The organism is Microbacterium sp. NPDC028030 (assembly GCF_040637855.1).
In the GTDB taxonomy this organism is placed as follows: domain Bacteria; phylum Actinomycetota; class Actinomycetes; order Actinomycetales; family Microbacteriaceae; genus Microbacterium.
In genome coordinates this window covers 673880-728007 of sequence record NZ_JBEZXF010000001.1, presented here as the reverse complement: position 1 = coordinate 728007, position 54128 = coordinate 673880, and the positions used below count along the sequence as shown (strand labels likewise).

60 protein-coding genes (2 of these 60 running past the window's edge) are annotated in these 54128 nt (G+C 69.2%); 19 read left to right on the top strand and 41 right to left on the bottom strand.

The window, feature by feature from the left end; translation table 11 throughout:
- Positions 1-22, top strand: the end of a protein-coding gene (locus AB0E56_RS03590; RefSeq protein ID WP_359796712.1) for a hypothetical protein. 995 nt of this gene lie to the left of the window's left edge; only the last 22 of its 1017 coding nucleotides appear in the window; the start codon falls outside the window, past its left edge; its stop codon occupies positions 20-22.
- Between the two features lie 102 nt (positions 23-124).
- The gene (locus AB0E56_RS03585; protein WP_359796711.1) at positions 125-1657 is read left to right on the top strand and encodes a chaplin family protein; all 1533 of its coding nucleotides are present in this window, start codon (positions 125-127) and stop codon (positions 1655-1657) included.
- A gap of 220 nt (positions 1658-1877) precedes the next feature.
- Here the strand turns inward: AB0E56_RS03585 and AB0E56_RS03580 are convergent, their stop codons facing one another.
- The 5 genes from AB0E56_RS03580 to rpsF all read right to left on the bottom strand — a co-directional run bounded on the left by AB0E56_RS03580 (position 1878) and on the right by rpsF (position 4270).
- Positions 1878-2321 carry a hypothetical protein gene (locus AB0E56_RS03580; protein WP_359796709.1) on the bottom strand — a complete coding sequence of 148 codons (444 nt, stop codon included), beginning with the start codon at positions 2319-2321 and terminating at the stop codon, positions 1878-1880.
- Between the two features lie 296 nt (positions 2322-2617).
- Positions 2618-3070: a 50S ribosomal protein L9 gene (gene rplI / locus AB0E56_RS03575; RefSeq protein WP_359796707.1), complete on the bottom strand. Its 453-nt coding sequence runs from the start codon at positions 3068-3070 to the stop codon at positions 2618-2620.
- A gap of 11 nt (positions 3071-3081) precedes the next feature.
- A complete protein-coding gene (gene rpsR, locus AB0E56_RS03570) occupies positions 3082-3336 on the bottom strand; it encodes a 30S ribosomal protein S18 (protein WP_017203799.1) in 255 nt (84 codons plus the stop codon).
- Between the two features lie 56 nt (positions 3337-3392).
- On the bottom strand, positions 3393-3896 hold the full coding sequence (locus AB0E56_RS03565; RefSeq protein ID WP_183151329.1) for a single-stranded DNA-binding protein: 504 nt from the start codon (positions 3894-3896) through the stop codon (positions 3393-3395).
- Between the two features lie 5 nt (positions 3897-3901).
- A complete protein-coding gene (rpsF, locus tag AB0E56_RS03560; RefSeq protein WP_183151330.1) occupies positions 3902-4270 on the bottom strand; it encodes a 30S ribosomal protein S6 in 369 nt (122 codons plus the stop codon).
- Positions 4271-4524: 254 nt separating this feature from the next.
- On the opposite strand from rpsF, the gene AB0E56_RS03555 reads away from it, so the two are divergent.
- A complete protein-coding gene (locus AB0E56_RS03555; protein ID WP_359796704.1) occupies positions 4525-5229 on the top strand; it encodes a hypothetical protein in 705 nt (234 codons plus the stop codon).
- A gap of 65 nt (positions 5230-5294) precedes the next feature.
- Here AB0E56_RS03555 and AB0E56_RS03550 read toward each other — a convergent pair whose 3' ends face one another.
- From AB0E56_RS03550 to AB0E56_RS03475, 16 genes are all read right to left on the bottom strand, one after another.
- Positions 5295-6203: a ribokinase gene (locus AB0E56_RS03550; protein ID WP_359796702.1), complete on the bottom strand. Its 909-nt coding sequence runs from the start codon at positions 6201-6203 to the stop codon at positions 5295-5297.
- 31 nt (positions 6204-6234) lie between these two features.
- On the bottom strand, positions 6235-7218 hold the full coding sequence (locus tag AB0E56_RS03545) for an ADP-ribosylglycohydrolase family protein (RefSeq protein WP_359796700.1): 984 nt from the start codon (positions 7216-7218) through the stop codon (positions 6235-6237).
- On the bottom strand, positions 7215-8210 hold the full coding sequence (locus AB0E56_RS03540; RefSeq protein WP_359796699.1) for an ADP-ribosylglycohydrolase family protein: 996 nt from the start codon (positions 8208-8210) through the stop codon (positions 7215-7217). The genes AB0E56_RS03545 and AB0E56_RS03540 overlap by 4 nt, the downstream gene beginning before the upstream one ends.
- Before the next feature lie 23 nt (positions 8211-8233).
- Positions 8234-9583, bottom strand: a complete 1350-nt coding sequence (locus AB0E56_RS03535) for an ADP-ribosylglycohydrolase family protein (RefSeq protein WP_359796698.1) — start codon at positions 9581-9583, stop codon at positions 8234-8236.
- The gene (locus AB0E56_RS03530) at positions 9583-10731 is read right to left on the bottom strand and encodes an ADP-ribosylglycohydrolase family protein (RefSeq protein ID WP_359796697.1); all 1149 of its coding nucleotides are present in this window, start codon (positions 10729-10731) and stop codon (positions 9583-9585) included. Before AB0E56_RS03530 ends, AB0E56_RS03535 begins: the two co-directional genes overlap by 1 nt.
- Positions 10732-10782: 51 nt before the next feature.
- On the bottom strand, positions 10783-12075 hold the full coding sequence (locus tag AB0E56_RS03525; RefSeq protein WP_359796695.1) for a sugar ABC transporter substrate-binding protein: 1293 nt from the start codon (positions 12073-12075) through the stop codon (positions 10783-10785).
- A gap of 49 nt (positions 12076-12124) precedes the next feature.
- Positions 12125-13033, bottom strand: a complete 909-nt coding sequence (locus AB0E56_RS03520) for a carbohydrate ABC transporter permease (RefSeq protein WP_359796693.1) — start codon at positions 13031-13033, stop codon at positions 12125-12127.
- The gene (locus AB0E56_RS03515) at positions 13030-13971 is read right to left on the bottom strand and encodes a sugar ABC transporter permease (protein WP_359796692.1); all 942 of its coding nucleotides are present in this window, start codon (positions 13969-13971) and stop codon (positions 13030-13032) included. The genes AB0E56_RS03520 and AB0E56_RS03515 overlap by 4 nt, the downstream gene beginning before the upstream one ends.
- Complete coding sequence (locus AB0E56_RS03510; RefSeq protein WP_359796690.1) at positions 13968-14990, bottom strand: LacI family DNA-binding transcriptional regulator; 1023 nt, start codon at positions 14988-14990, stop codon at positions 13968-13970. The genes AB0E56_RS03515 and AB0E56_RS03510 overlap by 4 nt, the downstream gene beginning before the upstream one ends.
- A gap of 105 nt (positions 14991-15095) precedes the next feature.
- On the bottom strand, positions 15096-15899 hold the full coding sequence (locus tag AB0E56_RS03505; RefSeq protein ID WP_359796689.1) for a CoA ester lyase: 804 nt from the start codon (positions 15897-15899) through the stop codon (positions 15096-15098).
- Positions 15899-17065 carry a CoA transferase gene (locus AB0E56_RS03500; RefSeq protein ID WP_359796687.1) on the bottom strand — a complete coding sequence of 389 codons (1167 nt, stop codon included), beginning with the start codon at positions 17063-17065 and terminating at the stop codon, positions 15899-15901. Before AB0E56_RS03500 ends, AB0E56_RS03505 begins: the two co-directional genes overlap by 1 nt.
- A 102-nt stretch (positions 17066-17167) precedes the next feature.
- Entirely contained in the window at positions 17168-18196 is a 1029-nt protein-coding gene (locus AB0E56_RS03495) for an iron chelate uptake ABC transporter family permease subunit (protein WP_359796686.1), read from the bottom strand.
- The gene (locus AB0E56_RS03490; protein WP_359796684.1) at positions 18193-19224 is read right to left on the bottom strand and encodes an iron chelate uptake ABC transporter family permease subunit; all 1032 of its coding nucleotides are present in this window, start codon (positions 19222-19224) and stop codon (positions 18193-18195) included. The genes AB0E56_RS03495 and AB0E56_RS03490 overlap by 4 nt, the downstream gene beginning before the upstream one ends.
- Complete coding sequence (locus AB0E56_RS03485; protein ID WP_359796682.1) at positions 19221-20264, bottom strand: ABC transporter substrate-binding protein; 1044 nt, start codon at positions 20262-20264, stop codon at positions 19221-19223. The genes AB0E56_RS03490 and AB0E56_RS03485 overlap by 4 nt, the downstream gene beginning before the upstream one ends.
- Before the next feature lie 140 nt (positions 20265-20404).
- Entirely contained in the window at positions 20405-20935 is a 531-nt protein-coding gene (locus tag AB0E56_RS03480) for an ATP-binding protein (protein ID WP_359796680.1), read from the bottom strand.
- 103 nt (positions 20936-21038) lie between these two features.
- Positions 21039-21293, bottom strand: coding sequence for a hypothetical protein (locus AB0E56_RS03475; protein ID WP_359796679.1), 255 nt, complete (start codon positions 21291-21293; stop codon positions 21039-21041).
- 385 nt (positions 21294-21678) lie between these two features.
- On the opposite strand from AB0E56_RS03475, the gene AB0E56_RS03470 reads away from it, so the two are divergent.
- From AB0E56_RS03470 to AB0E56_RS03460, 3 genes are read left to right on the top strand one after another with little or no spacing between them, the layout of a single operon-like run.
- On the top strand, positions 21679-22047 hold the full coding sequence (locus AB0E56_RS03470; protein WP_359796678.1) for a hypothetical protein: 369 nt from the start codon (positions 21679-21681) through the stop codon (positions 22045-22047).
- A gap of 20 nt (positions 22048-22067) precedes the next feature.
- Positions 22068-22262, top strand: coding sequence for a hypothetical protein (locus AB0E56_RS03465; protein ID WP_359796677.1), 195 nt, complete (start codon positions 22068-22070; stop codon positions 22260-22262).
- Positions 22259-22456, top strand: a complete 198-nt coding sequence (locus tag AB0E56_RS03460; RefSeq protein ID WP_359796675.1) for a hypothetical protein — start codon at positions 22259-22261, stop codon at positions 22454-22456. Before AB0E56_RS03465 ends, AB0E56_RS03460 begins: the two co-directional genes overlap by 4 nt.
- A gap of 22 nt (positions 22457-22478) precedes the next feature.
- On the opposite strand, the gene AB0E56_RS03455 is transcribed toward AB0E56_RS03460, so the two are convergent.
- From AB0E56_RS03455 to AB0E56_RS03435, 5 genes are read right to left on the bottom strand one after another with little or no spacing between them, the layout of a single operon-like run.
- Entirely contained in the window at positions 22479-23318 is an 840-nt protein-coding gene (locus tag AB0E56_RS03455) for an ATP-binding cassette domain-containing protein (protein WP_359796674.1), read from the bottom strand.
- Entirely contained in the window at positions 23311-24129 is an 819-nt protein-coding gene (locus AB0E56_RS03450) for an ABC transporter ATP-binding protein (RefSeq protein ID WP_359796672.1), read from the bottom strand. Before AB0E56_RS03450 ends, AB0E56_RS03455 begins: the two co-directional genes overlap by 8 nt.
- Positions 24126-25037, bottom strand: a complete 912-nt coding sequence (locus AB0E56_RS03445; RefSeq protein WP_359796670.1) for an ABC transporter permease — start codon at positions 25035-25037, stop codon at positions 24126-24128. The genes AB0E56_RS03450 and AB0E56_RS03445 overlap by 4 nt, the downstream gene beginning before the upstream one ends.
- Complete coding sequence (locus AB0E56_RS03440) at positions 25034-26095, bottom strand: ABC transporter permease (protein ID WP_359796668.1); 1062 nt, start codon at positions 26093-26095, stop codon at positions 25034-25036. Before AB0E56_RS03440 ends, AB0E56_RS03445 begins: the two co-directional genes overlap by 4 nt.
- Before the next feature lie 11 nt (positions 26096-26106).
- Positions 26107-27693: an ABC transporter substrate-binding protein gene (locus tag AB0E56_RS03435; protein ID WP_359796666.1), complete on the bottom strand. Its 1587-nt coding sequence runs from the start codon at positions 27691-27693 to the stop codon at positions 26107-26109.
- Between the two features lie 150 nt (positions 27694-27843).
- On the opposite strand from AB0E56_RS03435, the gene AB0E56_RS03430 reads away from it, so the two are divergent.
- Positions 27844-28431 (top strand): Lrp/AsnC family transcriptional regulator, encoded by a 588-nt coding sequence (locus AB0E56_RS03430; RefSeq protein WP_244632256.1) that lies wholly within the window; start codon positions 27844-27846, stop codon positions 28429-28431.
- Between the two features lie 66 nt (positions 28432-28497).
- Here AB0E56_RS03430 and AB0E56_RS03425 read toward each other — a convergent pair whose 3' ends face one another.
- From AB0E56_RS03425 to AB0E56_RS03415, 3 genes are read right to left on the bottom strand one after another with little or no spacing between them, the layout of a single operon-like run.
- A complete protein-coding gene (locus tag AB0E56_RS03425; protein WP_359796664.1) occupies positions 28498-28857 on the bottom strand; it encodes a hypothetical protein in 360 nt (119 codons plus the stop codon).
- A 22-nt stretch (positions 28858-28879) separates the two neighbouring features.
- The gene (locus AB0E56_RS03420; protein ID WP_359796663.1) at positions 28880-29485 is read right to left on the bottom strand and encodes a GNAT family N-acetyltransferase; all 606 of its coding nucleotides are present in this window, start codon (positions 29483-29485) and stop codon (positions 28880-28882) included.
- Positions 29482-30495, bottom strand: coding sequence for a hypothetical protein (locus AB0E56_RS03415; protein ID WP_359796661.1), 1014 nt, complete (start codon positions 30493-30495; stop codon positions 29482-29484). The genes AB0E56_RS03420 and AB0E56_RS03415 overlap by 4 nt, the downstream gene beginning before the upstream one ends.
- A gap of 101 nt (positions 30496-30596) precedes the next feature.
- On the opposite strand from AB0E56_RS03415, the gene AB0E56_RS03410 reads away from it, so the two are divergent.
- Complete coding sequence (locus tag AB0E56_RS03410) at positions 30597-31556, top strand: hypothetical protein (RefSeq protein WP_359796660.1); 960 nt, start codon at positions 30597-30599, stop codon at positions 31554-31556.
- A complete protein-coding gene (locus AB0E56_RS03405; protein ID WP_359796659.1) occupies positions 31553-32656 on the top strand; it encodes a hypothetical protein in 1104 nt (367 codons plus the stop codon). Before AB0E56_RS03410 ends, AB0E56_RS03405 begins: the two co-directional genes overlap by 4 nt.
- A gap of 220 nt (positions 32657-32876) precedes the next feature.
- Here the strand turns inward: AB0E56_RS03405 and AB0E56_RS03400 are convergent, their stop codons facing one another.
- Positions 32877-33491, bottom strand: coding sequence for a TetR/AcrR family transcriptional regulator (locus AB0E56_RS03400; protein ID WP_359796658.1), 615 nt, complete (start codon positions 33489-33491; stop codon positions 32877-32879).
- Between the two features lie 76 nt (positions 33492-33567).
- Here AB0E56_RS03400 and AB0E56_RS03395 point away from each other — a divergent pair, with 76 nt between their 5' ends.
- Positions 33568-33948 carry a DUF1761 domain-containing protein gene (locus AB0E56_RS03395; protein WP_359796657.1) on the top strand — a complete coding sequence of 127 codons (381 nt, stop codon included), beginning with the start codon at positions 33568-33570 and terminating at the stop codon, positions 33946-33948.
- A 20-nt stretch (positions 33949-33968) separates the two neighbouring features.
- Positions 33969-34256, top strand: coding sequence for a DUF1905 domain-containing protein (locus AB0E56_RS03390; protein WP_359796656.1), 288 nt, complete (start codon positions 33969-33971; stop codon positions 34254-34256).
- 15 nt (positions 34257-34271) lie between these two features.
- Here the strand turns inward: AB0E56_RS03390 and AB0E56_RS03385 are convergent, their stop codons facing one another.
- Positions 34272-35585, bottom strand: a complete 1314-nt coding sequence (locus AB0E56_RS03385; protein ID WP_359796655.1) for a glycosyltransferase — start codon at positions 35583-35585, stop codon at positions 34272-34274.
- 64 nt (positions 35586-35649) lie between these two features.
- On the opposite strand from AB0E56_RS03385, the gene AB0E56_RS03380 reads away from it, so the two are divergent.
- Positions 35650-36291: a TetR family transcriptional regulator gene (locus AB0E56_RS03380; protein ID WP_359796654.1), complete on the top strand. Its 642-nt coding sequence runs from the start codon at positions 35650-35652 to the stop codon at positions 36289-36291.
- A 40-nt stretch (positions 36292-36331) separates the two neighbouring features.
- Here AB0E56_RS03380 and AB0E56_RS03375 read toward each other — a convergent pair whose 3' ends face one another.
- Together AB0E56_RS03375 and AB0E56_RS03370 are read right to left on the bottom strand one after the other, a co-directional pair.
- Positions 36332-37078, bottom strand: coding sequence for a 3-hydroxybutyrate dehydrogenase (locus AB0E56_RS03375; protein WP_359796653.1), 747 nt, complete (start codon positions 37076-37078; stop codon positions 36332-36334).
- A 20-nt stretch (positions 37079-37098) separates the two neighbouring features.
- Positions 37099-38460, bottom strand: a complete 1362-nt coding sequence (locus AB0E56_RS03370; RefSeq protein WP_359796652.1) for an MFS transporter — start codon at positions 38458-38460, stop codon at positions 37099-37101.
- A 103-nt stretch (positions 38461-38563) separates the two neighbouring features.
- Here AB0E56_RS03370 and AB0E56_RS03365 point away from each other — a divergent pair, with 103 nt between their 5' ends.
- The gene (locus AB0E56_RS03365; protein ID WP_359796651.1) at positions 38564-39478 is read left to right on the top strand and encodes a LysR family transcriptional regulator; all 915 of its coding nucleotides are present in this window, start codon (positions 38564-38566) and stop codon (positions 39476-39478) included.
- On the opposite strand, the gene AB0E56_RS03360 is transcribed toward AB0E56_RS03365, so the two are convergent.
- From AB0E56_RS03360 to AB0E56_RS03340, 5 genes are all read right to left on the bottom strand, one after another.
- Positions 39468-39971, bottom strand: coding sequence for a GNAT family N-acetyltransferase (locus AB0E56_RS03360; RefSeq protein ID WP_359796650.1), 504 nt, complete (start codon positions 39969-39971; stop codon positions 39468-39470). The genes AB0E56_RS03365 and AB0E56_RS03360 overlap by 11 nt on opposite strands.
- Positions 39964-40245, bottom strand: coding sequence for a DUF1778 domain-containing protein (locus AB0E56_RS03355; protein WP_359796649.1), 282 nt, complete (start codon positions 40243-40245; stop codon positions 39964-39966). Before AB0E56_RS03355 ends, AB0E56_RS03360 begins: the two co-directional genes overlap by 8 nt.
- An 18-nt stretch (positions 40246-40263) precedes the next feature.
- Positions 40264-40677, bottom strand: a complete 414-nt coding sequence (locus AB0E56_RS03350; protein WP_359796648.1) for a DUF779 domain-containing protein — start codon at positions 40675-40677, stop codon at positions 40264-40266.
- Positions 40678-40736: 59 nt separating this feature from the next.
- The gene (locus AB0E56_RS03345; protein ID WP_359796647.1) at positions 40737-42287 is read right to left on the bottom strand and encodes an aldehyde dehydrogenase family protein; all 1551 of its coding nucleotides are present in this window, start codon (positions 42285-42287) and stop codon (positions 40737-40739) included.
- A gap of 195 nt (positions 42288-42482) precedes the next feature.
- Complete coding sequence (locus AB0E56_RS03340) at positions 42483-43814, bottom strand: transcriptional regulator (protein WP_359796646.1); 1332 nt, start codon at positions 43812-43814, stop codon at positions 42483-42485.
- Between the two features lie 131 nt (positions 43815-43945).
- Between AB0E56_RS03340 and AB0E56_RS03335 the strand changes: the two genes are divergently transcribed.
- Positions 43946-44515 carry a dihydrofolate reductase family protein gene (locus AB0E56_RS03335; protein WP_359796645.1) on the top strand — a complete coding sequence of 190 codons (570 nt, stop codon included), beginning with the start codon at positions 43946-43948 and terminating at the stop codon, positions 44513-44515.
- A 27-nt stretch (positions 44516-44542) separates the two neighbouring features.
- Here the strand turns inward: AB0E56_RS03335 and AB0E56_RS03330 are convergent, their stop codons facing one another.
- Complete coding sequence (locus tag AB0E56_RS03330) at positions 44543-45970, bottom strand: CCA tRNA nucleotidyltransferase (protein ID WP_359796644.1); 1428 nt, start codon at positions 45968-45970, stop codon at positions 44543-44545.
- A 48-nt stretch (positions 45971-46018) separates the two neighbouring features.
- A complete protein-coding gene (locus AB0E56_RS03325) occupies positions 46019-47407 on the bottom strand; it encodes a hypothetical protein (protein WP_359796643.1) in 1389 nt (462 codons plus the stop codon).
- Between the two features lie 222 nt (positions 47408-47629).
- Between AB0E56_RS03325 and AB0E56_RS03320 the strand changes: the two genes are divergently transcribed.
- Positions 47630-50182, top strand: a complete 2553-nt coding sequence (locus AB0E56_RS03320; RefSeq protein ID WP_359796642.1) for a metallophosphoesterase family protein — start codon at positions 47630-47632, stop codon at positions 50180-50182.
- Positions 50183-50248: 66 nt separating this feature from the next.
- Here the strand turns inward: AB0E56_RS03320 and AB0E56_RS03315 are convergent, their stop codons facing one another.
- Positions 50249-50578 (bottom strand): DHCW motif cupin fold protein, encoded by a 330-nt coding sequence (locus tag AB0E56_RS03315; protein WP_359796641.1) that lies wholly within the window; start codon positions 50576-50578, stop codon positions 50249-50251.
- Positions 50579-50699: 121 nt separating this feature from the next.
- Here AB0E56_RS03315 and AB0E56_RS03310 point away from each other — a divergent pair, with 121 nt between their 5' ends.
- From AB0E56_RS03310 to AB0E56_RS03295, 4 genes are all read left to right on the top strand, one after another.
- On the top strand, positions 50700-51725 hold the full coding sequence (locus AB0E56_RS03310) for an Lrp/AsnC family transcriptional regulator (protein ID WP_359796640.1): 1026 nt from the start codon (positions 50700-50702) through the stop codon (positions 51723-51725).
- Between the two features lie 115 nt (positions 51726-51840).
- Complete coding sequence (locus tag AB0E56_RS03305) at positions 51841-53331, top strand: aldehyde dehydrogenase family protein (RefSeq protein ID WP_359796639.1); 1491 nt, start codon at positions 51841-51843, stop codon at positions 53329-53331.
- Positions 53328-54086 (top strand): gamma-glutamyl-gamma-aminobutyrate hydrolase family protein, encoded by a 759-nt coding sequence (locus AB0E56_RS03300; protein WP_359796638.1) that lies wholly within the window; start codon positions 53328-53330, stop codon positions 54084-54086. Before AB0E56_RS03305 ends, AB0E56_RS03300 begins: the two co-directional genes overlap by 4 nt.
- Positions 54083-54128, top strand: partial view of a DUF3830 family protein gene (locus AB0E56_RS03295; protein ID WP_017829890.1) — the beginning only. The gene runs 425 nt beyond the window's last position; the window shows 46 of its 471 coding nt (coding positions 1-46); the start codon lies at positions 54083-54085; the stop codon falls past the right edge of the window. The genes AB0E56_RS03300 and AB0E56_RS03295 overlap by 4 nt, the downstream gene beginning before the upstream one ends.

The following is a 54128-nucleotide window of genomic DNA, read 5'->3' as shown; positions in this document are numbered from 1 at the left end:
CACCGACGTCTCTCCCGACTGACGGATCGTCACGTCGTTCCCCGTGGGAACGACAGATGCCGTGCTGCGCGCGCACTCTCATCGCGCGCACCCATCAGACGCTCATCCAGTCAGGAGAAAGATCATGCGCACTTACCTCAAGCGAGCCCTGTGGGGCACGCTCATCGCCGGGGGCATCACGCTCCTCGGCGCGACGGCCGCGAATGCGGCCGAGACCACCGGAGACGACGGACTGCTCTCCGGCACGCAAGCGGAGACCGCGATCACCGCACCGATCTCGGTCGTGGGCAACGCGATCTCGGTGCTCGGCGATGCGGTGACCTCCGCACCTGCCCCTGCTCCGGCCCCGGCACCCGCGCCCGCGCCAGCCCCCGCCCCGGCCCCGGCTCCCGCGACCAGCGGAGAGTCGGGCACGGCATCCGGCACCCAGGCGGTCGTCACCGTGAACCTCCCCGTCACCGTGACGAACAACGCCGTGAGCCTCACCGACACGTCCTCGACCAGCGCCCCGGCCGCGACTCCCCAGAGCCCGGCTCCCCAGACCGCGGCACCGGCCGGGGCGCCTCTCGTGACCACGAACGGTGCGGACGGGGTGCTCTCGGGCACGCAGGCGCTCCTCGCGGTCAACGCCCCGATCACCGTCACGGGCAACGCCGTGTCGCTGCTCGGAGACACCGACAGCACCGCACCCACCGGTCAGGGCGCCGCAGCACCGGCGACCTCTGGTTCCGGCGGCGCCACGACGTCGGGAGGCGACGGCATCGCCAGCGGCACCCAGGCGGTCGCGCCCATCACGGCACCGGTCACGGTGTCGGGCAACGCGATCTCACTGCTCGGAGACACCAGCTCTGCCGCGTCCGGCGGCTCGGCTGCGACCGGGTCGTCCGCTCCCCCCTCAGGGCCGAGCACGAGCGGTGACGACAGCACCCTCGGCGGCACCCAGATCACCGCACCCGTCACCGCCCCCATCGGCGTGACCGGCAACGCGATCTCGGTGCTCGACGACGCCACCGTCACCCGCACCACCGGAAGCGGCACCACCGCCCCGGCCGGCCCCACGAACGGAGGGAACACCACCACCGGTGACGACAGCACCCTCGGCGGTACCCAGATCACCGCACCCATCACCGCCCCCATCGGCGTGACCGGCAACGCGATCTCCGTGCTCGACGACGCCACCGTCACCCGCACCACCGGAAGCGGCACCACCACCCCGGCCGGCCCCACCACCGGAGGCAACACCACCTCCGGAGACGACAGCACCCTCGGCGGTACCCAGGTGGGTCTTCCGATCTCCCTTCCGATCACGGTGGGCGGCAACGCCATCTCCGTGGTCGGCGAGGCGACCGTGACCGACCCCGGCACCGACCCCGGCACCGACCCTGGAACGGACCCGGGCACCGACCCCGGCACCGACCCTGGAACGGACCCCGGAACCGACCCCGGAACCGACCCTGGAACGGACCCCGGAACCGACCCCGGCACGACTCCGGTCGCCTCGACCGGTTCGGTCAGTGCTTCGGGCGCAGCCGTCACCGGGCAGGCGACGGGCCTCGCGATGACCGGTGGTGCCTCCTCGGGCGGGCTGATGGCCCTCGCGGCCCTGCTGCTCCTCCTCGGGGGTGCAACACTCCTGCGTCGTCGACTGACGGCGTAGCGCCGACCCCGGCGGTGCGGTCGTCCTCGGGGGAGGAGACCCTGCGCCGCCGGTGCGCCGCTGCGTCCAACCCCACGTCGACGGAGGCGGAGCCCCCAGCTCACCCCGTCACACGACGCCGGCGCTGAAGCACGGATGCCCCGTGGCCCCACCGCGGGGCATCCGTCGCGCCCTGGAGCCCGGCGGAGCGATCAATCGTCGAGGGTCGATGAACGACGGCTCAGCAGGGCACCGAGTGCGCGGGAGCGAGGCTCGGCGTGCGGACGAATGTGCACAACCGACGCGAGACCGCGTCCGCCTCGTCTTCTTGCTGACGCAGGACCTCGACGGCGACCGTGTCCGAGGCGACCGACGCCCCTGGATCGCCGAACGCCATGGGCAGCGCGGCGCACTGCGAATGTCCGCACAGCAGGTGTGCGAGCTCGTGCGCGACGACGTGCAGCCGATACCACCGTGGATCGGACCCCCGCAGCGCGATCCTCGCACGGTCGCCATCGACGAGCACGAACCGCGGGACGGTCTTCCACTCCTCGTCGTCCAGCACATCGACCTCGATGTCGACACCGAGCAGCACAGAGACTCGCGCCGTGATGCTCTGCACACTCGCGCCGCGTTCGACCTCCAGCTCTTCGAAGAGCTGGGTCACTCCGTATCGACCGTTCATGATTCCCTCCACCCGCCCGCCCGTGATCGGCCGAGCGCTGCTCCCACTGAAGAGACGAGAGGACATGCCTCGTCATTACGTCGATCCGCCCATGACTTTCGGCCAGACTTCGCACCGAACGTCGCTATCCCATCGTTCAGACTGACGCTTCGGGAGAACGCATGCGCTCGCGAACCGCGTCTACGCGTCAGGCAGCGCGGTTCGAGGAGCCGCAGCGGTGAGACACCGGATCGCGTCGTGCCCCGAAACGCAGAACGCCCCCCGTCCCGGAGGACAGGGGGCGTTCGGGATGTGCCTTACTTGGCGGCGACGACCTGCAGCGTGATGACTGCGGTGACGTCTTCGTGCAGACGCACGGTCGCCTCGTGGTCTCCGGTCACCTTGATGGGCGAAGGGATGTGCACCTTGCGCTTGTCGATCGAACCCAGGCCGGCGGCTGCGACGGCATCCGCGACGTGGTCGGTCTTGACGGAGCCGAAGAGACGACCCTCCTTGCCGGCCTTGACCGTGAGGCGCACCTTCGTGCCCTCGAGAGCGTTCTTCAGTGCGACAGCGTCGTCACGATCGTGGATCGCGCGTGCCTGACGCGCGGCCTGGATCGATGCGACCTGCTTTTCGCCACCGCGGGTCCACGCCGTAGCGAAGCCCTGGGGGATGAGGTAGTTGCGGGCGTACCCGTTCTTGACCTCGACCACGTCACCGGCGCTACCGAGCCCGGCGACCTCGTTCGTGAGAATCAGCTTTGCCATCTCGATACCCCTTACCGGCCGGCGCCAGCGTAGGGCAGGAGAGCCATCTCGCGTGCGTTCTTGATCGCCGTGGCGATCAGACGCTGCTCCTGCACCGAGACACCGGTGATACGACGGGCGCGGATCTTGCCGCGCTCCGAGACGAACTTGCGAAGGGTGGCGACATCCTTGTAATCGATGACACCGACCCGGATGGACTTCGCGGGAGCGGCGTTCTTCGCGCCCTTCCGCGGCTTGCGGCGGTCGCCGCTCGACTTTCCAGCCATTGTTTTTCCTTAGTGATGAGCGGATGCCGACCGTGAGGGCCGGATCCAGAAGTTGTTCAGAACGGGGTGTCGTCGCCGAAGCTGCCCGGAGTGCTCCAGGCATCGGCGCTGGTCGAAGAACCGGGCGTGGACCACGGCTCCTCCGACACCTGCTGCTGCGCGGGGCGAGACTGTCCTCCGCCGCCACCGCCGTTCGAGGCAGCGCGGGTGACCTGCGCGGTCGCGTAGCGCAGCGAGGGGCCGATCTCGTCGACCTCCAGCTCGATCGCGGTGCGCTGGTTGCCCTCGCGGTCCTGGTAGGAGCGCTGACGCAGACGGCCCTGCGCGATGACGCGCATGCCCTTCGTCAGCGAACCCGCCACGTGCTCGGCGAACTCGCGCCACACGGATGCACGGAGGAACAGCGCTTCGCCGTCCTTCCACTCATTCGCGGCACGGTCGAAGTTCCGAGGCGTCGATGCGATGGTGAAGTTCGCCACCGGCAGCCCGTTCTGCGTGTACCGCAGTTCGGGGTCGGCCGTGAGGTTTCCCACCACGGTGATGACGGTTTCGCCTGCCATGGGACTTAGGCCTTCGCAGCCTTGGCCGCCTTGCGGGCAGCCTTCTCTTCGGAGCGCTTGGCCTCGGAGGCGATCATCGCCTGTGCCTCTTCGGCGCGGAGGACCTTGGTGCGCATGATCTGCTCGTTCAGCTTCAGCTGGCGGTCGAGCTCCTGCGTGGCCTCGCTGGTCGCGGTGAAGTTGACGACGGCGTAGATGCCCTCGTTCTTCTTCTGGATCTCGTAGGCCAGACGGCGCTTGCCCCAGATGTCGACGTTCTCGATAGAGCCACCATCGTTGGTGATGACCTTGAGGAACTTGTCGAGCGTAGGTGCGACCTGGCGCTCGTCGATCTCGGGGGTCAGAATGACCATGAGTTCGTACTGGTGCGTCACTTACCCACCTCCTTCGGACTAGAACGGCTCTCGGGGCTTTCCCGGGAGCAGGAGGGTGTGTGCACGTGCCCGCCCCAGGAATCCCGAATGGATGCCGGAAGGCAGACAACCTCGACAGTCTAGCGGAACGGGACGGCCGCCGCGAATGCGGTCGGTCCCGGCGCACCAGGTACCCGCTTCCCCCGCAGAGTTTTGGCATGCTGGAGAGCGTGCCCGGTGACCGTCATCGGGCGCACGACCAGAGGGGGGACGCCATGCGCGTCAACAAATGGGGGGTCGGCGTCATGCTCGCCGCCGCCGTACTGCTCACCGGGTGCTCGGCAGGAGCGACCGACAAGCCGGCGGAATCGAAGCCCAGCGGCGGCGCGTCGCAGGAGGCTGAGGCGCCGACGTCGGACTGCCCCGAGCTGAAGGAAGGCGACACGGTCGACGGCTCCGCGCTGAGCACCTGCATCGCTGAGGCCATGTCGGACACGGCGGGGTACGCCGCGAAGACCACCGTCATGGGCATCGAGTCGACGGCAAAGTTCAACCCGGCGGAGAAGGCCATCGAATCGATCTCACCCGTCGGATCGCTGATCGCCCTCGGGGACGACGTCTGGGTCAAGTCCGCCACGAGCGACTGGCAGGCGGCCGACCCGTCGTCGAGCGATCCGGTCATCGCGGCTCTCAGCGCGACGGCTGCCGACGTCACGTCGCTCGACCCCGCCGCTGCGGCCGCGGGCATCTCGGGCGACTTCACGGTGACGGGCACGGGCGAGCGCCTGGGCGAGAAGGTGTACCTCCTCTCCGGAACGGTGGAGCAGCAGGGCACCCCTGTCGACGTCGTCTTCGAGGTCACGGAGGACTACGTGAGCCTCGCCTCCACCAGCAGCGCCTCGGTCGAGGGGCAGTCGGTCGAGGTCGCGATGGAGATCACCGAGTGGGACGTGAAGCAGGACATCGTCGCACCGCTCTGAGGCGGAGCTGACGCGGCGGGCCGGGGCTGATGCCTCGGCCCGCCGTGCGTGCGCCGCTCGTCTTCCTACGCGGAGTGCGCGTCGAGGAACTCGAGGGTCTCGCGCGCGGACGGAGCGGAGGCCGACGCACCATGGCGTTGCACGCACAGCGCGGCGGCGGCGGAGGCGAACCGCAGGGCGTCGGCCAGTTCCCCGCCGGCGGAGAGCCGCGCCACGAGGGCGCCGCAGAACGTGTCTCCCGCTGCGGTCGTGTCGACGGCTTCGACCGGATGGGCCGGGACCATCGTGGAATCGCCGCCGGACACGAGGAGCGCTCCCTTCGCACCGAGCGTGACGATCACGGTAGGCACCCGTCCGGCGAGGGCCAGCGCCGCCTCGCGCACGTCGTGTCGATCGCCGCCGGCCACCTCGAGGCATTCGTGCTCGTTCACCACGAGGATGTCGACGACATCGAGCACCTCGCCGGGGAGCGACATGCTCGGGGCCGCGTTGAGCACCGTCACGGCGCCGCGCGACCTCGACCGGCGGAAGGCTGAGAACACGACGTCGACCGGGATCTCGAGCTGCGCGAGGACGATGTCGCCTGCTCCGATCCCGCCCAGCGCGGCGTCCGACTCACGTGTGAGCGCCTCGGCGTCCTGATTCGCACCAGGCACGACGACGATCGCGTTCTCACCGCCGTCGGACACCATGACGAAGGCGGTCCCGGTCACGCTGCCCGACATCGCCAGATACGTGCGCACCCCTTCCGCCGCGAACGTGGAGCGCAGACGCGCCCCCGCCTCGTCACCGCCGACGGCGCCGACGAACGTCGTCCCGGCTCCCGCGCGGGCCGCGGCGACGGCCTGATTCAACCCCTTGCCACCCGCGCCGACGCCTTCCAACGTGCCGAGCACCGTCTCCCCTCCGCCGGGATGCCGGTGAACCGATACCGCGGTGTCTTCGTTCGCACTGCCGATCACGATCACGCCCATGCCTGCTCCTCCGCGGGGAACGATACGCGCGTCACCGATTGATCGCCTCATCGACCGTGAGCCCGGCGAACCGCGGGATGGCGAGTCCGGTGAGACGGATGCCGCTCGGCTCGAGGCCCTCCGGGATCCAGTCCTCCCCGAACAGCACCGCTGCCGCCGCCCCCGCGAGAGCCGGCAGCGTTGCGGCGTTGCGCGGCTGTGCGAGGACGCCGAGCATGAGGTCGTCGGCGTCCTGGGCCGCAGCGATGTGCGCGAGCAGGAACCCGAACGTCTCCGGCGCCGCGATCGGGTAGCTGTACACCCAGTCGCCGACCTGCGTGCTCAGACGTCGAGCGCGATCCAGCGGACCCTTCGCTCCGGCCGCGACCTGCAGCGAGGTCTCCGCCATCCGTCGGCTCCACGTGCTCTGCGGCAGCTCCTCCACGGCGAGACGGACCGCATCGGCGACGTCGGCGCCCTCGATCAGCGCGCCGAAGAGGACGGCACTGGCCCGTGCGCACCACACCCCGTCGAGCGAGTGCGTCACCTCGGCATCCGCCCCTGCCCCCTCCGCCGCACCCGTGGCGACTGCGGCGAGCGCCCGCACCGTTGCGATGTCGTCGAAGTAGTGCGCGTTGTCGTGACCGGACTGGGGTGGCCTGAGCCCTCGGCGCAGGTTCTGCAGGGCGAGCTTGGTGCCGATGCGGGCGCGCAGTCCCGCGGCGGGATCGGCCTCGAGCTCGGCCAGCTCGAGCCACTCGCTCACCCCGAATCCTCGGACATGCTGCCGCGCCGAGAACGCGAACCACTCGATGTTCTCGCCCGCTCCCGGGTGCAGGACGCTCGGCGGTGCGGCGTGCGTGAAGGGCCTCGGAACGGTCGTGGTGCGGTCGTCGTCGCCGAGCTTCGCGAGGATGCGCACCCGGTTCACCCTTTTGGGCGGAAGGGCGTACACGCGGAAGTCGGCGTTCGTCGACGAGGCCGACTCTCCGGCGACGATGCCGCGGGTGAGCAGATCGATCAGGGGGGTGGTCATGCGCGCGCCTCCTCGACGATGCGGGTCAGGGTGTCGGCGGCGTCCAGCGGATGGATCCCCGCCATGGATCGGATGCACGAGCCGGCGACGGGCCGCAGTCCCGCCACCCACTCCTCCGGCAGGTCGCCGATCCCCGAGATCGCGCCGCCGATGCATCCGGCGATCGCGGCGGTCGTGTCGGCATCGCGCCCCATGTTGACGGCGAACAGGATGCTGTCGGCCGCGCGTCCTTCGGCGTGCAGTACGGACGCCATCGCGAGTCCGACCGCCTCGGGGGCGAGGTCTGCCCAGAAGTAGTCGGCAACGGCTAGCCGGTCGTGGAGGGCGCGGGCGAGCGCGTCGTCGTCGAGGCCGGAGCGCACCAGATCGCGGGCGTCGCGAAGGTTCCGTGCGGTCCAGCTGTCGGCGGGAATGGCCGCGAGACCCGCGTCGTAGCAGGCGGCCGCGTCGGCTCCCGTCAGGGCGCAGGTCACGGCGACGGCGACGACCACTCCCGCCCAGATGCCCTCGGTCGTGTGGCTCACCGCGCCGTCGGCCTCGGCCAGTCGACGTGCGAGCTCGACGTCGCCGTCGGCCACGATCCCGAGCGGGCTCACCCGCATCGCCAGGCCGTCGCTCCACCCGTGCATCGTGTCGCCGCTCAGCGGGGGGCGGATGCCGTGGCGCAGGTTGTCGATCGCGGCCATCTCGCTGAAGCCGCCCCCCTTGAAGTCGTCCGCCTGCGGGAGCACGTCTTCGATCCAGGTCTGGGCGAAGTCGTCGGCGGTCGCTCCCACGCCGACGCGCTGCACGGTCTTGGCGGTCAGGAGCGCATACTCGGTGTCGTCGCTGCCAGCGGGTTCGGGGTCGAGGTATCCGGTGACGCGCCCGTGCGCCGCTTGGATCTCTGCGGCTGAGAAGCCTTCGACGGGTCGGCCGATCGCGTCGCCGATCGCGAGTCCGGCGAGCGAGCCGCGGGCGCGCTCCTGCAGGGTCGGCGTGGGAGAGGTCATGAACATCCTTGTCTCTAGGAGGGTCAGCGGTTCGGGAGCAAAGCGACGGTGCGGCGGGCGAGAGCATCGATCTCGACGCCGTCGAGCCCCGGGAGGCTCGTCGCGATGCGGTTCTGGAGCGGGTCGATGAAACGCGCGGGAAGGGCGTCGATACCGGCGAGTCCGCCGAGGACCGAGCCGACCGTCGCCCCGGCGGAGTCGGTGTCCCACCCCGCGATCACTGCGAGCGGCACTCCCCGCGCGAAGTCTCCGCCGCTGCGGGCGAGCGCGAAGGCGATGAGGGCCGCGTTGTTGACGGTGTGCACCCAGTGCAGGTGTCCGTACGCGGCGTGCAGCGCGTCGAGCGCCGCGGAGTCGTCGAGGTCTCCGCGTCCGAGCTCGGCACCGTGCGCGACGGCGGTGGCGAGGTCGCTGCCGGCGGGGACGACGGTCGATGCGAGGTCGAGCACCTCGTCGACAGATCCGGCGACCAGCGACGCCGAGGTCAGTGCCGCGGCCCACATCGCGCCCCACAGGCCGTTGCGGGTGTGACTGAGGCGCGCGTCTGTCCACGCCATCCTGACCGCTTCGGAGAGATCCCCGGGGTTGACCCACCCGTACACGTCGGTGCGGATCAGGGCGCCGATCCATTCACGGAAGGGATTGCGCACGCGGCCGGCCTCGTCCGGCCGATACCCGTCGAGAAGGTTGCGGTACGCGATGCGCTCTGCCGTGAACGTGCGCCCGGCCGGAAGGTCGGCGAGCCATGCCTGGGCGGTGTCATCGGTCGAGAACCCGCGCCCGCTGGTCTCGAGCACCCGCAGGTTCAGCAGGGGGTAGTTGAGATCGTCGTCCTCGGGCATCCCGTCGATGTTCTCCTGCAGGGAGTTGACCGCCGAACGCCGGTTCCACGGCCAGCGCCGCGCGACGTCGTCGGGCAGCCCGCGGGCGGTGAAGTAGTCCTCGAGGGGCCAGCGACCGGTCGCCCGGAGGATGTCCTCGATCCCTTCGCGCGGGATCTTCTCGACCGGCTTGCCCCAGAGGCACCCGGCCGACCGGCCTGCCCATGCCCCGTGCACCCGGCCGAGCAGGACATCTTCGGCGGGGGCCGGGATCGGTGCGGGGATACCATCGAGCTCCGCCCGCAGCTCCTCCCATGAGGTGGCCTCAGCCACGGGCGCCGGAACATCGTCGAGCTCGATGAGCAGCCCCCGCGCGAGCGCCCGCAGGTCGTCGGGGGCCGCCTGTGCCGTCGCCCCTCCACGCACCGGGTCGAGTCCGCCGCCCGCGGTGCGCCAGCGTTCGGCGATCCCCTCGACGTCCTTGCCCTCGGCACGGGACTGCACCAGCTCGTGCGGGACCAGGTCTTCCGGCTGTGCCCAGGTCAGGCGCATCACGCCCCCTGGAGAGCCGACACGCGGCGGAGGTCGGCTTCGGCTCTGGCCGCATCCTTCTGCATGATCTCGGTCGCGACGTCGGACAGGAGGGTCGCGTACTCCTCGAAGTCGACACGGCTCGCCGTGGCGATGGTGTCGAACATGTCCGTGGGGATCACTGCGCCGCCGCCGATACCCGCTGCCAGGCTTCCCGCCATCGAGGCGATCGAGTCCGAATCGCGGCCGTAGTTCACGGCGCCGAGCACGGTCGGCAGGAAGGCGCCGTCATGGGCGACGAGGAACCCCAGCGCCACGGGGAGCTCTTCGATCGCCTTGGTCCGCGAGGGCACCCTGGCGTCCATGAGCGGTTCGCGGTACGCGTCTCCCACCGTGTCGAACGGGCGGATGGCGTCACGGAGCGCGACACCGATTGCATCGACGTCGGCGTCCGCCGGCAACCCGCGGGCGGCGTCGACGACGGCCCGGATCGCCGCTGCCGTGCCGTCGTGCGCGACGCGCAACGCTGCATCGATCACCGAGTCGACGGTCGCGTCCAGGGCGACGGATGCCGCGACGGCGGCCGCGAAGACACCCGCCGCCTCACGCCCGTAGCTCGACTGATGCGCACCGGCCACGTCGATCGCCTCGGCGTACGCGGCCTCGGGGTTGCCCGCGTTGACGATGCCGACCGGCGCCATGTACATCGCGGCGCCGCAGTTGACCACGTTGCCCACGCCGGCTTCCCGCGGGTCGACGTGGCCGTACTGCAACCGCGTCACCAGCCACTTCTCCGCGAGGAAGATGCGCTGCAGCAGGATCGACTCCCGCTCCAGCTCCGGGATCCAGCGGATCTCGGTCTGCAGCAGAGGCACCAGCAGCTCAGCCACCGCGAACGCGTCGATGTGGTCGCGCCGTTGGGCGTACACCCGGATCAGGGCCTGCGTCATCAAGGTGTCGTCCGTGATGTGGCCGTCGCCCTTGTGGTACGGGCTCACCGGGCGGGCGGTCTGCCAGTCCAGGTGGTAGGGCGGCACGATGCCGGTGATGCGTCCGCCGTACCGTTCCTTGATCTTCTCCGGACTGAACCCCTCGGCCGCCCCGCCCAGGGCGTCGCCGATGGCCGACCCCGCGAGTACGGCCGCCGTGCGTTCCCGAATCCAGCTCATGCCATTCCTCTCTTAGAGGTGGGGCGGATGCGTGCATCCGCCCCACCGTCGTCAACCGTTGACCTGTGCCCAGCCGTCGTCGAGCTCCGATGCCAGGGACTTGTCGTCGATCTCGCCGCCCAGGAACTTCTGGAACGCGGGAGTCGCGACGGTGTCCTTCCATCGGACGAACCCGTTCGCCTGCAGGAAGGCGGGGCCGTCGAGACCCTCGGCCGACTTCACGATCTCGGGCCAGCCGTTCTGATCGGCCGTCTGCTCGGCGAGCGCCTCGCGTGCCGAGACCGTCGTCGGGATGAGGCCGTCGGCGATGTTCATCTTCACGAGGTTGTCGGTCTGCATGAAGTAGTCGATGAACTTCGCGGCCTGCTCCTGGTAGGGCGAGTCGATGTTGATCGACAGCGTCTGCGGGTTCGCGGCCTGCACCGCGCCCTCAGAGCCCGCGAGCGGAGGGAGCACGACCCAGTCGAGGTCGGCCGGGGCGTCGGTGGCGATGTTCGCCACCTGGTACGAGCCCTGCACGGTCATGGCGGCCTTGCCCGCATAGAAGGTGGCCAGCACGTCGGAGCCCGACTGCGTGACGCCGATGGGATCGACCGATCCGTCTTCGATCATCGACCGCACCCGGTTCGGCACCTCGAGGTCGGCATCCTTGACCTCGACCTTCATGTCTTCGCCCTCACCGGTGAAGTACTCCGACCCGAAGCCCATGCCCAGGCTCATGAAGGCGGCCGTCGGGCTCTTCAGGCCCCAGGTGATGCCGTGCACGTCACCGGACGTCGTGGCCTTCGCGATCTCGTCGAGTTCGTCCCAGGTCATGGAGTCGCCGGTCGGGATCTCGACGCCGGCCGCCTCGAGCAGCGTCTTGTTCGCGAACACGACGTAGGTCTGCAGCTCGGTCGGGGCGCCGATGATCTGGTCGTCGACCGTCACCGAGGAGAGCACGCCGGGGTCGATGTCGTCGATCGTCTCCTGGCTGAGCAGCTCGCCCAGGTCGGCGACGTAGCCGTCACGGGCGAAGGGCACGATGCCCAGCACCTCGTAGTGGATGATGTCGGGGGCGACCTCGCCGGCGAACTGCGTCGTCAGCTTGTCGTCCAGGCTGTCGGTCGGCGCCTGCACGATGTCGACCTCGATGTCGGGGTTGTCCTCGTTCCAGGCGTCGACGATCTCCTTGGTGGCCTGGATCGCGGCCGGCTGGTCGGAGAAGGACTGGAAGGTGATCGACACGGGCTCGCCGTCGCCGGCGTCGTCGGTCGTGTCGCCGCCTGCGGAACAGGACGCGAGGATCAGCGCCGTCGCCGCACCCGCGGCGAGCGCGATGGACGCGCGATGAAGCTTCTTCACTTCATACCTCTTTCTTTGTGTGATGGGACTTGCGGAAAGTCGTTTGCGTTCAGCCCTTGACGGCGCCAGAGAGCAGACCGGTGGCGAGGCGCTTCTGCAGCAGGGTGAAGAACACGATGCTGGGGATGCTCGACAGGAGCGCACCGGCCGCCAGAGGCCCGACCGCGACCTTGCCCTCGCCGCCGACGAACGTGCTGAGGGCGATGGGGAGGGTGTAGTTCTCGGGCGACTGCAGCAGCACGAGCGCGAAGAAGAACTCGTTGTACGCCGACACGAAGCTGAACATCGCCGTCGCGACGAGTCCTGGCATGAGCAGCGGGAACACGACCCGCTGCAGCGTGCGGACCTTGTTGGCTCCGTCGATCGACGCCGCCTCCTCGATGTCGTACGGGATCGCGGCGACATAGCCCTGCAGCATCCACAGCGAGAACGGCAGCGTGTACACCGAGTAGACCGCGACGAGACCGAGGAGGGAGTCGACCAGGCCGACCGACCGGAGGATGAAGAACAGCGGGATGACGATCAGGATCACCGGGAAGATCTGACTCACCAGGATGTAGCCGACGCCGATCGACCGCAGCTTGCCCTGGAATCTGGCCATCACGTAGGCGCCGGGGATCGACAGGAGCGTGACGATGATCGTGGTCGCGACGGCCACGAGGAGGCTGTTCCCCGCCGCACGCACGAGGCCCTGCCTCTCGAGGGCGACCACGAAGTTGTCGATCGTCGGCTGCAGTGGCAGCAGGTTGACCGCGAGCGAGTTGATCTCGGCGGACGACTTGAACGCGGTCGAGATCAGCCACAGCAGCGGGAACCCGAGGAAGATCAGGAACCCCGCGAGCGCCACGTACTGCAGCACGCGCACGAGCGGCTTCCTGGTGCGACGGTTCATCTTCGCGCGCTGCCTCTTCGTGGTGTTCTGCGTGACCAGGGTGCGGGTCTGGGTGCTCTGGGTCATCGCGCGCTCCTTTCCGGACGCAGCTGGCGCCAGAGGGCGATCACCAGGATCGCGACGAGGAACACGACGATCACGTCGCCCATCGCCGCGGCACCGCCGGTGTTGCGCGATTTGAAGGCCTCGAGATAGGTGAAGAGCATGGGCAGCATCGTGCGTCCGCCTGGGCCGCCCTCGGTCATGACGTAGACGATGCCGAACGAGTTGAAGTTCCAGATGAAGCTCAGGCTCGCGATCGAGAAGATCACCGGGCGCAGCGCCGGCAGCGTGACGCTGGCGAATCGACGCCAGGTGCCCGCACCGTCGACCGCGGCGGCTTCGAGCAGCTCACCCGGTACCTGCTGCAGACCTGCCAGCAGCACCACGGTGTTCTGCGGCATGCCCACCCAGACTCCGACGAGGATGACCGCGGGCAGGGCGAGTCCGAAGTCGCCGAGCCAGTTGATGTTCTCGGGGCCGCCGAGCGATTCGATCAGCCAGTTCAACGGACCGTTGGTCGGCGAGTAGATCATCTGCCACATCACGGCGACGACCACGGGCGGCATCGCCCACGGGATGAGCGCGAGCACCCGGGTGATGCCACGGAAGCGCAGGTCGGTGTTCAGCAGCAGAGCGAGGCTGAGCCCGCCGATCAGTTGGAGCGCGGTCACCGTGACCGCCCAGATCATGCCGATCCCGAACGACTGCCAGAACTGGGTGTCGGAGCCGAGCTTGATGAAGTTCTCGAAACCGATGAACTGCGTGTCGTGGTGGCGTGCGAGCCTCGAGTCGGTGAACGCGGTGGCGACGCCGATGAAGAGGGGGACGACGCTGAGCACGAGGATCGGGATCAGGGTGGGGATGACGAGGCCGATCGCCTCGTTGCGCCGCGACCTGGCGAGTCCGCCGGGCTTGGGGGTCGCGCCCTTCGCACGGTCGCTCCGGACTGCGGTGCCGCTCACGAGGACTCTCCGATCGTCGAGGCCCGCACCACGAGCGTGGCCTCCACCGTCTCGCGCCTGGTCGGACGGGAGGGGTCGGCGAAGCGCTCGGTGAGCATCCGCGCGGCGATCCGCCCTCGACGCTCGGACTGCAGCGAGACGGAGGTGAGCGGGGGGCTGTAGAGCGCTGCCAGGTCGGTGTCGTCGATGCCGGTCACGGCGATGTCCTCCGGCACGCGCATGCCGCGACGGCGGATGGCGTTGATCGCGCCGATCGCGATCAGGTCGTTGGCGCACACGATCGCGTCGATCGACTCGCCTCCGTCCGAAGCCGCTGCGAGCATGCGCTCAGCGGCATCCACACCCGCCCCGACGGTGAAGTCGTTCGCCGTGATCTGCAGCGCCTCGGTGCGGACGAGGCCGTGCCGCTCGACGGCCGCGGTGAAGCCGGCTCGTCTGGCCGCGCCGGGGTTCGTGTTGCCAGGACCGTTGATGACGCCGATGCGGGTGCGCCCGATCTCGACGAGGTGGTCGACCACCATGCCGACCGCGACGGCGGAGTCGACGAAGACGCTGTCGATGCTGAGCTCGGAGTGCAGGGTGCCGATGACGACGACGGGCACGACCGTGTCGGCCAGCGCCTGCCGGAGGGCCGGCGTGACCCGCAGGGGCGAGATGATCAGGCCGTCGCCCGCTCCCATGCTCAGCATGCGCACCAGCTCCACCGTCTGGTCGGGGCGGCGGCCGGTCGCCGAGACGCTGATGCGGGTCGTCTCCCCCAGCTCCTCCTCGATGGCGCGGAGCATCTGCACGTAGTTCGGGTTGCCGATGTCATCGACGGCGAACACGACCTGCGGGCGCCCTCCCAGTCGCAGCGAACGCGCGGTGGCATCGGGGAGGTAGCCGATGCGTTTGGCCGCCGTGCGGACCTTGCGCACCATCTCCGGGCTCGCGGATCGACCGGTGAGAGCGCGCGATGCGGACGCCAGCGAGACGCCGGCCGCAGCGGCGACCTCGTGCAGAGTTGGCTTCGTCCCCATGGTTCTCCTCGTCGAGCGGAAACGTTTCCATCCCGCCATCGTGGAAACGTTTCCAAAATGGCGATATTCGGGCTGCAGGGAATCTAGGCGGACTCACCCAGGGTGTCAAGACCTCGGTGAGCGGGCACCGAGGATCCGTTCCGCGCGTCCGCGCATCGCCGGGTCGACCATCTCGCCGGACGCGAGCGTCGCCACCCCTCCCCCGCGCAGTGCCGCGACCACCTCCCGCGCCCAGGCGATGTCGTCGTCGCTCGGCGCAAAGGCCGCCGCGATCACGGAGAGCTGGAGCGGGTGCACGGCCATCCGTCCGAAGAGTCCGAGTTCTGCCGCGCGACGGGTGTCTTCGGCCAGGCCCTCGAGATCGCGGATCGCCGGGTACACCGCCGCCATCGGCGCAGGCAGCCCGGCAGCGCGCGCGGCGAACAGCATCGACAGTCGAGCATGGGCGATCACGGGTTCGCCCCCGCCGAGCTCGCTGCGCAGATCGCTCTCGCCGAGCGCGAGCGCCACGACAGCGGGGTGCGCGGCGATGGCGGCGGCGTTCACCACGCCCCGAGCCGATTCGAGGAGTGCCACGACGGGCCGACCGGGAACCCGCGCTGCGGCGAGGTCGAGATCGGCGACGGTCTCGACCTTCGGCACACGCACACCGATGTCCGGACCGAGTTCGGCCACGGCCCGCAGATCGGCGTCGGAGCCGGCGTTCACCCGCACCTGCACGGCGGCAGCTCCCCTCTGTCCGTCCCCCAGCCACTCGACGACCGCTTCCCGCGCAGCCGACTTGCGCTCGGGAGACACCGCATCCTCGAGGTCGAACACCACCAGGTCGGCGCCGCTCTCCTCGGCCGAGAGGAAGCGATCGGGGCGGTCGCCCGGCACGTAGAGTCCGGTGCGGTACTGGTCGATCATCACACCACCCCCTTCGCACGGAGGTCGGCGATCTCCCCCTCTGAGAACCCGGCGTCGCGCAGTACCTCGGCGGTGTCGGCACCGTGCGCCCGCCCCGTCCACCGGATGGAGCCCGGCGTCCGCGACAGCCGGAACAGCACGTTCTGCATCGCGATGTCGCCGAGGTCTTCATCGTCGACGCGCACGACCGTCCCCAACGCCCGGTACTGCGGGTCCTCCACGACGCCGCGCACATCGTAGACGGGGGCGATCGCTGCGGACGCGGCCTCGAACGCGGCGACCACCTCGTCGGCGTCGTGCGCACCGATCCACGACTGCACGGCATCGTCGAGCTCATCCGCGTGCTGCGCGCGATCGTGTCCGGAACGGAACCACGGCTCATCGATCAGCTCGGCGCGGCCGACGACCGTCATGACGCGCTCGGCGATCGATTGGGAGCTCGTCGACACCGCCAACCAGATCCCGTCGCGCGAGCGGTAGACGTTGCGCGGGGCGTTGTTGACCGAGCGGTTCCCCGTGCGGGGCTGCACGATGCCGAGCTGATCCCACGCCGTGATCTGCCCGCCGAGGAGCATCAGGATGGGTTCGATGATCGCCATGTCGACGACCTGCCCCCGACCATCGCGCTCGGCACCGCGCAGGGCGGCCATCACGGCGTAGGCGGTGGCGAGGGCGGCGATCCCGTCGGCGAGACCGAACGGCGGCAGCGTCGGCGGTCCGTCCGGTGGCCCGGTGAGCGCCGCGAACCCGCTCATGGCCTCGGCGAGACTGCCGAATCCTGGGCGCGCGGCATAGGGCCCGAACTGCCCGAACGCCGTCACCCTCGCCAGCACGAGACGGGGGTTCGCCTCGAGCAGCCGCTCGGGAGAGAGCCCCCATCGCTCGAGCGTGCCGGGGCGGAAGTTCTCGATCATGACATCGGCGTCCGCCACCAGGCGCAGCAGCACGTCGGCCCCCGCGGCGTCGCCGAGGTTTATCGTGACGGTGCGCTTGTTGCGGCCGAGCGTCTTCCACCAGAGATTGACGCCGTCCTTCTGCGGCCCGTGACCCCGCGAGGCGTCAGGGCGGGCCGGATGCTCGACCTTGATGACATCGGCGCCGAAGTCACCCAGGAAAGTCGCGGCCAGCGGCCCCGCGAACAGCGTGGACACATCGAGGACGCGCACCCCCTGCAGAGGTGCTGTTGGAACAGTTCTCAGATCTTCCCGGTCCGACACCGAGACATGATAGCCACAGCATCCGCCGGACTCGACCCCTCTGCGTCCACCTCAGAATCGCCGCCGCGCCATCCGGACCACCAGGTAGATCAGGTACACCCCACCGAGAACCAGCGTCACGACGCCGGCAGGGAGCGCATGCTTCGGCACCAGGTTCTGGCCGATGATGTCGGCGAGCGAGAGCAGCACGGCTCCCATCAGCGCTGTTGCCAGCAGATGAGCCGGGCCGTTCTTGACGATGAGCTTCGCGAGGTGCGGAGCCGCGAGAGACACGAAGGCGATCGGACCGATCACCGCGGTGACGACGCCGGTCAGTCCGACCGCGATCGCCACCAGTCCCCCCTTGGTGAGGCCGACCCGTCCGCCCAGGCTGGTGCCGAGATCATCGCCGAGCTCGATGAGCCACAGGCCGCGTCGAGCGAGGACCAGCAGCACCATCAGCGCCGTCACGACGATGATCGGCACGGTGGCCTGCTGCCAGCCGACGCCGTTCAGCGAGCCGGCATCCCAGATCGCGGCGGAGACGGCGACCTCGAGTCGTGCCCGCAGCAGCATCCAGGAGTTCAGGGCGGCGAGCACCGCACTCACCCCGATGCCGACGATCACGATGCGGTACCCCAGGGCGCCGCGCCCGGCGATCAGCAGTGCGACCAGTGCGGCCGTGGCGAAGCCGCCCAGGATGGCGCCGATCGCGACGGCGATGCCCGACCCGCTGCCGCTGGTCATGACGATCAAAGCACCGGTATAGGCGCCGGTCGTGAGCCCGATCACGTCGGGGCTGCCGAGCGGGTTGCGGGTGATGGTCTGGAACACCGTGCCGGAGAGCGCGAGCGCTGCCCCGAAGAACACCGCAGCGAGTGCTCGGGGCAGACGCCAGTCGATGACCACCATGCGGATACCGCCCTGCGTCTCGAACAGCGCCTGGACCACACGGATCGGCGAGAGCACGGTGTCGCCGATCGACAGGCTCGCGAGGAATGTGAGGAGCAGGACCGTCGCCAGTATGCCCATCGCCCAGCGTCCGCGCCGGTCGAGGGTGCGGCGGGCACGGCGGATGTCGGCGCGAGTCGGGGCGTTCACATCTGCACCGGGTTCCTGCGCCGACCGATCCAGATGAGGAACGGCGCGGCGACGAACGCCATCACGATGCCGACCGGCACCTCCTGCGGCGCGATGATCACCCGCCCGACCACGTCGCCGAGCACCACGACGACGGCACCGATCACGGCGGACAGCGGCACGACGGCCTTCTGCGATGGCCCGACGACGCCGCGCGCGATGTGCGGGGCGGCGAGTCCAAGAAAGGCCACCGGTCCCGCCACCGCGGTCGCCGTGCCGGCGAGGAGCGTCACGGCGGCGACCGAGCCCGTGCGCAGGATGCCGATCTTCACGCCCAGGGCAGCCGCGGTGTCGTCGCCGAGCGCGAGCAGGTCGAGGCCCCGAGTCATGAGTTGCGCGAGCACGAGGCCGATCGCGATCGCGGGCCCTGCGACGGGGAGGATCGAGAGGTCGCGCCCCGCGAGCGCGCCGGACTCCCAGCTGCGCATGTGCAGGAAGGCGGTGGGGTTGAGGAGGACGAGGGCCGTCGTGACGCCTGCGAGCACCGCGGTGAGCGCGACCCCCGAGAGCACCAGCGTCACGGGGCTTCCGCCGCCTGCTGCACCGAGCAGCACGACGCCGATGGTCGCGACCAGCGCGCCGAAGAGGGCGAACGCCATGAGCTGCGGGAAGGCGTCGATACCGAGCACCGCCACGGCGAGCGCGACGGCGACCGATGCGCCGGCGTTGACGCCGAGGAGGCCGGGATCGGCCAGCGCGTTGCGGGTCAGCCCCTGCATGATCGCCCCGGCGGCCCCGAGCGCGAGGCCGACGACGATGCCGAGCACCGTCCGCGGGATGCGTGATTCGCGGACGACGAGCTGCGGGTCGCTCCCGTCGAAGTCGGTGATCGCCCGGAGCACGGTGTCGAGGCCGACGATCTTCGTGCCGACGGTGAGTCCGACGCCCGCGGCGATGGCGAGCGCGAGGAGCGCGAGCACGACGACGAGCGCGGTCCGTCCGGTGGATGACCGGCGCGGACCGCGACTCGAGCGCGTGCTCGCGGTCACTCCGCCGTGCGGGCGGGGCCGTTCCCGGCGACGGCATCCGCGAGGGCGGGCACCAGCGCGTCGAGGACGTACGGCAGGCTCAGCGGCGAGGTGAAGTAGATCGCACCGGCGGTGACCCCGTCGGTGTAGACGACCGAGGTGTTCTTCATGGCGTCGATCGCGGTCACGAAGGCCTCGCCCTCGAGCGCCGTGATGTCGTCGTCCGACTCGGTACCCCAGATCAGCACGTCGGCGGCGTTGAGCACATCGAGGTTCTCGACCGGGATGTACGCCTGGCCGCCCGACGAGTCGTCCGGAGCATAGGCGTCGATCTCGGAGGGGATCGTGAACCCGAGGTCGGTGAGGAAGTCGGTGCTCAGGCCGTCCTGGTAGGCGATCGCCGAGCCGTCGTAGATCGCGTTCTGCAGGAAGACCACGGACGTGTCCGCGAACTCGGGATGCGCGGCGGCTGCCTCGGCGAACGTGGCGTCGATGTCGTCGACGAGCTTCTGCGCCTCGTTCTTCATGCCGACCGCCTCGCCGATCTGCAGCGTCTGCACGTCCCACGGCTCGAAGTACATCGAGTAGTCGCCGGAGTGCGCCACGGTGGGGGCGATGTCCGACAGGCGGTCGAAGTCCTCCTCCGTCATGCCGGCGTTCGTCCCGATGATGAGGTCGGGGTCGAGCAGGGCGATCGCCTCGAAGTCCAGGCCGTCGCTCGTGCCGAGCACCTCGGGCTCGGAGCCGTCGCGCGCCTCGTCCGCCCACGGCCAGGAGGCGAAATCGTAGTCTCCGTACCAGTCGGTCACGCCGACGGGCTCGAGACCCAGCGCCCAGAGCGTGTCCTGCTCGGTGTAGCCCACCGAGACGATGCGCGTGGGCTGCTCCTCGATCGTGGTCTCGCCGTAGGCGTGCTCGACCGTGACGGGGAACGCGTCGGCGTCGCCGGCGGGCGCGTCACCGCCCGCATCATCGGCGGCAGGAGCGCAGGAGGTGAGAACGGCGGCCGAGACGACGACGGCCAGCAGCGCGGTGAGCGCCTTCGAACGGATGAGAGGCATGGGGTACCGTTCCGTTGGGTAAGGGTTGCCTAAGCTTATCCATCCTGCCCCGCCGCCCTGCAACCACCGGGAACTTCACACGATGCCGGGAAGCCGGCATCGAACGCGCGTCGAATCCCAGTCTCCGCACCTCGCGCGGCTCAGAGCACCACTTCGAGCGGCCCCTCCTCGGGGGTCGGCGGCTCGAAACGCTCGAAGAAATCCCTCGCCGCCTGCTCGGTGAGTGGCCAATCATCCGCCTGCCTGCCGTGGCGGTTACCGACCCGACTCAGGATGGTCTCGAGACTCGTCGCGATGTAGACGGTCTCCGGCACAATGCCCTGCGGTGCGAGCAGCGCTCGGAACTCATCGCGTTGTCGCCGGAACCAGAATCCGAAGTCGAGGACGACATCGTTCCCCGCGGCGAGGTGGCGAAGCAATCGTGTCTTCAGGTCTGCGGCGACCTCGGCCACCACTTCAGCCGACGGCATCGTCGTGATTCCGCGATCCCAGAACTCCACTTCGAACGACAAACGCGTCCAACCCTCGCGCTCCAAGCCCTTGGCGTACGTCGTCTTGCCAGCACCACCTGGGCCGCACATCATCACGACTCGGGGTCCTCGGCTCTCGTTCCGCACCACAATGCCGAGGTTACGCGGCCACTGCCGTTGCGGCGCATAACGCTCGCTCATCGCCGGTCTGGACGCGTCCCCGCAGACACTAGGGGAAGGGACCGATGGTTGGAGAACCATATCGCCGTCACCGCCGAAGTGTCATCAGCGCGTTCATCTCCGCTCAGGCCTGAGCGCTTTCGTGCGGAGGGAGACAACGAGCCTGGAAGCGGCGCAGGAGGATCGCGCCGATGCCGACGACCACTCCGGCGATGAGGGGCGCCTGCGCCCACGCGAGTGTCGCGTCGAACGCGTCCGATCCCCACTCGAGGCCGACGAGGGCGAATACGGTCGTGGCGATGCCGGTGAGCAAGAGCACGATGGTGACGGCGATTGCGCTGTAGGTCAGTGCCTTGAACTGTCGAGGTGACCTGGTCATGGTGTGGTTCCCTTCGTCGGTGGGGCGCCCGGTGGCACAGCGGGTCGGCGTCTTGTGCCGTCGGCGCCCACACGAGCGTCTTGCGCGCGGCGGTCTTGATTTCGAGTTCCACCGCCCACGCCACAGCTCACCCTTGAGCCTCAAGCCACGCGGAGTCGTAGTTGTCCCCCAAACGGCAGACAGACAACGCAAGTAACATTTTATATGTTACTGGCGTTGGATCACGGCTTGTCCGGCGGTGACGGACGCATCTCACCACGGGAAGCGCAAATCACTTCTCACATATGAAAGGGCACCGATGAGAGTCTGCAACTCCGAACTGCAACCGGGTGTGAATACCTGGTTCCGCATTCGCAAGGGTTCAAGAACAAGTGTTTTGGCCGGAATGGCAGCGATCGCGCTGATCGCCGGGCTCACGGTGGGGTCACCGACCATCGCCGAAGCAGCAACGTGCGCGGGAATCAACAGTCGCACGATTGTGACCTTCGACTATTCAACGGGAGTCGCAGTCGAGGACATCATGATCGACTCCTGCAAGGTCAAGACCCTCATCTCGAAGTATGGGGTCGTCAAGGACGCTGCGGGCCTCGCCGGCCTCTTAGGGGCGGGGTTCTGGCCGGCTGGTGTCACCGCAGGCGCCCTCTTTGGTTGGGCCTGGAACAATCAGTCCCAGCTGATCGGTTGCTCTAGCGGCGGTAGAGGGGTCCGCCTCCGGCAATGGGCAGGCCTCATCACCGGGTGCTATTCACAGTGACAGAAAGAGACGGGTTCGAAATGATCAACCGTATTCGCTGGATCATTCTCTGCGCGATCATCCTGACGGCGCTCGCATTCCTGATCGCCCGCCAGCAGGGCGTGATCACCGACTTCGCGACCTCGGTGGTCATGTGCGTCCTCATCGTCCTCGCGACGACCGTCGGGATGGTCGCTTCGTCGCTCGTTCGCCGAGAACGCCGAGAACGCCGATGACATCCCGACTGAAACCCGCGACGTTCGCGACCATCGTGATCGCTCCGATCGTCGGCCTCCATCTCGTGCTCTTCATCACCCGAGCGTGGACGCCCTCGTCATCCCTGATCGGCGTCGGCCTCATCGACGCCGTGAGTTGGATCATCTGCTTCTTCATCTGGCGTCAGACCGGCCGACGACTGCCCCCACGCTGACGGGCCCCCGCCCGTCGCACCGTCAGTATGCGACGGGCGGGATCTCGGCCCAGACCGTGCGGTCGTCGACCGAGGGAGCAGCGGGGATGCGGCCGGCGCCGTCGGGCTCGGGGATCGCGGCGAGCAGCGCCTGCGTGTACGGGTGCTGCGGAGCGGCCCAGAGCCGGTCGGTCGGTCCCGACTCGAGCACGCGCCCGCCGAACATCACGAAGGTCCGGTCCGCAATGCGGCGCACGACCGCGAGGTCGTGCGAGATGAACAGCATCCCCGCACCGGACTCCGCCACCAGGTCGCGCATGAGACCGGCGACACTCGTCTGCGTCGACGCGTCGAGGGCCGAGATCGGCTCGTCGGCGACGAGGAGCGACGGCCTGGCGGCCAGAGCCCTGGCGATCGCGATGCGCTGCTTCTGCCCTCCGGAGAACTGGTGCGGGAAGCGTGTGCGCACCTCCGCGGGCAGGCCGACCCGCTCGAGCCACTCCTCGACGGTCGAACCCGCCGCGCCGCGAGCCCGCGCCGTCGCGATGCCGTCCGCGACCTGGTCACCGACCCGGCGTCGCGGATTCAACGACGTCGCCGGGTCCTGGAACACCATCTGGATTCCCGTCAGCGCCGTCGATCGGCGGCGGATCCCGAGCGGGGTCACTGGCGCGTCACGGAAGCGCACCGTCCCCCCGGCGATCTTCTCGATGCCGACGACGGCGCGTGCGAGGCTGGACTTCCCGCTTCCCGACTCTCCGACGAGGGCGACGGTCTCGCCGGCGGAGACGCTGATCGACACGCCGTTCACGGCGACCACCGGCGGGCTGCCCGGGTAGCGCACGACGACATCCTGCGCGTCGAGGACGGCGACCTCACTCATCTGCTGCCTGCCCTTCCGGCTCCTCGTCGATCCGCGAACCCGGCAGGGCCGCGAGCAGCATGCGCGTGTAGTCGTGCTGCGGATCGCGGAACAGCGTCTCGCGGTCGGCGAGCTCCACGATCCGGCCGTCCTTCATGACGGCGACCCTGTCGGCGATCGCGCTCATCACGCCGAGGTCGTGCGTCACGAGCAGGACGGCCAGGTTCCGCTCGGTCGCGAGGTCGCGCAGCAGCTTCAGGATGCCGGCCTGCACCGTGACGTCGAGCGCGGTGGTGGGCTCGTCGGCCAGCAGCACCTCGGGGTCACACGCAAGGGCGCAGGCGATCGCGATGCGCTGACGCTGGCCGCCGGAGAACTGGTGCGGATACCGCTTCAGCGCCTCTTCGGGGTTCGGCACCTGCACGGTCTCGAGCAGCTCGACGGCGCGCTGTCGCGCCGCAGCCCCCTTGAGACCCAGGTGCACGCGCATGTGATCGGTGAGCTGACGTCCGACGGGAAGCTGCGGGTGCAGCGAGGCCGACGGGTCCTGAAACACCATCGCGATGCGCATGCCGCGCACCCGGTTGAGACCGCGGCGCTTCAACCCGACCAGCTCCTCGCCCGCCAGGGAGATCGAGCCGCCCGTGCGCGCCTGGCGCGGCAGCAGACCGAGCACCGCGAGCGAGGTGAGCGTCTTGCCCGATCCGGATTCGCCGGCGAGGCCGTGGATACGACCGGCCTCGAGCTCGAGCGACACACCCTTCACGAGGGGCCGCCCGATGTCGATCGTCAGATCCCGGACGCTGAGGACGGGGGTTCCCTGTGCACTCATGCGGCCACCCCCGTCGCGGATGCCTTGTGCTCGGCCGCCTTCTCGTGCGTGATCTCGGCCGTGGGGTCGAGCACATCGCGCATGGCGTCACCGAGGAAGTTGAACGCCAGCACGACGGTCAGGATCGCGAGACCGGGGAAGACGCCGAGCCACCAGGCGTCGAAGTTCTGCATCGCGCCGGAGATCATCGACCCCCACTCCGCCGTCGGCGGCTGCGCACCCAGACCGAGGAAGGAGAGGCCGGAGAGGAGCAGGATCGCCGCGCCGATGTCGAGAGTCGCGAGCACCAGCACGGGGCCGGCGATGTTCGGGAGGATGTCGACGAACAGCGTGCGGGCGGGCGAGTGCCCGAGCAGCCGACCGGCGATGACGTAGTTCTGCCCCCGCAGGCTCAACACGATGCTGCGGGTCACGCGGGAGTACTGCGGCCACGAGACCACGATCGCCGCGATCACGGCGTTGAACAGCGAGGGGCCGAGCGAGGCGGCGACCACCATCGCCAGGATCACGGTGGGGAACGCCATGAACAGGTCGGTGATGCGCATCAGCGTCTCGTCGACCCAGCCCCCGAAGTACCCGGCGAGCGCGCCGATCAGGGTGCCGATGATCATGGCGGCCACCACGAGCATGAGCGCGAGCGGGAGGCTCACCGTCGCACCCGTCATCAGGCGCGAGAAGATGTCACGGCCGTTGCCGTCGGTGCCGAGGAACGTGTCGATGCCCGGTGCCTGCAGACGAGGGAGCACCTGCGCATTCGGCGGGTAGGGAACCCACCACTGCGCGGTGAAGGCCACGACGACCCACGCCCCGGCGACGACGGTGCCGATGATGCCGAGCGGGGTGCGCCAGGCGCGGGGCCAGCGGAAGCGGAAGCGCCCGGCCGATGCGGCTGCGGCGATGCGGCTCATGCGATCCTCACTCTCGGGTCCAGCACGCCGTAGAGCAGGTCGACGACGAAGTTGATGAGGAGGTAGATGACCCCGACCACGAGTCCGACGCCCATGATGCCCGGCAGGTCGAGGTTCGCGGCGGAGTTGTAGGCGTAGGTGCCGAGACCCGGCCAGGCGAACACCGACTCGACGAGCACCGTGCCCGACAGCAGGGCTCCGAACGCGACACCCACCACGGTGAGGATCGGCAGCGAGGCGCCACGGAGCACGTAGTCGAGGATCACGCGCATGGCCGGGAGCCCCTTGGCCCTGGCCGCGCGCACGTAGTCGCTGCCGAGGACCTCGAGCACCGAGGTGCGGATGAACCGGGTCAGCAGGCCGATGGTCACGAGCGAGAGCACCAGGACCGGAAGGGCGAGGTGGGCGAGGGCGTCGAAGAAGCCGACCGCGTCGCCGTTCAGGAGGTAGTCGACCGTGTAGAGGCCCGTCACACGCGGGGGTGGCGTGATCGACGGCGAGATGCGTCCGGATCCCGGCGCGATGCGGAGTTCGAGGAAGAACACGTAGAAGCTGACCAGCGCGAGCCAGAAGGTCGGCACGCTCAGGCCGATCAGCGTGACGACGCGGATCACCTGGTCTGTGACGAGTCCGCGGCGGTAGGCGGCGAGCGTGCCGAGCACGATGCTGACCGCGAGGCTGACGATGATCGCGCCGATCGCGATCTCGATGGTCGCGGGAACCGCGGTGGCGAGGTCGCTGGTGACCGGGCGTCCGGTCACCAGCGACGTGCCGAGGTCCCCGCGGAGCAGGTTCCCCATGTAGATGAAGTACTGCACGAACAGTGGCTGATCGAGTCCGTTCGCCTTGATGAAGGCTTCTCGGGTCGCCGGGTTCTGCGACGCGCCCTCACCGAGGGCGGCCGAGACCGGGTCTCCCGGCACCAGGTTGGTGAGCGCGAACGTGACGATCGTCACGCCCACCAACAGGAGGAGGGAGGTCCCGGCCCGCCGCAGCAGGTATCCGACGAGAGGCGAGCGGCGCCGCTGCGCCTGCCTCTGCACGGCCACTGTCGTCATGAGTCGTCCGATCAGCCGGCGGGCGTGATCTCGGCGATGTCCATCTCCCACACGGAGTTGTACACGGCGCCCTGCACGCTGTCGGCGGAGGAGATGTTGCGCCCGGGGACGATCAGCGGCACGAACGGCCCCTCGGCCTGCATCGCTTCGGCGAAGTCCGTGAAGGCGGCCGTGCGCTGCTCGGGGTCGGTCGCGGCGGCAGCACCCGCGGCGATGCCGGCGATCTCCGGGTTCGCCTCGGCTGCCCAGCCGGCGCGAAGGCCGACCTTCAGGCCAGGGGCGAAGGGCAGGAAGTTCGCGGAGTCGGCGTAGTCCGGACCCCAGAACCAGAGGCCGAAGCCCTCGGTGCCGTTGACGTAGGAGTCGAGTTCGGTCGCGAACGGCGCGGGCGCCAGCTCGACCGTGATGCCCGCGTCTTCGAGCTGGGCCTGCACGCGCTCGGCGAGCGGGGTGAACTCCACGCCGCCGACCGGGTAGTCGTTGGGGAACTGCAGCTTCAGCGTCTGACCGTCGTAGCCGGCCTCCTCGAGCGCGGCCGCGGCCTTGTCGAGGTCCTGGTCGACGCCGTCTTCGAGTGCGCCCTCGAAGCCGGGCGGGATCACGCCGGTCGCCTGCACGGATCCGGCACCTGCGAGCTCGAGCAGTGCGTCGTAGTCGAGCGCGTACCGGATCGCCTCGGCCAGCTTGACGTTCGCCAGCTCGCCAGCGACGGCCTCGGACTGGTTGAGCAGCAGGAAGATGGTCTGGCCGGACGGGACGGAGTCGACCGAGATGTCGTCGCCGAGCCCCGCGACCTGGTCGCCGTTGAGGTCCATCGCGACCATCGAGTCGCCGCCCTTGAGGTTGGCGAGCTGGGTGGCGCTCTCCGAGACGTTGCGCACGACGACGCGCGAGTATGCCGTCTCCTCGTCGCCGTTGTACGCCTCGTTGGGCGTCAGCACGACCTGCGAGCTGAGGTCGAGCGTGTCGAGCACGAACGGCCCGGAGCCGGCGGACTCCCCGTCGAGGAACTTCTGGGCGACGTCGGTGCCGTCGATCGTGCCACCGTTCTCGATCACCACGTCGGAGTTGACGATGCCGAGCGCCGGGTTCGCCAGGATCGCGGGGAGCTGCAGCAGCGGAGTCTCGGACGTGATCCGGATCGTCTTCTCGTCGACCTCGGTGACGGTGAGGCCGCCGAGGAGGAAGTTCGGCTTGGTGTCGGTCATCCCCTGGATGCGCTGCAGCGAGAACACGACGTCCTTGGCCTCGATCGGCGAGCCGTCGGAGAAGACCCGGTCACCCTCGAGCGTGAACGTGAACTCGGTCGCCTCATCGTTCTGCTCCCACGAGGCGAGACCCGGTACCGGCGTGGAGACGTCGGAGCCCTCGAAGTCGACGAGGGTCTCGTACAGCGCCTTCGCGATCATGTTGCCGGTCGGGTCGTAGGTGTGACCCGGGTCGGTGGTCTCGATCGAGAACGCGGTGTCGATGACGAGGGAGTCCGAGCCCTGGGACGACTCGCTCGTGTTCGCGGAGTTCCCTCCCGAGCAACCTGCGAGCGCGAAGAGCGCGACGGCTCCGAACGCGAGGACCGGCGTGATGCGGCGTGACGACATGAGGGCCTCCAAGGGCGAGGAGTACATTCGGGTGAGTCGCCACCGATGTGGACGACCGGGGATCAGATTCGCATCATATGCGACGATGTGTCCAGCGAGTGCGGTCCCCACCGACACGCTCTGTCCAGAACCTCGGATGTCAGGAGCAATATGTCCAGCAAGGATGCGGATCAGTCGAAGCATTCTGGACGAAGTGCCGCCCCTTTGGACGCGACCGCGTACAGAATCCTCGATGTGCTGCGTGATAACGGTCGCGTCTCGATCGCGGCCCTCGCCGACACGGTCGGGATCTCCCGCGCGAATGCGTACACCCGCGTCGAGTCGCTGGTGCACGACGGGGTCATCACGGGTTTCAGCGCCAGAGTCGACCAGGCGAAGGCGGGGCTCTCGATCGGCGCGCTCGTCTTCGTCACCGTGATGCCCCAGGCGTGGGCGTCATTCCGGGAACGCGTACTCGAGATGCCCGACGTGGAGTGGTGCGCGATCACGACGGGAGAGCATGACGCGATGCTGCTGATCCGCGCCGTGGACGTCAGCGGCGTGCACGAGTTCTCGACCGGCGTGATCGCGCAGCTGCCCGAGGTCCGCACGGTCGTCAGCGTGGTCGTGCTCGACGAGGTGATCCGCCGCCCCTACCTGCTGCCGGCCGACCTCCCCGAGCGCGACACCGAGATCCCGCTCGGCATGACGCGGTGGACGCCCGCGTCGCCGGGTCGGGACGCCCTGCCGCCGCGCTGACCGCTCCCCGCTGAGGGGTCAGGACACGCCGCGTCCCCACGCCGTGACAGGGCGTGTCTTGACCCCTCAGCGCGCCGGGATCTCCTCGCACACGCTCAGCTGCGGGAGGCCGTGCATCTCGTAGTGCTCCACGAGGCGGATGCCGCCACCGTCGATGAGTTCCAATTCGCTCTCGCCGTCGCCGGTGACCACCGAGCCGTCCGCCTTGAGCACGTGCACGAACGACACCCAGATCGTGTCGCCGGTGCGCGTGCCGACGAACTTCCCGAACGTGACGGTGTCGCCCTCGTAACCGCCCCAGATCGCGCCGTCACGCTCGAAGTACTCGAAGATGCTCGGCGATTCGGGGTCGACCGCGGAGGTCGTGGAAGACACCATCCGGAAGCGGCGGCCGTCGAGGGAGGGAAGGGTTGCTGTCGCAGTCACTCCTCGATTATGGGGGATGCGGTCACCGGCCAGGCCGTGCGGGGCGCTCCCGCCACTCCCCCTCGAGGAGGGCGTAGACGAGAAGCGTCGCCCACTCGCCCTTGAACCACTCGCTCTCCACGAGCCGGGCCTCACGCCGGAATCCGAGCCGTTCGACCACCCGCGCAGACGGGGTGTTCCGCTCGTCGATCCGCGCGGCGATGCGGTGCAGGCCGAGTCCGTCGAAGCCGAGCGCGATCAGTGCGGCGACGGCCTCGCCCGCGAACCCCTGCCCGGCGAAGCGCGGGTCGAAGATGTAGCCGACCTCGCCAGAGCGATCCGACTCGCTGCGCCAGAACAGCACCACGTCGCCCACGAGATCCCCGCTCGCACGGTGTTCGACCGCGAGGCAGACGGCATCCCCCTCCTGCGTGAAGCGGGTGTTCGCCCAGGTCGTGGCGATCCGCTGCTCCACCGCGGCGAGGTCGAGCGGCGCATACGGCACGTAGCGTACGGAGTCCGGATCCGACTTGTACGCGTGCATCGCGGCGGCATCCGTGGGGACGATGGGTCGCAGGAGCAGTCGCTCGGTGCGGATCGGGTACGCGGGGGCGTACGACGGCCGCGGCGACCCGGACTGCTCCGTCATTCGAGGTCCAGCGAGACGAGGCCGGGGCGATGCGCGGTTCTGGCACGGACGGCGCCGAGCAGATCGTCATAGCCCGGCGTGATCTCCACACGAGGCGACGACACGAGATACGTGGTGGCTCTTCCCGCCGCGCGTTCGAACCGGATGCGCTTGACGGGATACGCGGGCGGTGTGAGCCAGAGGCGGTCGACCTGCGCATAGGGGATGTCGACGCCGTCGACGCGGATGCCCTGCGAGTCGACAGACAGCTGCGCCGGAATCGACCGGACGAGGCGGCGGCGTTGCAGGGCGGCGATCCCGAATCCGATGGCGGCGAGCGCGGCGAACGGCGCGAGCAGGATGAGCGCCGAGAGCTCCCCCTCGAGGAAGCCCGGAATCAGTGCGAGGAGCCCGACGGCGACCGCGATCACCAGGAACACGACAGCGGCGATCGTGATCCGCGCGGCGACCCGCCGCTCTCCCGCGGCATCGATCGTGAACTGCGTCGGCAGGTGCGCAGCGGCGCGGGCTGCCTCGACCGGGTCGACGAACTGCGGCTGGGCGATCGGGTTCAGCGTCGCCATCAGCTCGTTGAACAGGGACCTCGTGTACCCGGGCAGCTCGAACGTGATCTCCCGCCCGCCGCTGTGCACGATCAGGGCGCGGGTGGTGCCGCTGGGCAGCCCGTTGGTGCGATGTTCGGTGATCTTCGAGCGGAACACGGTGGTCCCTCGCGAGAACGTCTCGCGAGCGCCCGCCTTCCCGATCTCGACCTCGTCGGGACGCACGACGATGCGGATGTTGCGGAACCAGAAGAACCCCGCGAACACGGCGACCGTCAGCGCGATCGCGACGATCAGCACGACCAGACCGCGCGTGGCGATGTTCATCCCCCGCGGGAGGAACGTCGGGAGCAGGAACAGCGTCGCCACCGAGAGGACGGCGGAGAGCACGATCGCCCCGACGGTCGACCGGACGGGATGGCGGCGGAAGGTCCGCTCTCGGGGCACGGCTTCGGCCTGATTCAGCATTCGATCTCCCAAGACACTCGGCCTGCGTGGCCGACTCCCACCGTAGTGGCGGCGGTCGTATCGACGACAGTGATCCCCGGTAGCGTGGTCGCATGGAGTGGATGTCTGATCCCTCAGCGGGGGCCTGGTTGCGCGAACGACTCGATTCGGGGTACGAGACCATGCACGGGGTGGTTCCCCGCAGCTTCCCCGCGTATGCACGGATCCTGCATCCCGCCATCGTCCGCTCGCTGCCCGACCGGCCTGTGCCGACTGTCGACGAGTTGGTGCGGATGCCTGCGGCGGAGCAGCGTGCCCTGCTGGAGGGACTCCACGAGGAGCCGGCCTCGTGGGCCCAGGCGGCTGCGGCGTTCGGGACGGTCCTGCATCCTCTCGCGCAGTGGCAGCGAATCGTGCGGGCACCGGGCGACGGAGAGGCGCACACACCGATCGCTCCCGACGGCCGCGAGTTCTCCTCCCCCATGGAAGGCGAACTCGAAACCCCGCTCCTGACGGCAGTCGCGGAACACCTCGTCGACCACACGCAGACGCCCGATGCCGGCGTCGTCGCGCTCTGGGAGGGCCGCGGCGGCCTGCTCGGCTTCTTCGGCATCAGCCCCTCTCGCTCGTTCGTCCGCTTCGACGACGACCCGAATCATCAGGCGATGCTGGACCGCAGCACGCACGACCCCTTCAACAACGTGTTCCGCAAGCCCTCCTGGCAGGAGGGCATCCTCTCGCGAGAGATCTCGGAAGGACCGAGACTCGAGCTTCCCGGCCGGGGCCACGTGCTCTTCTCCGTTCCGCCGCGGACGTTCGCCGATCCGGACTGGATGCTGCACGTCCCCTGGCGCGACCTCCCCGCGGAGCGGCACGGCTTCCCGCCCTCGGCGCAGAGTCCGAGCATCATCTGGCCCGAGGATCGCTCCTGGGTGCTGGTGAGCGAGGTCGACTTCGACTCCACGGTCGTGGCCGGCTCCGCCGCGCTCATCAACGCGATCTGCTCGGACGACCGCCTCGAGGCCTTCCCCATTCCTTCGGATGCCGACCTCAGCTGGGGTGCGGACGCGGTGAACCGGTGACGTCGACGCCGTCGAGCTTCGACGCGCGCCCGCTGACGGAGCCGGTGGATGCGGCCGCTGTGCGCGCATTCGCGGCAGAGCTGCGCTCACGGCCGTCGTCGGGCATGTCCGTCTCCACCATCATCGGCATCGCCGGGGCGGCGATCGCGGCGGTCGTGCTGATCCCGACCCTCGCCGGCCTCGTGCTCTCCCTCGCCTCCTTCGGGGATTCCCCGGCCGCCGCAGCCGTCCCGCTGGCGCTGATCGTCCTCCTGCTCGCCGCGGTCGGCGTCCTGATCTGGATGGGCGTGCGCAACGCGCAGACCACGCGGTATCGGCTGCATCGATTCGCCCAGGCGAACGGGATGGCGTACGAGCCGAAAGTCGCCGATCCTCCCCTGCCCGGCATGATCTTCAGCCTCGGCCGCTCGCGGCAGTCGACCGACCTGATCCGAGGCACCAGGCCGCGCTTCGTGGAGTTCGGCAATTACCAGTACACGGTGCAGTCGGGGAAGAACTCGACCACGTACCGCTGGGGCTACGTGGCTGTGAAACTCGATGTGCCCCTGCCCAACATCGTCCTCGACGCGAAAGGCAACAACGGCTTCGGCTCGAACCTCCCCGCGTCGTTCCAACGTACGCAGCGCCTCTCGCTCGAGGGCGACTTCGACCAGCACTTCACCCTGTACTGCCCTGCCGGATACGAACGCGACGCCCTCTACCTGTTCACGCCCGACATCATGGCGCGGTTCATCGACAACGCGGCTCAGCTCGACGTGGAGATCGTCGACGACTGGCTGTTCCTGTACACGCAGCGCAAGGTGTCGACCTTGGACCCCGCGACCTGGGCGTGGCTGTTCGGTGCGGTCGGCGCACTCATGACGAAGCTCGACCAGTGGGCGCGGTGGCGCGACGAACGCCTCATCGCCGAGAGCCCCGCGTCCGCGGCGGCTGCTGCGGGCTCGGCGGACGCCCTCCCCTTCGCGGCACCGACAGGACTGTTGACACCGCCTCCCGGCGTGGCGTCGCAGGGCCGTCGACTGAAGCGCACCGGGACGTGGGTGCCGATCGTCGTGGTGATCGCGTTCGCCGCGTTCTGGCTCTTGAGCCGCATGAACTGAGGCGGAGTTCGAGTGTGGGGGTGGGTGCCGGCTGGGGACCGAACTCCCACCCCATCCCCCCTCGGGATCGAAAGAAGATCGACTCTCCCTCCGCATGGCGGCTGAGCCGCCCCGCCCACCGTCAGCTGGGGACTGACACTGCTGGGCGTATAAGGGAATGGTATACCGGACGGGGTTGCAACGCGTTGCATCCATGCGCGGGAATGCGCTTTCTGCCGCGTCAGCGGAGATACGCGGAGAGGAAGACGTCGACGACCCGCTCCACCGACGGCGTCCTGACGTCCACGCCGAGGAGCACCGCATTCAGCGGTGCGCCCACCACCAGCCAGGTGAACTCGGTTGCGAGAGCCTCGGCATCGTCCACGCGCAGGCCGTGCACGTCGGCCAGGCCCGTCAGCGCATCCGCGAGGTTGTGGATGTTCGCGTCCCAGCTCTGCGCCAGGTAGTCCTTCGCGACGTCGGGCTGCGCGGCTGCCTCCGCGATGACGAGCCTGCGCATCGCCACGACGGGCGGACTCAGGATGCCGTCGCGCATCGTGTGTCCGAGCGCCACGAGCCCCTCCCTCGGATCGGGGCTCAACGTCAAGCGCTCCAGTGCCGGCTTCATGGCATCGCGACCTGCGAGCGCCCAGTGCCGGACGACCGCTGCGTACAGCGCCGACTTGGAGGCGTGCTCGCGGTAGAGGGACGCCTTGGATATCCGCGCACGCTTGGCCACCTCGTCCATCGACGTCCCGGCGTACCCGTGCTCGAGGAACACCTCGCGGGCGGTGTCGATCAGAGCTTCTCCCGTGCGGCCGGCCGGGCGTCCGGGGGCTCGGGTCGTCACGGTCATGCCCTCGAGTTTAGTACTTGACAGTTCCGTGTTCGCTCCCTACATTGAGTACTTATAAGTACTAAAGGAGGCGGACATGATCGCACTCGCTGTCACTCTGGCCACGGTGGCGTCCTTCGTCGCCAGCGCCGCGCTCTACGCCCTGCCGCCCGTCGCGGCCCTGATCTCGCGGACGAGCACTCCTCGCCCCGGGATGCCGGTCGTCGCGCAGATGGCCTCGGTCGTCCTGCGCAGCCTCATCGTCGCGTGCCTCGTCGCGGGCCTCATGGCCGCGGCCGGATGGCACGGCGTCGGTGCGGGAACCCTTCTCGGCCTGGCACTGTGCAGCCTGCCCTTCGTCCTGCTGATGGGCGGGGTCGTGCACGAGAACACCGCCCTGTCCGCGGCCGGCATCCACCTGCTCGACTGGGTTCTCAAGCTCACCATCATCGGCGCGATCGTCGGATCGTTCGCCTGATCCCGGGAACGGAGAGAGTCATGAACAACCCCACGCCGCTCGACATCACCTTCACCGCCAGGCTCGGCAAGGTGCGCGCCGGAGACACCTGGACATGCGTCCAGCTCGACGACTCCGCGACGATCTTCGGCACACGTGGTCTCGTCAAGGTCGCCGGCACCGTCGACGGAGAGCCCTTTCAAGGCGCCTTCATGGCTCTCGGCGACGGAACCCACAAGCTCCCGGTGGCCGCAGCGATCCGCACGCGCATCGGCAAGAGCGACGGCGACGAGGTCACGGTGCACCTCACCCAGCGGCTCAACGGCTGACCGCAGAGACGGGGGTCAGTGCCGCGCGCTCCGGCGCGGGAGCTTCGGGTGCTCGCCCAGCCCGCGGAGCACGTCGTCCAGCGAGCGCCAGGCATCCGCAGACGCCATCGACGCCCCGATGCGCTCGGCGTTCGTGCGGAACGAGGGATCCGACAGCACCCGCTCGACGGCGCTCGCGACCTTCGCCGGAGCCGCGGTGCTCGTGCGCAGATTCACGCCGGCACCCGACCACCCCACTCGCGCGCACACCTCGACCTTGTCTTCGGTCTGACCGGCGACGACGAGCGGGATGCCGTGCGCGAGGGCCTGCTGCACCCCGCCGTACCCACCGTTCGTGACCAGTACATCGACGAGCGGCAGAAGCCTGTCATAGGGGAGGTACTCCGCCACCCGCACGTTGTCGGGCAGCCGTCCGGTCAGCGCGTCGACCGGACGTCCGCCCGTCGACACCACCACGAGGACGTCGGAGGCCGCGAGCGCCGTGATCGTCGGCAGGACGAGCTGCCCGAAGTCGGAGTTGGCGATGGTCCCCTGCGTGACATGGACGACCGGACGCGAGCCGTCGAGGTCGGCCCACCAGTCCGGCACCGGAGCCTCGGAAGCCAGCGGCGGCAACGGCCCCGCGAAGGTCACGCTCGCCGGGAGGTCGGGGCGCGGGTACTCGAACTCCGGCACCGTGAACTGCACGTAGGCGTCGGCACGCCCGGCCCAATCGAGCACGAAACCCCCGAGGTCGCGCCCCACCTCTCGCCGCGCCATGTCGTCGGCCTCCTTCTGCACTCCCCCGAAGATCGCCCGTTCGGCGACCATGCGCAGCGCGGCATTGCGGAGTCGGCCGAACGGTCCCGGCATCGGGGTGACACCGAGACCGAACGGCGCCGTGTCCTTGCTGCGCGCCCCGAGCGGGAAGATGCCCAGCACGACGACCGGGGGCCTCTCGGAGGCCGGGAGCAGTTGCAGGAGCGCACCCCCGACGAAGAGCGGCTCGGTGAGGATGGCGTCGACCGGTCGCGCGTCGATCTCGGCGCGGACGGCGGCGAGCTGCGCGGCTCCGGGGCGCACGAAGAGCGTGCTCATGTCGAAGCGCAGCGCAGCGGGGCCTGTGAGGCCGACGCGCTCCGGGAAGGCGCCATCGGCGTCGTCGAGGTCGACATCGGCTTCGGCGGGGAGCGGGAGGAAGCGCGCGCCCGCGGCTTCGACCCGCTCGGCGTAGCGACTGCTCGTGAGAAAGCTGACGTCGTGGCCCTGAGCCAGAAGGTGGCGGGCGATCTGCAGCAGCGGCACGACGTGGCCGTGCGCGGGCGTGCACGTGATGAGGTAACTGGACATGGCGGGTTCTTTCCCTAAGATTGAATGTACCGTCGAAGTATTCATCACCCCGTAAGGAAAGTCAATGGTCGAGGCCGCTCCCCGCGCCTACAAGTCCGCATTACGCGCCCGCCAGGCGCAGGAGACCCGCACGCGCATCGTCGCTGCGGCCGCCCGACTGTTCGCCACGCAGGGCTATCAGGCGACCACGATCGCTGCGATCGCCCGCGAGGCCGGTGTCTCCGCGGAGACCGTGAAGACCACCGCGGCCAAAGCGGAGTTGCTGATCGCCGCCTTCGAGGTCACCTTCTCCGGATCGGAGGCCGCCGAGACGCTCGCCGACACGGAGGTCGCCGCCGGTGTCATCGACCTTCCGGACGACGTCTTCCTCGACGCGGTGCTGACGACCATCACGACGGCGAACGCGCGGGGCCACGGCCTGTGGACGGTGCTGCTCGGCGCCGCACTGTCCGACCCTGTGGTCGAAGGCGCCCTGAACCGCATCCTGGAGCATCGTCGGGCCGACTACCGCCTGCTCGTGTCCGAACTCGTCCGTCGCGGGGTCGCCTCCCCCCTCGCCGACGAGGCCTCAACCGCCGATGCGCTGTCTTTCCTGCTGTCGCCCGAGAGCTACCAGCAGCTCGTCGTGCAGTCGGGTTGGGGCGCCGAGCGCTACGCGGCATGGCTTCGCGCCGCAGTGATCGCCGAGATCGAGCGCGACCACTGACACCGTGCCGGGGGCGGAAGTAGGGGCGTCACCGGCAGCATCAACGCGCGGACCAGCCACCGTCCATCGTGTAGCCGGCGCCGGTCACCATGCCAGCCGCGTCGCCGGCGAGCCAGAGCGCGAGCGATGCGACCTCGGCGGGTTCGACGAGGCGCTTGATCGCGGCCTCGGTCAGCATCACGTTCTCGAGGACCTCGCTCTCTGGGATGCCGTGGAGCCTGGCCTGATCGGCGATCTGCTTCTCGACGAGCGGCGTGCGCACATAGCCGGGATCGATGCAGTTGCTCGTCACGCCGCGCGGTCCCCCCTCCAGCGCAGTCACCTTCGACAGCCCCTCCAGCCCGTGCTTCGCAGAGACATAGGCCGACTTGTAGGCCGAGGCGCGGAGGCCGTGCACGCTCGAGACGTTGATGACCCGGCCGAAACCCCGCTCGTACATCCCCGGCAGTGCGGCTCGGATGAGCAGGAACGGCGCTTCGAGCATGAGGCGCAGGATGAACGAGAAGCGCTCAGGTTCGAAGTCCTCGATCGGGCTCACGTGCTGGACTCCCGCGTTGTTCACGAGGATGTCGACCTCGAGGCGCAGGGTGGCGAGCGCGGCGGCATCGGACAGGTCGACCTGCCAGGCCTCGCCGCCGACCTCCGCCGCGAGCGCATGCGCCGCATCGCCGTCGACATCGGCGACGATCACTCGGGCACCTGCCCCCGCGAACTCGCGGACGCACGCCGCGCCGATGCCGCTCGCTCCCCCCGTGACGAGAGCCCTGCGTCCTCGAAGATCGGTCATGGATCAGTCTCCTCGTGGCGTCAGACCGCAGCGGCGCGGGCCGCGTCGGCGTCGTCGATCGACTGCAGCGAGATGCCCCTGGTCTCGCGCAGCGACAGCACCGCGATCGCGGTCACCACGCAGGCGGCGACGATGTAGATCGCGATCGGCACCCAGGACCCGAAGTCGCGCAGCCACTGGATCGCGAGGATCGGAGCAAGCGACCCGGCGAGGATCGCGGTCACCTGGGATCCGAGCGAGACGCCTGAGTACCGCATCCTGGTCGGGAAGAGCTCCGCCATCACGGCCGGCTGCGGCGCGTACATGAACGCGTGGAAGCAGAGTCCGATGGTCACGGCGAGCACGATCAACACGGGGTTCAGCGTGTCGAACAGAGGGAACGCGAAGAACGCCCATGTGGCGCTGAGGATCGCACCGGTCAGGTAGACCGGCTTGCGCCCCCAGCGGTCGGCGAGACGGCCCAATTGCGGAATGATCGCGAAGTGCACGACGTGGGCGATGAGGAGGGCGAGCAGCAGCTGGCTCGTGTCGTACTCGTGCACCGTCTTCAGGTACACGATCGTGAAGCTGACGACGATGTAATAGACGATGTTCTCGGCGAAGCGGAGCCCCATCGCCTGCAGGATGCCCTTCGGGTAGCGGCGGAGCACCTCGACCACCCCGTACGACGTCGCCTTCTCGGCCTCGACCTGCGCCTTGGCCTCCAGGAAGATCGGCGCCTCCTCCACGTGTCGGCGGATGTAGAAGCCGACCAGGACGATCACGGCCGAGAGCCAGAACGCGATGCGCCACCCCCACTCGAGGAAGGCGGCCGAACTCATGACCCAGGAGCTCACGAGCAGCACGAGAGTGGCCAGCAGGTTCCCGACCGGCACCGCCGCCTGGGGCCAGCTCGACCAGAACGAGCGGGAGCGATCGGGGCTCTGCTCGGCGACCAGCAGCACGGCACCTCCCCACTCGCCACCGACGGCGAAACCCTGCAGGAATCGCAGAACGACGAGCAGGGCAGGCGCCCAGTAGCCGATGCTCTGGAATCCGGGCAGGCATCCCATCAGGAAGGTCGCCGCCCCGACGATGACGATCGTCGCCTGCAGCGTGGGCTTGCGGCCGAACCGGTCGCCGATCTGTCCGAAGACGATGCCGCCCAGCGGTCTCGCGACGAAGCCGACCGCATACGTGACGAACGCCGCGATGATGCCGTCGAGCGGAGACCCCGTCGCGGGGAAGAAGTAGGTGCCGAACACGAGGCTCGCGGCCGTGGCGTAGAGGAAGAACTCGTACCACTCGACGACCGTCCCGGCCATGGAGGCGGCGACGACGCGCTTGAGCTTCGAGGTGGATACGGGCGGCGTGGTCGACGCCGCACTCACGGAAGATGTCATGTCTCTCCTTCGGGTGTCGACGGTGACACCACGGTCAAGTGTTCGCGATCCGCCCATCTGCATCAACGCCCAGTGCTGCACATGCGTTGTGCATAATTGCAGAATGAGTCCCGCCACGCGCCCTCGCGCCGACGATCTGCTCGTGCTCCTCGCCGTGGCGCGCACCGGACGCTACACCAGCGCCGCCGCACACCTGGGACTCGACCATACGACGGTCGCCCGGCGTATCGCCGCGCTCGAAGGAGCCTTGGGTGGGCGGCTGCTCGCGCAATCCCCTGCGGGCTGGGAGCTCACCGATCTCGGCCGATCGGCCGCGGACAGCGCCGGACGCATCGAGGCCGCACTCTCGCAGCTCGACGGAAGCGATGCCGATGCCCCCGACCCGATCTCCGGCGTGATCCGCATGTCGGCCACCGACGGCTTCAGCGCCTACATCGCCGCGCCGGCCGTCGCCGAGCTGCGCCTCACGCATCCGCGACTCACGGTCGAGATCGTCGCTGCGACACGACGCGCTGCCGAGCACCGCGCGGGCCTCGACCTCGAGGTGGTGGTCGGCGCTCCACAGACCAGTCGGGCGCAGGCCGTGAAGCTCGGAACCTACACGCTCGGCATGTACGCCGCACGCGACTACCTCGAGCGCACCGGAACGCCCGAGACCCGGGAGCAGCTGGAACAGCACCGACTGGTGTACTTCGTCGACTCGATGCTGCAGGTCGACGCGCTCGATCTGCCCCGCCGCCTCGTTCCGCGCATGCAGGACGGACTCACCTCGACGAACGTGTTCGTGCACGTCGAAGCCACGCGGGCGGGTGCGGGGATCGGACTCCTCCCCTGTTTCGCTGCCGACCGGCACGACGATCTCGTGCGGCTGCTGCCGTCGGTCTTCGCCGAGAAGCTCCCGTACTACCTGGTCGCGCGCCCGGAGTCGCTGCGCCTCCCGGCCGTCGCGGCCCTCGCCGAGGCTCTGCATGCTCGCACCCGCGCATCGAGGGCACTGCTCGACGGAGTCACCGGCTGAGCGTCGCCCGTGCATCCTTGGTCAGGAGATACAGCGTGCGCTGCTCCTCAGGAAACCCCGTGAAGCCGAAGCGCTCGTAGAACGGGACGACGTCATCGCTGATCGCGTGCACGAGCATCGCGTGGATGCCGATCGTCTGCGCGGCCTCGAGCGCTCGGAGTGTCGCGTGCTGCAGAAGGGACCCTCCGAGGCCCCTGCCCGCAAACTCCTGATCGACGGCCAGGCGGCCGAGGAGCACGACGGGGACGGAGGGGGGCATCCCCGCAGCAAGAGGCGGCGGACCTTCTCTCCGGTCGATGGCGCTCGACGACAGGCAGTAGTACCCGGCGACGCGTCCGGAACGCGTGACCGACACCATCGTGCGGGATGCGCCGCTGCGCTCGTTGCGGCGGGCACGGCCACGCAACCAGATGTCCAGGCTCTCCTCACCACAGCGGAACTGCGACAGCGTGTCCCCCGCGGCGAGAGGGCGAGGGACGAGGAAGTCAGTCAACGAACACGGACTCGCGGTTCATGAGGTCGCGCAGCCCGTCGAGGGACCGGGCCGGTCGGTCCATCACCTCCAGAAACGCGTCGAAGCGCACAGCGTCGACGCGGAGGCGGCGCTCCTGCTCGATCACCGCGTGCGCGCGCTCGACGAGAGCGGAGGCGGAGAAGTCTGTGACGGTCCGTCCCTCGATGGCGGCGGCCTCCTCGATGGCCTCCTTCTGTTCGGAGGTGACGCGGAACTCCAGACGGGCGTCCTTCAAGGGTGCGGCGGAACTCATCTTCTGAGTGTACGGCAATTATCCGTACGCCGCACCGGACTGGTCGGTCAGCCCGAAGTACTCCAGCTCGGCGTCGTTCAGCATCCGGGACCGGATCAGGAAGCGCATCCCCGTCGGCCCCTCGACGCTGAACCCGGCGCCCCGCCCCGGCACCACATCGATCGTGAGGTGCGTGAACTTCCAGTACTCGAACTGCGACTCCGACATGAACACCTCGACCGGCTCGGGGAGTCCGACGTCGAGCCGTCCGAGGAGCACGTCGGCCGGTCCGGTCAGGAACATGCCGACGGGGTAGCACATGGGCGCAGAGCCGTCGCAGCATCCCCCCGACTGATGGAACATGAGGGGACCGTGCTGCGCGGTCAGGTCGCGGACGAGGGATGCCGCAGCGTCCGTCACTTCGACCCGCTGGTAAGTGCTTATGCTGACCATGGTTCCGCCCTTCGAGGATGGATCCGGGCGGACGCCGCAACGCCCGCCCGGAAGCGAACTCAGAAGAAGCCCATCGGGCCCTCCGCATATGAGACGAGGAGGTTCTTCGTCTGCTGGTAGTGGTCGAGCATCATCTTGTGGTTCTCCCGACCCACGCCCGACTGCTTGTACCCGCCGAACGCGGCGTGCGCCGGGTACTGGTGATACGTGTTCGTCCACACCCGACCGGCCTCGATCGCACGGCCCGCCCGATACGCGGTGTCGCCGCTGCGGCTCCACACCCCGGCGCCGAGTCCGTAGAGCGTGTCGTTGGCGATCGAGATCGCGTCGTCGAAGCCGTCGAACGACGTGACCGACAACACGGGACCGAAGATCTCCTCCTGGAAGATGCGCATGTCGTTCGTGCCCTCGAACACGGTCGGAGCGACGTAGAAGCCCTCGCTCAGATCGCCGCCGAGGTCCACCCGCTCACCACCGGTGAGCAGCCGCGCGCCGCCCTGCTTTCCGATGTCGATGTAGCTGAGGATCTTCTCGAGCTGATCGTTCGACGCCTGAGCGCCGATCATGGTCGCCGGGTCGAGCGGATTGCCCTGCACGACCTTCCCGACCCGCTCCAGACCGTCGGCGAGGAATCCGTCGTAGATCGAACGTTGGATGAGGGCCCGCGACGGGCAGGTGCACACCTCGCCCTGATTGAGCGCGAACATCGTGAAGCCCTCGAGCGCCTTGTCGTAGAACGGGTCGCTGGTCGAGCGGGCGACGTCCTCGAAGAACACGTTCGGGCTCTTGCCCCCGAGCTCGAGTGTGACGGGGATCAGGTTCTGCGACGCATACTGCATGATCAGCCGGCCGGTGGTGGTCTCGCCGGTGAAGGCGACCTTGCGGATGCGCTTGTGCTGCGCGAGCGGAGCACCCGCCTCGATGCCGAATCCGTTGACGATGTTCACGACGCCGGCCGGCAGCAGGTCGCCGATGATGTCGAACAGGAACAGCAGGGAGGCCGGGGTCTGCTCAGCAGGCTTGATGACGACGCAGTTGCCTGCGGCGAGCGCGGGTGCGAGTTTCCACACCGCCATCAGGATCGGGAAGTTCCAGGGGATGATCTGCCCGACCACACCCAGCGGCTCGTGGAAGTGGTACGCCACGGTGTTCTCGTCGAGCTGACTGATGCCGCCCTCCTGAGCGCGCAGCACACCGGCGAAGTAGCGGAAGTGGTCGACGGCGAGCGGGATGTCGGCGGCGAGGGTCTCGCGCACGGGCTTGCCGTTCTCCCATGTCTCGGCGACCGCGATCTCCTCGAGGTGCTGTTCGATGCGGTCGGCGATGCGGTTGAGGATCACCGCCCGCTCGGCGGGGCTGGTCTTGCCCCACGTCGCGAACGCGTTCCAAGCGACGTCGACCGCGCGATCGATGTCGTCGCTCGTGCCGCGCCCGACCTCGGTGAATGGCTTGCCGTTGACGGGGCTGACGTTCTCGAAGTACTGGCCCTTGACGGGTTCGACGAACTCGCCGCCGATGTAGTGGCCGTACCGAGGCCGATAGTTCGCGAGGGCGCCCGGCTGGCCGGGGGCCGCATAGGCGAGGGACACGTCTTCTTCGACGATGCTCATGGGGGTCTCCTTCGACGGGGCCGCGCTTCGGTGTGCGGCTTTCTCCGAAGGTAGGTCGCACGACGTTGCACCCCGATGCGCAACGTTGCGCAGGGTTGCAGCCTCCCGCGATGCTGCCGGGGACCTACGGGAGCATCGCGGCGAACGCGCGGAATCGTTCGGCCGTCGCCGCCGTCGAGACCAGGCGTCCCGAGGTCAGTCGGCCGAGAGGCGTTCGATCCTCGCCACGAGTCCGGCGCGCTTCGGCGAGCGGGCGGGGAGCATCTCCAGGGCGAGCCGGAGCGCTTCGGCATCGGCCTGGCCCTCGGGAATCTCGGCGTAGGAGAGCAGCACGTCGAGGCTCGCCTCCGACAGCATCGCCTCGCGCAACGCCGCCCGCACGGTCTCACGGAACTCCTCGACGCCCGGCGACGTCGACTCCGGCAGCACCGGACCGCGATACGCCGTGAGCGCGACCCGGTGCGCGCCGCGGTCGAGCAGCGACAGCACGTCCTGCGCGTCGGTGTCGAGGGCGACGGGGAGACGATACGGGCGGGACTCCGGCACCAGATCGGGAGCGGTCCGCTCGAGCACCTTGCGCAGACGCACCATCTCTGGCCGCAGCGTGTCCGGCGAGACGCCCGCCCCGTAGACGAGTTCGCACAACCGCTCCGCGGAGAGACCCTGGCGGTGCACGGCGAGCATGAGCAGGATGGCGGCGTGCCGCGCACTGAGCTCCACCATGGATTCGCCGTGCGACGACTCGGTCTCCAATCGCGCCCTGTCGCGGCCGAGCACGTGCAGCGTGGCGCGGGCCGTCACCGGTCTCCGCGCCTTCGAGGGGGAAGGCCGCGCGGGCGGTGTCGCGCTCCGATCACGCAGCCGCGCGACCATCAACTCCGATTCGACGGCCCGTGCGGTCGCATCGACCAGCAGCCGCGCCTGCGCCGAGACGACTTCGGGACCGCCAGTGATGTCGATCACGCCGAGGACCCGCTTCGTCTCGGGGTCGCGCACCGGTGCCGCCGTGCACGACCACGGGTGCACGAGCCGGTTGTAGTGCTCCGCGCCGCGGATCTGGACCGAATGCCCGAGCGCGAGAGCGGTTCCCGGTGCACTGGTGCCGACCACATCCTCCGACCAGTTCGCACCGGCGACGAAGCCCATGTCGTCGGTGAGCGAGCGCAGCTGGTCATCCCCCTCGATCCACAGCAGCCGCCCCGCCTGGTCACCCACCGCGATGATCACGCCGGTGTCCTCCGCCTCACCGGGCAGCAGCAACGCGCGGATCATGTCCATCGCGGACGCGAGCGGGTGCGCGAGACGGTACTGTTCGAGCTCCTCGCTGACCAGTTCCAGCTGCGGCACGTCCTCCGGCCCCACGCGACGCCGCCACGACCGCTCCCACGACTCGCGGACGAGGGGTCGCACCTCCTGCAGTCGGCGGTCGTCGAGGTTGCCGGCGAGCAGCTCCTCATGCGCACGCTCGACGAGCAGTCGCGATGTCGCCGACGGCGACTCGCGGGATACCTGCCACGGCGCAGACACAGCGGTCTCCGATCTCGAGAGCGTGCGTTGCTTCAGTGTACGAGCCGCATTCACCGCGAACCAGCCCCGCTCGCGCGATCACTACGGGTGTTGTACTCTGACACACGACAAATGTAGTGATTGGAGATGCGATGCGAGAGCTCGTGTACTACGCCGCCGTCACCCTCGACGGCTTCATCGCCGGGCCGGACGGCGAATTCGATGCGTTCCTCGTCGAGGGCGACCACATGGACGGGATCAACGATCGGTTCGCCGACACTCTGCCGACGGTCGCCGCTGCCGCCCTGGGCATCGAGCAGAAGCGCGAGGTCTTCGACACGGTGCTGATGGGGTGGAACACCTATCAGGTCGGCGGACTGCCGAGCCCCTACGAGCACCTCCGTCAGATCGTCTTCAGCCGCTCCAGGACCGCGCAGGCGGCGAACCTCGAGGTCACAGCCGAAGACCCGGTCACGGTCGTACGCCAGCTGAAGGAGCAGGAGGGCGCGGCGATCTGGCTCTGCGGCGGCGGCGCTCTCGCCGCGACGCTCGCCGACGAGATCGACCGCCTCGTCCTCAAGCGGCAGCCGCTGCTCTTCGGCTCCGGCATCCCGCTGTTCGGCGATCGCCCTTATCGCCCCGAACGGTTCGAGGCGGTGGAGACGGTCGCCTACCGGAGCGGCGTCGTGGTCACGGAAATGATGCGCCGACGGGAGGACTGACCCTTCGCTCGCATCGTGCCGGCGGACTCAGTCGCGCGCGGCCCACCACTCCCGCAGACGCTGCTCTGCGACGTCCGCGCCGAGCACTCCCTCATCGAGCCGCAGCTCGAGCAGGAACTTGTACGCCTCGCCCACCTCGCGGCCCGGCGCGATGCCGAGCACCTGCTGGATGCGGTTGCCGTCGAGTTCAGGACGGATCGCGTCGAGCTCCTCCTGCTCGCGCAACGCGGCGATGCGCGACTCGATGTCGTCGTAGGCGCTCGCCAGACGACCGGCCTTGCGCCTGTTGCGCGTGGTCACGTCGGCACGGGTGAGGATGTGGAGGCGCTCCAGCAGATCGCCGGCGTCGCGGACGTAACGGCGCACCGCAGCGTCGGTCCACGCTCCCTCCGCATACCCGAAGAAGCGCAGGTGCAGCTCGATGAGCGTGGCGACGGCGTTCGTGGTGTCGGTGTCGAAGCGCAGCGCCTGCAGCCGCTTGCGCGCCATCCGCGAGCCCACCACGTCGTGGTGGTGGAACGTGACCACTCCTCCCGGCTCCAGCTTGCGGGTGCGCGGCTTGCCAATGTCGTGCAGCAGGGCGGCGATGCGCAGCGGCACATCGGGCGCCGCGCCGGGATGACGCGAGTGTTCGAGCTCGATCGCCTGGCTGAGCACGGTGAGCGAGTGCTCGTAGACGTCTTTGTGGTGGTGGTGCTCGTCGACTTCGAGGCGCAGTTCGGTGACCTCGGGCAGGAACTCGTCGATCAGGCCCGTGTCCACCAGCACGCGGATCCCCCGCACCGGGTCGTCGGTCTGCATGAGCCGCACGAGCTCCGACTGGATGCGCTCCGGGCTCACGATCCTCAGGGTCTCGCGGAGCTCCGCGATCGCCTCCGCCGTGGCGTCGTCGACGCGGAAACCGAGTTGAGCGCTGAACCGCGCTGCGCGCAGCATCCGGAGCGGATCGTCGCCGAAGGACACGCGCGGATCGGCGGGCGTGCGCAGAACGCCTGAGACGAGGTCCTCCACCCCACCCGTCGGATCGATCAGCTTCACGGCCGGCACCTGCAGGGCCATGGAGTTGACGGTGAAGTCGCGGCGGACGAGGTCGCCGTCGATCGTGTCGCCGAACTCCACCGTGGGCTTGCGGGTCACGCCGTCGTAGCTGTCGGCGCGGTACGTCGTGATCTCGACCTGCTCGCCCTGCACGCGCGCGCCGATCGTGCCGAACGCGCGGCCGATGTCCCAGTGCGCCGTCGAGATCGGTGTGACGATCGTCAGGATCTCGTCGGGCGAGGCGTTCGTCGTGAAGTCGAGGTCGTGGGTCGACCGGCCCAGCAGCGCATCGCGCACCGGCCCGCCGACGACCGCGAGATCGAAGCCGGCCTTCTCGAAGGCTGACGCCAGGGTGCGGACGACCGGATTCTCGGCGAGCGCACCGAGACGGACGAGGCCGTCGGCCATGTTGAGCATGGGTTCCAGCGTACCGGGGCGAGGGTGGCGGATCCGCGTCGTCCTCTCCTAGAGCGCAGACCACCAGAGGGGAAGCGTCGCGAGTGCGGCGATCTCCAGCCCCGCGACGACCATCGTGAACACCCAGGCCACGACAAGCAGGGCCACACGTCGATCTCCGCTCTGCTTCCGGAGCCAGGTCGCGGCGATCACGAGCACAACCGACACCGGAGGCACGAGGCATGTGATGATCGCCAGCGTGCTCAGGACACGCCAGGGGGCGGCCGCCGTGCGCGCCGGCTGGTTCCGCAGTCGACCGATCTGGGCCTCCAGCGCGGCTCGGGCCACGGCGAACAGGGGAGGTGACACCCGCGCGGGCCCTCGAGGGACGAGCAGGAAGGTGACGATCAGCGCCGGGGGAACCGTGATCAGCAGCCCGTACGCCAGCCCCTGCAGATAGCGCTGCTCGTCCGTCCCCGCGATGAGCGGCATCGCCGAGGTGGCACCCTCGAGGACGACGACCAGCGTGACGAGTGCCGGGGGCACGAGGACCAGCAGCGCATCGAGGATCTTCGCCTGGAGCAGGGAGGGGACGATCTGGGTCGCGGTTCCCAGAGCGAACAGCGACAGCGCCGTGGCGAAGAACGCGAAGGCCGCCGTCAGCCCCGGGTTCCGGACGAGGAGGAACACCCCGGCCGTCGCCGCTCCGATCACGAGGATCCCGACGACGAGGCCCTGCACGACGAGGGAGCGCTTGGGATGAGGGTCGGCCTTCCCGGGGATGCGGGTGATCGCGTCCTCGATCTTGATCACCGCGTCGTCCGCCCGGCTCGACACCAGACTGAGCCGCTCCGCCTCGAGATCGGCCAGGACCGCGGCATCCGCAGCGATCAGCAGTGTCAACGCCGCGCCGACCGGGATGCCGAAGATCTGCACGACGTCGAGCGTCCCGGCCCCGAAGTTGACGGCCATCGCCCCGAGGAACGACGACAGCGCCACGAACGCCGACGCCATCGCCACCACGGCGGCCACCCTGCCCCAGAACTGTCGGTGCGCGACGGAGTCCTCGAAACCCGTGCTCTCGGGGTCACGCGGCATCCGCAGCAGCACCTGCAGTGCGATCGATGCGGGCAGGAGCAGCACGAGCGCCGTCCCGCCCTGTTCCACGGAGAGGGTGGCCGGAGAGATCATCGGGCTCCCCTGCCCTGACGCTGCGCCGCTCGTGGCCGTCAGCCACGCGAGCAGGATCTGGATGCCCACCAGCAGCACGGCGACGAGTGCCGCCACACCCACTGCGCGTCGAAGCGACCCGGCGTAGCGCGTCTCCGCGGCGACGACGGCATCCCCGTGTCCCGGATCCGTCACACCCGGGGGCGTCGCCGGCGCGGACGGGGCTCCCTGTCCTGCGAACAGATCGCCGATACGGCGGAGGAGGCTCCTGCGAGACTGACGTTCCATGTCGACGTACCTTCCTGGTGCGCGGTCCTGCGACGGACGGTACACGGGCGAGCGGACACGGGCCTCTCGACTCCCGGCGCTCGCGCGGCAGGATATCGGATTCGAAAACGATGCCGTTCATCTCCTCGCCTCCTCGATGTCAGCCCGAGGTCACCCGGCTTCGATGGGGTGGAGGTGCCCCGTGCGGCTGAGCACGGAACCCCCACCCCACGAAGGACTGACATGACCTCCCCCACCCCTGCGGTGCGGTGGCGGCGTCACGGACTGACATCCGTCGCGCTGCTCGCCCTGCTCGGCGGCGCCGTCGTCGCGCCCGCTGCCCTCGCCGCACCGGACCCCGAGGTGCCGACCGGATCGTTGATCACCGGCGACACCGCCTGGAGCTACCTCGACGACGGATCCGACCCGTCTCCCGCGCCTGCGGCGCTGCGCGACTGGACGCTGCCCGCGTACGACGACAGCACGTGGAAGACCGCACCCGGCTCGTTCGGCGCGAAGAACGGCAAGCTCGGAGCCGTCGGACCCGAGACGCCGAAGACGCTCCTGAACCACTACCTCGACGGCACCAAGGCCCCGACCGTGCCGACCTACTTCTTCCGCACGACGTTCGAGCTCGAAACCGGTGTCGCGGAGCAGGTCGCCGCACTGCAGAGCACCATCACCTACGACGACGCGATCGTCGTCTGGATCAACGGCGAGGAGGTCGCCCGCTACGTCGACGGCCGCATCACCGACACGACGAACGTCGAATACGCCGGCGACTCGAACGGCGACCCGCTCACCAGCACGTTCAGCGCCGAGGGCACGCTGCTGCACGACGGAACGAACACGATCGCCGTCTCCCTGTTCCAGGACCGCGAGACCAGCTCCGACATCTACTTCGACATGTCGTCGCTGACCCTCGTCGAGGCGTCCGACCCCGGCACGCCCGTGATCGCCCCGCCGACGCGCGTCATCCTCACCCCGACCGAGCAGCCGGCGATCTCGCAGTCGTTCTCGTGGCTCGCAGGCGATGCCTCGCACACGGTCGGACAGGTCGAGATCGCGCCCGCAGCCGGCGGCGACGTCCGCACCGTCGACGCCTACGACGCCGGTGTCGTGAACGGCAACCCGAACAAGCACTTCTCCGCGACGGTCACCGGCCTCACCGCGGCGACCGAGTACCGCTATCGGGTCGGCCTCCCCGGCAGCTGGAGCGACTGGTACGAGTTCCGCACGGCCGACCCCAGTGCCACGGACTTCCAGTTCATCTACTACGGCGACGCGCAGATCGGCCTCGACACCACGTGGCCGAGCGTCGTGAAGCAGGCCGAGGCCAACGCGCCCCGGTCGATCGGCTCCGTGCACGCGGGCGACCTGATCAACACGTCCAGCAACGAGAACGAGTGGCTGAACTGGTTCAAGGGTATGGAGGACTCCGCGGTCCGCACGAACGTGATGGCCGCGCCCGGCAACCACGAGTACTCGGGCGACAAGCTGCTCACCGCCTGGAAGGCCGCTTTCGAGTACCCGCGCAACAACCCGTCGCTGAGCTCGATCGGCGAGCTGGCCGATCTCGCGAAGGGCGACTCCGAGGCCGCGCAGCAGTACCGGTCGCTGTTCGAGCACTGGAGCGCGTTCGCGGCCGAGACGGCGTACTACACCGACTACCAGGGCGTGCGGTTCATCACGTTGAACGCCACCCGCGACGCGACCTTCCTCACGCCGCCGGCGCTGCCGTCGTGCACGGGCGCGGACTGCCCTCTCGCCAAGGGTGAGGAGCTGTGGATCCGCTTCCAGGGCGCCTGGCTCGACCTTCTCCTGCAGAACAGCCCCTCGAAGTGGAACGTCGTCACCTTCCACCAGCCCGTGTTCTCGGCGTCCGAGGGTCGCGACGAGCCCAAGCTGCGCGCCGACTGGGTGCCGGTCTTCCAGCGCAACGACATCGACCTCGTGCTCATGGGGCACGACCACACCTACGCCCGCGGCTACGTGAACACGGACGCGACCGAGACCCCCGGCATCACGACCGGCCCGGTCTACGTGGTGTCGAACTCGGGCGCCAAGCACTACGAACTGGAGACACCGGAGAAGAACGTCTGGACCAACAACGGCGCCACCCAGGTGCTGCGCGGTCAGGGCGTGACGACGTACCAGGTGATCGACGTCTCGAAGAACCAGCTCGTCTACCGCTCCTACCTCGCCGAGAAGCAGCCGGGTGCCACGACCGACCTCCCCGTCGGCGCCGTGTACGACACCTTCACCGTGACGAAGTCGGACGCCGGGGAGAAGTGGGTCACCGAGGAGGGCATCACGCCTCCGGTCACCCCCGAGCCCGAGGTCCCGGCCGAGATCGCGCTGGATGCCTCGTCGGTGAAGGCCGGTGGGACGGTCACGGTGTCGGGCAGCGGCTTCGCGGAGGGCGCCGAGCTTCGACTCGAGCTGCGCTCCGACCCGGTGCAGTTGGGCACGGTCACGGCGGGCGCCGACGGCTCCTTCCAGCGCACGGTGACGATCCCGGCCAGCACTCCGGCCGGCGTGCACACGCTCGCCGTGATCCTGCCGGACGGCACGGAGGTCACGGCCTCCGTCACCGTCACCGCGGTATCCGGCGGCGGAGCGGTCACTCCTGGTGGCGGCTCCGGCAGCGGCGTGGACGGCGACCTCGCCACCACCGGTGCCGACAGCGTGCCGTACATCGTCGCGGCCGTCGTGCTCCTCGCCGCGGGACTCGGCCTGTTCGCGCTGCGCCGCCGCCGGCAGCACGCCACGGTCGAGTCGACCGAGGCGGAGTAGTCCGCAGCCTCCACGGGCGCCGTCCGGGCTTCGGCCGGGCGGCGCCCTTGTGGCTGGCGCCGGACGTCAGTCGACGACGAACAGACGGGCACCGGTCTCGGTGCTCGAGCGATGCGGCTCCATGTCCGTGCCGACCTGATAGCTCTCCCCGGCGTGCAGAGTGAACGTCCGACCGTCTTCGAGCTCCGTCTCGAGGGTGCCCTCGACGACGAACAGCACGTGGCCGCGCGAGCACCAGTGGTCGGCGACATAGCCCGGTGCGTATTCGACCATCCGGATGCGGGTGTCTCCGATCTGCTGTGATCGCCAGACCGCCTGCCCCGTGATTCCCGCGTGGATGGTGGGTTCGATCTCTGCCCAGGTGGTGGTGCTGAAGGCGTGTCCGGGAAGGTCCATCGGTTCAGTATGGGTCATCGGCGACGCTCCACCCGGCCGCGCCGAGGAGACCACCGACGCCTCAGCACGGGCCCGGACTGGGATAACCTTCCACCGAGTCCGTCCCGCTGAAGGAGAGCCCGTGCCCGCGAACGATGTGATGGCCGACGAGACCGATCGGATCGTCGCCGCGGCCCTGCAGGTGAACGGCCGCGCGTCGTGGGGCGAGATCGCCCGCGTGGTCGACCTCCCAGAGCGCACGGTCGCCCGTCGGGGTCAGCGACTGCTCGACCGGGGGCTGGTGCGGGTGTCGACGTACGTCGATCCCGCCCGCGTGCTGCATGCCCGTGCGGTGCTGTTCCGCATCACGACAGAGCCGCATGCCCTGTGGCACGTCGCTCGCACACTCGCACGGCGTGCTGACGCCTCGTCGGTCTCGGTGCTCGAGGGCAGCAGCGACATCGCCGGGATGCTGCTCCCCCATGACGACGCGTCCATCCGCGAACTGCTCTTCACCGACTTCCCCGAGCTCGAGGGCATCGACTCGATCAACGTCACCACGGTCCTCAAGTTCTTCCGCTCGGGCCACGACTGGCGCGCGGGCGTGCTCACCGACGAGCAGGCTCGGATGCTCGATGAGTCCTCCGGCTCCGAGGTCGACCCGGCCGATTCGCTCAGCGACGACGAGGAGGCGCTGATCCGGCTCCTGTTGAAGGACGGTCGGATGCCGGTCGCCCAGCTCGCGCGAGCACTCGGCCTGAACGTCACCACGACTCGTCGCCGGATGGAGTCGCTGAGCCGTCGCGGCTTGATGCATCCGCGCACCGAGGTCGTGCCGAGCCTGTTCGGACTCGGGCTCGAGGCCCTCGTCTGGTTGCGGGTGCCGATGGCGCGGCTCGAGAAGGTCGGCACCGCCCTTGCGGAGGCTCCCGAGGTGAAGTTCATCGTCGCGACCACCGGCACCTCGCAACTCCTCGCGAACGTTCTGGTCCCCGACGCGGATGCGTTCTACGAGTTCCTCACCGGACCCGCCGTCGCGGGGCACGACGGTCTGGAGGTCGTGGAGTCGCTCGTGGTGATCACACCGGTGCTGCGCGGTTCACTGATCGTCGATGAGGCCCCGGCGGCGCTGGCGAGTGACATACCGACGGGGGCTATCCGTTTGTAGGCCGATCCTGTTACAGGAGTGTAAAGAATTGGCGAGATCGTTCGTCACAGCTTGACCTAGTGGCGAAATAGAGCGAGTATCCTCTCCAGGGCCATCACCCCTGGAGAGGACGACCATGTTCACGGCAACGGGAGACGACTGGGCGGATCGCGCAGCGTCGCTGTCTCTGCACACGCGCATGTTCATCGACGGCGCGTGGGTGGAGGGCTCGGCCGAACCGCTGGCACCCGTGAGTCCGCGCGACGGACGCGCACTGCCGCAGATCACGGCCGCGTCGGCCACCGACGTCGACCGGGCCGTCCGCTCCGCCCGCGCCGCGTTCGACGCCGGGGTGTGGTCGCGGATCGCGCCTCGGGAACGCGGGCAGCGTCTGATCGCCTTCGCCCAGCGGATCCACGACAACGCCGAAGAACTCGCCCTCACCATCTCGCTCGAGATGGGCAAGCCGATCCGCGAGGCGCTGCAGACCGAGCTGCGCGCCGTCGTGAACTGCTTCCGCTGGTACGGCGAGGCCGCCGACAAGGTGCTCGACGAGATGCCCGTCACCGCCCCGAACAGCCTTGCTCTGGTCACGCGCGAGCCCGCCGGTGTCGTCGCCGCCGTCGTGCCGTGGAACTTCCCGCTGACGATGACGGCATGGAAGCTCGCCCCCGCCCTCGCGGTCGGCAACAGCGTGGTGCTCAAGCCGGCCGAGCACACCACCTTCTCCGCTCTGCGCCTCGCCGAGCTCGCGTTCGAGGCGGGCATCCCGGCCGGCGTCCTCAACGTCACTCCTGGTGCCGGACACATCGCCGGCCGCGCGCTCGGTGAGCACGCCGACGTCGATGTCGTGACCTTCACCGGCTCCCCCGAGGTCGGTCGCCGGTTCCTCGGGTACTCGGCCGCCTCCAACGGCAAGCGGGTGTGGCCCGAGCTCGGCGGCAAGACCGCGAGCCTGGTGCTGCCGGATGCCGACCTCGAGCGTGCGGTCAGGGCCACCGCAGACGGGTGCTTCTACAACCAGGGGCAGATGTGCACCGCCTCCTCGCGCCTGCTCGTGCCTCGTGCGCAGCGCGACCGGGCCCTGGAGATCGCCGCCGAGGTCGCACGCACGAGCCTGCCCGCCGACCCGTTCGACGTGGGCGCCTCGATGGGCGCGATCGTCAGCGAGAAGCAGCTTGCAGGCATCGCCGGGTTCGTCGAGCGCGCGCAGGCGGAGGGTGGCGAGCTCGCGGCCGGGAGCGCCGAGCGCTTCAGAGCCGTCGACGGCGGCAGCTACTTCGCCCCGGTCGTGCTGGGTGTCACCCCTGCGCACGAGGTCGCGCAGCGTGAGGTCTTCGGCCCCGTGCTCTCGGTCATCGCGTATGACGACGTCGATGACGCGCTCGCGATCGCCAACGGCACCGAGTTCGGTCTCGCCGCTGCGCTGTGGAGCACCGACCTCAACGCCGTGCACACCCTGTCGCGCCGGCTCCGCGCCGGAGTCGTCTGGGTCAACTGCTTCGAGGAGGGCGACATGACCATCCCCTTCGGCGGCGTCAAGGGCTCGGGCTTCGGTCGCGACAAGAGCCTGCACGCCATGGAGAAGTTCACCGACCTCAAGACCACCTGGATCGAGCTGTCGTGACCCGCCCGTTCATCGGCATCACCACCTGGCGCCGCTTCATCGACACCGACCTGGGCTCCGGTCGCCCGGCCCACAGTCTCGGCACGGAGTACGCCGCGCCCGTCGAGGCTGCGGGTGGAGCAGTCGTGCTGCTGCCGCCGACCGCCGGCGTCGACGAGGTGCTCGACCGACTCGACGGACTCGTCCTGTCCGGTGGAGAAGACGTGCACCCCTCGCACTACGGCGCGGAGCCTCAGGAGGGCAAGACCTACGACCCCTCGCGTGACGGGTTCGAGATCGCGCTCGCCCTCGGCGCGCGCCGCCGTGGCATCCCGGTCCTGGCGATCTGCCGCGGTCTCCAGGTGAGCAACGTCGCGTTCGGCGGATCGCTGATCGTCGACATCCCGGCCACCGCGCACCACGAACCCGTGCGCGGTGCCGACCAGCAGCTTGCAGCGCGCCATCCGATCATCCTCGCCGACGGCAGCCGCCTCGCCGCTCTGTACGGAACGACACAGCGGATCGTGAACACCATCCACCACCAGTCGATCGACACCCCGGCCCCCGGTCTCCACGCCGTCGCCTGGGCGCCGGACGGGATCGTCGAAGCCGTCGAGGCCGACGGCGACTGGCCCTTCTGGGCGGTGCAGTGGCACCCCGAGAAGATGATCGCCCCCGATGAGGCCGCCGAGGAGATGCCGCTGTTCGCGGCGTTCGTCTCGGCCGCCCGTAAACGCGCAGCGGAACACCCCGCTGCAGAGAAAGGAACACGATGACCAAGCAGGTCTTCCTCGAATACGAGAACGGCGTCCGCGCCG

Bases quoted from the DNA above. Each gene is read 5' to 3' on its own strand.
- AB0E56_RS03390 (WP_359796656.1), top strand. From the start codon at position 33,969: ATGAACAACCCCACGCCGCTCGACATCACCTTCACCGCCAGGCTCGGC.
- AB0E56_RS03535 (WP_359796698.1), bottom strand. From the start codon at position 9,583: ATGCGCCTGACCTGGGCACAGCCGGAAGACCTGGTCCCGCACGAGCTG.
- AB0E56_RS03550 (WP_359796702.1), bottom strand. From the start codon at position 6,203: ATGGGCGTGATCGTGATCGGCAGTGCGAACGAAGACACCGCGGTATCG.
- AB0E56_RS03475 (WP_359796679.1), bottom strand. From the start codon at position 21,293: ATGACCAGGTCACCTCGACAGTTCAAGGCACTGACCTACAGCGCAATC.
- AB0E56_RS03400 (WP_359796658.1), bottom strand. From the start codon at position 33,491: ATGACCGTGACGACCCGAGCCCCCGGACGCCCGGCCGGCCGCACGGGA.
- rpsR (WP_017203799.1), bottom strand. From the start codon at position 3,336: ATGGCTGGAAAGTCGAGCGGCGACCGCCGCAAGCCGCGGAAGGGCGCG.
- AB0E56_RS03325 (WP_359796643.1), bottom strand. From the start codon at position 47,407: ATGGAACGTCAGTCTCGCAGGAGCCTCCTCCGCCGTATCGGCGATCTG.
- AB0E56_RS03445 (WP_359796670.1), bottom strand. From the start codon at position 25,037: ATGAGCCGCATCGCCGCAGCCGCATCGGCCGGGCGCTTCCGCTTCCGC.
- AB0E56_RS03470 (WP_359796678.1), top strand. From the start codon at position 21,679: ATGGCAGCGATCGCGCTGATCGCCGGGCTCACGGTGGGGTCACCGACC.
- AB0E56_RS03485 (WP_359796682.1), bottom strand. From the start codon at position 20,264: ATGCCTCTCATCCGTTCGAAGGCGCTCACCGCGCTGCTGGCCGTCGTC.
- AB0E56_RS03355 (WP_359796649.1), bottom strand. From the start codon at position 40,245: ATGAGTTCCGCCGCACCCTTGAAGGACGCCCGTCTGGAGTTCCGCGTC.
- AB0E56_RS03385 (WP_359796655.1), bottom strand. From the start codon at position 35,585: ATGTCCAGTTACCTCATCACGTGCACGCCCGCGCACGGCCACGTCGTG.
- rplI (WP_359796707.1), bottom strand. From the start codon at position 3,070: ATGGCAAAGCTGATTCTCACGAACGAGGTCGCCGGGCTCGGTAGCGCC.
- AB0E56_RS03365 (WP_359796651.1), top strand. From the start codon at position 38,564: ATGAGTCCCGCCACGCGCCCTCGCGCCGACGATCTGCTCGTGCTCCTC.
- AB0E56_RS03520 (WP_359796693.1), bottom strand. From the start codon at position 13,033: ATGACCCAGAGCACCCAGACCCGCACCCTGGTCACGCAGAACACCACG.
- AB0E56_RS03320 (WP_359796642.1), top strand. From the start codon at position 47,630: ATGACCTCCCCCACCCCTGCGGTGCGGTGGCGGCGTCACGGACTGACA.
- AB0E56_RS03410 (WP_359796660.1), top strand. From the start codon at position 30,597: ATGTCTGATCCCTCAGCGGGGGCCTGGTTGCGCGAACGACTCGATTCG.
- AB0E56_RS03380 (WP_359796654.1), top strand. From the start codon at position 35,650: ATGGTCGAGGCCGCTCCCCGCGCCTACAAGTCCGCATTACGCGCCCGC.
- AB0E56_RS03375 (WP_359796653.1), bottom strand. From the start codon at position 37,078: ATGACCGATCTTCGAGGACGCAGGGCTCTCGTCACGGGGGGAGCGAGC.
- AB0E56_RS03440 (WP_359796668.1), bottom strand. From the start codon at position 26,095: ATGACGACAGTGGCCGTGCAGAGGCAGGCGCAGCGGCGCCGCTCGCCT.
- AB0E56_RS03305 (WP_359796639.1), top strand. From the start codon at position 51,841: ATGTTCACGGCAACGGGAGACGACTGGGCGGATCGCGCAGCGTCGCTG.
- AB0E56_RS03420 (WP_359796663.1), bottom strand. From the start codon at position 29,485: ATGACGGAGCAGTCCGGGTCGCCGCGGCCGTCGTACGCCCCCGCGTAC.
- AB0E56_RS03335 (WP_359796645.1), top strand. From the start codon at position 43,946: ATGCGAGAGCTCGTGTACTACGCCGCCGTCACCCTCGACGGCTTCATC.
- AB0E56_RS03395 (WP_359796657.1), top strand. From the start codon at position 33,568: ATGATCGCACTCGCTGTCACTCTGGCCACGGTGGCGTCCTTCGTCGCC.
- AB0E56_RS03430 (WP_244632256.1), top strand. From the start codon at position 27,844: ATGTCCAGCAAGGATGCGGATCAGTCGAAGCATTCTGGACGAAGTGCC.
- AB0E56_RS03540 (WP_359796699.1), bottom strand. From the start codon at position 8,210: ATGACCTCTCCCACGCCGACCCTGCAGGAGCGCGCCCGCGGCTCGCTC.
- AB0E56_RS03455 (WP_359796674.1), bottom strand. From the start codon at position 23,318: ATGAGTGAGGTCGCCGTCCTCGACGCGCAGGATGTCGTCGTGCGCTAC.
- AB0E56_RS03350 (WP_359796648.1), bottom strand. From the start codon at position 40,677: ATGGTCAGCATAAGCACTTACCAGCGGGTCGAAGTGACGGACGCTGCG.
- AB0E56_RS03435 (WP_359796666.1), bottom strand. From the start codon at position 27,693: ATGTCGTCACGCCGCATCACGCCGGTCCTCGCGTTCGGAGCCGTCGCG.
- AB0E56_RS03505 (WP_359796689.1), bottom strand. From the start codon at position 15,899: ATGATCGACCAGTACCGCACCGGACTCTACGTGCCGGGCGACCGCCCC.
- AB0E56_RS03415 (WP_359796661.1), bottom strand. From the start codon at position 30,495: ATGCTGAATCAGGCCGAAGCCGTGCCCCGAGAGCGGACCTTCCGCCGC.
- AB0E56_RS03585 (WP_359796711.1), top strand. From the start codon at position 125: ATGCGCACTTACCTCAAGCGAGCCCTGTGGGGCACGCTCATCGCCGGG.
- AB0E56_RS03580 (WP_359796709.1), bottom strand. From the start codon at position 2,321: ATGAACGGTCGATACGGAGTGACCCAGCTCTTCGAAGAGCTGGAGGTC.
- AB0E56_RS03510 (WP_359796690.1), bottom strand. From the start codon at position 14,990: ATGGGGACGAAGCCAACTCTGCACGAGGTCGCCGCTGCGGCCGGCGTC.
- AB0E56_RS03555 (WP_359796704.1), top strand. From the start codon at position 4,525: ATGCGCGTCAACAAATGGGGGGTCGGCGTCATGCTCGCCGCCGCCGTA.
- AB0E56_RS03450 (WP_359796672.1), bottom strand. From the start codon at position 24,129: ATGAGTGCACAGGGAACCCCCGTCCTCAGCGTCCGGGATCTGACGATC.
- AB0E56_RS03465 (WP_359796677.1), top strand. From the start codon at position 22,068: ATGATCAACCGTATTCGCTGGATCATTCTCTGCGCGATCATCCTGACG.
- AB0E56_RS03460 (WP_359796675.1), top strand. From the start codon at position 22,259: ATGACATCCCGACTGAAACCCGCGACGTTCGCGACCATCGTGATCGCT.
- AB0E56_RS03370 (WP_359796652.1), bottom strand. From the start codon at position 38,460: ATGACATCTTCCGTGAGTGCGGCGTCGACCACGCCGCCCGTATCCACC.
- AB0E56_RS03565 (WP_183151329.1), bottom strand. From the start codon at position 3,896: ATGGCAGGCGAAACCGTCATCACCGTGGTGGGAAACCTCACGGCCGAC.
- AB0E56_RS03330 (WP_359796644.1), bottom strand. From the start codon at position 45,970: ATGCTCAACATGGCCGACGGCCTCGTCCGTCTCGGTGCGCTCGCCGAG.
- AB0E56_RS03315 (WP_359796641.1), bottom strand. From the start codon at position 50,578: ATGGACCTTCCCGGACACGCCTTCAGCACCACCACCTGGGCAGAGATC.
- AB0E56_RS03480 (WP_359796680.1), bottom strand. From the start codon at position 20,935: ATGAGCGAGCGTTATGCGCCGCAACGGCAGTGGCCGCGTAACCTCGGC.
- AB0E56_RS03530 (WP_359796697.1), bottom strand. From the start codon at position 10,731: ATGAGCTGGATTCGGGAACGCACGGCGGCCGTACTCGCGGGGTCGGCC.
- AB0E56_RS03345 (WP_359796647.1), bottom strand. From the start codon at position 42,287: ATGAGCATCGTCGAAGAAGACGTGTCCCTCGCCTATGCGGCCCCCGGC.
- AB0E56_RS03545 (WP_359796700.1), bottom strand. From the start codon at position 7,218: ATGACCACCCCCCTGATCGATCTGCTCACCCGCGGCATCGTCGCCGGA.